This is a genomic window from Halorubrum sp. ARQ200 (assembly GCF_005435115.1).
Taxonomy (GTDB): Archaea; Halobacteriota; Halobacteria; order Halobacteriales; family Haloferacaceae; genus Halorubrum; species Halorubrum tropicale.
Genome location: NZ_SGTZ01000001.1, coordinates 327,096 through 382,714, shown reverse-complemented (window position 1 = coordinate 382,714; position 55,619 = coordinate 327,096). Strand labels below are relative to the sequence as shown.

The 55,619-nt window shown below is 69.9% G+C and carries 56 protein-coding genes (2 of these 56 cut by a window edge); 29 read left to right on the top strand and 27 right to left on the bottom strand.

Annotated features, from left to right (window positions below):
• The 5 genes from EXE50_RS02040 to EXE50_RS02020 all read left to right on the top strand — a co-directional run.
• Positions 1-736 carry the 3' portion of a glycosyltransferase family 4 protein gene (locus EXE50_RS02040; RefSeq protein ID WP_137704216.1) on the top strand. 503 nt of this gene lie to the left of the window's left edge, so the window shows 736 of its 1,239 coding nt (coding positions 504-1,239); the start codon falls outside the window, past its left edge; the stop codon is at positions 734-736.
• Positions 737-845: 109 nt separating this feature from the next.
• Positions 846-1,298, top strand: coding sequence for an FkbM family methyltransferase (locus EXE50_RS17840; RefSeq protein WP_137704215.1), 453 nt, complete (start codon positions 846-848; stop codon positions 1,296-1,298).
• A gap of 22 nt (positions 1,299-1,320) precedes the next feature.
• Positions 1,321-1,728 (top strand): FkbM family methyltransferase, encoded by a 408-nt coding sequence (locus EXE50_RS02030; RefSeq protein ID WP_158293648.1) that lies wholly within the window; start codon positions 1,321-1,323, stop codon positions 1,726-1,728.
• 56 nt (positions 1,729-1,784) lie between these two features.
• Positions 1,785-2,795, top strand: coding sequence for a sugar phosphate nucleotidyltransferase (locus tag EXE50_RS02025; protein ID WP_137704213.1), 1,011 nt, complete (start codon positions 1,785-1,787; stop codon positions 2,793-2,795).
• Entirely contained in the window at positions 2,795-3,685 is an 891-nt protein-coding gene (locus EXE50_RS02020) for a glycosyltransferase family 2 protein (protein WP_137704212.1), read from the top strand. Before EXE50_RS02025 ends, EXE50_RS02020 begins: the two co-directional genes overlap by 1 nt.
• Positions 3,686-3,698: 13 nt before the next feature.
• Here the strand turns inward: EXE50_RS02020 and aglG are convergent, their stop codons facing one another.
• Positions 3,699-4,619, bottom strand: a complete 921-nt coding sequence (gene aglG / locus EXE50_RS02015; RefSeq protein ID WP_137704211.1) for a glucosyl-dolichyl phosphate glucuronosyltransferase — start codon at positions 4,617-4,619, stop codon at positions 3,699-3,701.
• A 95-nt stretch (positions 4,620-4,714) separates the two neighbouring features.
• On the opposite strand from aglG, the gene EXE50_RS02010 reads away from it, so the two are divergent.
• Together EXE50_RS02010 and EXE50_RS02005 are read left to right on the top strand one after the other, a co-directional pair.
• Positions 4,715-7,861, top strand: a complete 3,147-nt coding sequence (locus EXE50_RS02010) for an oligosaccharyl transferase, archaeosortase A system-associated (RefSeq protein WP_137704210.1) — start codon at positions 4,715-4,717, stop codon at positions 7,859-7,861.
• Positions 7,862-7,939: 78 nt separating this feature from the next.
• A complete protein-coding gene (locus EXE50_RS02005) occupies positions 7,940-8,884 on the top strand; it encodes a DUF368 domain-containing protein (RefSeq protein WP_137704209.1) in 945 nt (314 codons plus the stop codon).
• A gap of 37 nt (positions 8,885-8,921) precedes the next feature.
• Here the strand turns inward: EXE50_RS02005 and EXE50_RS02000 are convergent, their stop codons facing one another.
• Both EXE50_RS02000 and EXE50_RS01995 read right to left on the bottom strand, forming a co-directional pair.
• Positions 8,922-9,266: a DUF5615 family PIN-like protein gene (locus EXE50_RS02000; RefSeq protein WP_137704208.1), complete on the bottom strand. Its 345-nt coding sequence runs from the start codon at positions 9,264-9,266 to the stop codon at positions 8,922-8,924.
• A 3-nt stretch (positions 9,267-9,269) separates the two neighbouring features.
• A complete protein-coding gene (locus EXE50_RS01995; RefSeq protein ID WP_137704207.1) occupies positions 9,270-9,575 on the bottom strand; it encodes a DUF433 domain-containing protein in 306 nt (101 codons plus the stop codon).
• A 129-nt stretch (positions 9,576-9,704) separates the two neighbouring features.
• Between EXE50_RS01995 and EXE50_RS01990 the strand changes: the two genes are divergently transcribed.
• The 4 genes from EXE50_RS01990 to EXE50_RS01975 all read left to right on the top strand — a co-directional run bounded on the left by EXE50_RS01990 (position 9,705) and on the right by EXE50_RS01975 (position 11,975).
• Positions 9,705-10,265 (top strand): thioredoxin family protein, encoded by a 561-nt coding sequence (locus EXE50_RS01990; protein WP_137704206.1) that lies wholly within the window; start codon positions 9,705-9,707, stop codon positions 10,263-10,265.
• Positions 10,266-10,355: 90 nt separating this feature from the next.
• Complete coding sequence (locus EXE50_RS01985) at positions 10,356-11,051, top strand: hypothetical protein (RefSeq protein WP_137704350.1); 696 nt, start codon at positions 10,356-10,358, stop codon at positions 11,049-11,051.
• Between the two features lie 134 nt (positions 11,052-11,185).
• Positions 11,186-11,602, top strand: a complete 417-nt coding sequence (locus tag EXE50_RS01980; protein ID WP_137704205.1) for a hypothetical protein — start codon at positions 11,186-11,188, stop codon at positions 11,600-11,602.
• Between the two features lie 46 nt (positions 11,603-11,648).
• Positions 11,649-11,975 carry a hypothetical protein gene (locus EXE50_RS01975; RefSeq protein ID WP_121598897.1) on the top strand — a complete coding sequence of 109 codons (327 nt, stop codon included), beginning with the start codon at positions 11,649-11,651 and terminating at the stop codon, positions 11,973-11,975.
• Positions 11,976-12,009: 34 nt separating this feature from the next.
• On the opposite strand, the gene EXE50_RS01970 is transcribed toward EXE50_RS01975, so the two are convergent.
• The 3 genes from EXE50_RS01970 to EXE50_RS01960 all read right to left on the bottom strand — a co-directional run bounded on the left by EXE50_RS01970 (position 12,010) and on the right by EXE50_RS01960 (position 15,247).
• Positions 12,010-12,315, bottom strand: a complete 306-nt coding sequence (locus tag EXE50_RS01970) for a PRC-barrel domain-containing protein (protein WP_053772364.1) — start codon at positions 12,313-12,315, stop codon at positions 12,010-12,012.
• Between the two features lie 92 nt (positions 12,316-12,407).
• Positions 12,408-14,699 (bottom strand): LUD domain-containing protein, encoded by a 2,292-nt coding sequence (locus EXE50_RS01965; RefSeq protein WP_137704204.1) that lies wholly within the window; start codon positions 14,697-14,699, stop codon positions 12,408-12,410.
• The gene (locus EXE50_RS01960; protein ID WP_121598899.1) at positions 14,696-15,247 is read right to left on the bottom strand and encodes an LUD domain-containing protein; all 552 of its coding nucleotides are present in this window, start codon (positions 15,245-15,247) and stop codon (positions 14,696-14,698) included. The genes EXE50_RS01965 and EXE50_RS01960 overlap by 4 nt, the downstream gene beginning before the upstream one ends.
• A 154-nt stretch (positions 15,248-15,401) precedes the next feature.
• Between EXE50_RS01960 and EXE50_RS01955 the strand changes: the two genes are divergently transcribed.
• A complete protein-coding gene (locus tag EXE50_RS01955) occupies positions 15,402-18,473 on the top strand; it encodes an FAD-binding and (Fe-S)-binding domain-containing protein (RefSeq protein WP_137704203.1) in 3,072 nt (1,023 codons plus the stop codon).
• A gap of 88 nt (positions 18,474-18,561) precedes the next feature.
• Here the strand turns inward: EXE50_RS01955 and EXE50_RS01950 are convergent, their stop codons facing one another.
• The 3 genes from EXE50_RS01950 to EXE50_RS01940 form a co-directional block, all read right to left on the bottom strand.
• Entirely contained in the window at positions 18,562-18,864 is a 303-nt protein-coding gene (locus tag EXE50_RS01950; RefSeq protein WP_137704202.1) for a hypothetical protein, read from the bottom strand.
• Positions 18,865-18,931: 67 nt separating this feature from the next.
• The gene (locus EXE50_RS01945; RefSeq protein ID WP_053772064.1) at positions 18,932-19,882 is read right to left on the bottom strand and encodes a hypothetical protein; all 951 of its coding nucleotides are present in this window, start codon (positions 19,880-19,882) and stop codon (positions 18,932-18,934) included.
• Positions 19,879-20,340: a hypothetical protein gene (locus EXE50_RS01940; RefSeq protein ID WP_137704201.1), complete on the bottom strand. Its 462-nt coding sequence runs from the start codon at positions 20,338-20,340 to the stop codon at positions 19,879-19,881. Before EXE50_RS01940 ends, EXE50_RS01945 begins: the two co-directional genes overlap by 4 nt.
• 127 nt (positions 20,341-20,467) lie before the next feature.
• Here EXE50_RS01940 and EXE50_RS01935 point away from each other — a divergent pair, with 127 nt between their 5' ends.
• The 4 genes from EXE50_RS01935 to EXE50_RS01920 are packed head-to-tail and all read left to right on the top strand — an operon-like array spanning position 20,468 to position 25,073.
• On the top strand, positions 20,468-21,940 hold the full coding sequence (locus EXE50_RS01935; RefSeq protein ID WP_082356871.1) for an extracellular solute-binding protein: 1,473 nt from the start codon (positions 20,468-20,470) through the stop codon (positions 21,938-21,940).
• 12 nt (positions 21,941-21,952) lie between these two features.
• Entirely contained in the window at positions 21,953-22,960 is a 1,008-nt protein-coding gene (locus tag EXE50_RS01930) for a carbohydrate ABC transporter permease (RefSeq protein WP_053772066.1), read from the top strand.
• 44 nt (positions 22,961-23,004) lie between these two features.
• Complete coding sequence (locus EXE50_RS01925) at positions 23,005-23,946, top strand: carbohydrate ABC transporter permease (protein ID WP_053772366.1); 942 nt, start codon at positions 23,005-23,007, stop codon at positions 23,944-23,946.
• A 2-nt stretch (positions 23,947-23,948) separates the two neighbouring features.
• The gene (locus tag EXE50_RS01920) at positions 23,949-25,073 is read left to right on the top strand and encodes an ABC transporter ATP-binding protein (protein WP_199236357.1); all 1,125 of its coding nucleotides are present in this window, start codon (positions 23,949-23,951) and stop codon (positions 25,071-25,073) included.
• 118 nt (positions 25,074-25,191) lie between these two features.
• Here the strand turns inward: EXE50_RS01920 and EXE50_RS01915 are convergent, their stop codons facing one another.
• The gene (locus EXE50_RS01915; protein ID WP_137704200.1) at positions 25,192-26,271 is read right to left on the bottom strand and encodes a TrmB family transcriptional regulator; all 1,080 of its coding nucleotides are present in this window, start codon (positions 26,269-26,271) and stop codon (positions 25,192-25,194) included.
• A gap of 242 nt (positions 26,272-26,513) precedes the next feature.
• Here EXE50_RS01915 and EXE50_RS01910 point away from each other — a divergent pair, with 242 nt between their 5' ends.
• Positions 26,514-27,878, top strand: coding sequence for a glycoside hydrolase family 68 protein (locus EXE50_RS01910; protein WP_137704199.1), 1,365 nt, complete (start codon positions 26,514-26,516; stop codon positions 27,876-27,878).
• Positions 27,879-27,979: 101 nt separating this feature from the next.
• Here the strand turns inward: EXE50_RS01910 and EXE50_RS01905 are convergent, their stop codons facing one another.
• Together EXE50_RS01905 and EXE50_RS01900 are read right to left on the bottom strand one after the other, a co-directional pair.
• A complete protein-coding gene (locus EXE50_RS01905; RefSeq protein WP_053772070.1) occupies positions 27,980-28,459 on the bottom strand; it encodes a universal stress protein in 480 nt (159 codons plus the stop codon).
• A 209-nt stretch (positions 28,460-28,668) separates the two neighbouring features.
• The gene (locus EXE50_RS01900; RefSeq protein WP_137704198.1) at positions 28,669-30,795 is read right to left on the bottom strand and encodes a glycoside hydrolase family 32 protein; all 2,127 of its coding nucleotides are present in this window, start codon (positions 30,793-30,795) and stop codon (positions 28,669-28,671) included.
• A gap of 220 nt (positions 30,796-31,015) precedes the next feature.
• Here EXE50_RS01900 and EXE50_RS01895 point away from each other — a divergent pair, with 220 nt between their 5' ends.
• Together EXE50_RS01895 and EXE50_RS01890 are read left to right on the top strand one after the other, a co-directional pair.
• Entirely contained in the window at positions 31,016-32,689 is a 1,674-nt protein-coding gene (locus tag EXE50_RS01895) for an alpha-glucosidase (protein ID WP_137704197.1), read from the top strand.
• A 155-nt stretch (positions 32,690-32,844) separates the two neighbouring features.
• Positions 32,845-33,783 (top strand): carbohydrate kinase family protein, encoded by a 939-nt coding sequence (locus EXE50_RS01890; RefSeq protein WP_137704196.1) that lies wholly within the window; start codon positions 32,845-32,847, stop codon positions 33,781-33,783.
• 31 nt (positions 33,784-33,814) lie between these two features.
• Here the strand turns inward: EXE50_RS01890 and EXE50_RS01885 are convergent, their stop codons facing one another.
• The 3 genes from EXE50_RS01885 to EXE50_RS01875 form a co-directional block, all read right to left on the bottom strand.
• Entirely contained in the window at positions 33,815-34,024 is a 210-nt protein-coding gene (locus EXE50_RS01885) for a hypothetical protein (protein WP_053772073.1), read from the bottom strand.
• Between the two features lie 21 nt (positions 34,025-34,045).
• Positions 34,046-35,041 carry a DUF5787 family protein gene (locus EXE50_RS01880; RefSeq protein ID WP_121598909.1) on the bottom strand — a complete coding sequence of 332 codons (996 nt, stop codon included), beginning with the start codon at positions 35,039-35,041 and terminating at the stop codon, positions 34,046-34,048.
• Positions 35,042-35,124: 83 nt separating this feature from the next.
• A complete protein-coding gene (locus tag EXE50_RS01875) occupies positions 35,125-35,571 on the bottom strand; it encodes a bis(5'-nucleosyl)-tetraphosphatase (protein WP_053772075.1) in 447 nt (148 codons plus the stop codon).
• Between the two features lie 201 nt (positions 35,572-35,772).
• Here EXE50_RS01875 and EXE50_RS01870 point away from each other — a divergent pair, with 201 nt between their 5' ends.
• Together EXE50_RS01870 and EXE50_RS01865 are read left to right on the top strand one after the other, a co-directional pair.
• Entirely contained in the window at positions 35,773-36,111 is a 339-nt protein-coding gene (locus EXE50_RS01870) for a hypothetical protein (RefSeq protein WP_121598910.1), read from the top strand.
• A gap of 162 nt (positions 36,112-36,273) precedes the next feature.
• Positions 36,274-36,606 (top strand): uS10/mL48 family ribosomal protein, encoded by a 333-nt coding sequence (locus EXE50_RS01865; protein WP_053772077.1) that lies wholly within the window; start codon positions 36,274-36,276, stop codon positions 36,604-36,606.
• A gap of 86 nt (positions 36,607-36,692) precedes the next feature.
• On the opposite strand, the gene tgtA is transcribed toward EXE50_RS01865, so the two are convergent.
• The 8 genes from tgtA to EXE50_RS01825 form a co-directional block, all read right to left on the bottom strand.
• The gene (tgtA, locus tag EXE50_RS01860; RefSeq protein ID WP_137704195.1) at positions 36,693-38,171 is read right to left on the bottom strand and encodes a tRNA guanosine(15) transglycosylase TgtA; all 1,479 of its coding nucleotides are present in this window, start codon (positions 38,169-38,171) and stop codon (positions 36,693-36,695) included.
• 78 nt (positions 38,172-38,249) lie between these two features.
• Positions 38,250-39,026, bottom strand: coding sequence for a Nif3-like dinuclear metal center hexameric protein (locus EXE50_RS01855; RefSeq protein ID WP_053772079.1), 777 nt, complete (start codon positions 39,024-39,026; stop codon positions 38,250-38,252).
• A gap of 100 nt (positions 39,027-39,126) precedes the next feature.
• The gene (hemA, locus tag EXE50_RS01850; RefSeq protein WP_053772080.1) at positions 39,127-40,467 is read right to left on the bottom strand and encodes a glutamyl-tRNA reductase; all 1,341 of its coding nucleotides are present in this window, start codon (positions 40,465-40,467) and stop codon (positions 39,127-39,129) included.
• The gene (locus EXE50_RS01845) at positions 40,464-41,144 is read right to left on the bottom strand and encodes a bifunctional precorrin-2 dehydrogenase/sirohydrochlorin ferrochelatase (protein ID WP_137704194.1); all 681 of its coding nucleotides are present in this window, start codon (positions 41,142-41,144) and stop codon (positions 40,464-40,466) included. Before EXE50_RS01845 ends, hemA begins: the two co-directional genes overlap by 4 nt.
• Positions 41,141-42,226, bottom strand: a complete 1,086-nt coding sequence (locus EXE50_RS01840) for an Lrp/AsnC family transcriptional regulator (protein ID WP_137704193.1) — start codon at positions 42,224-42,226, stop codon at positions 41,141-41,143. Before EXE50_RS01840 ends, EXE50_RS01845 begins: the two co-directional genes overlap by 4 nt.
• A gap of 64 nt (positions 42,227-42,290) precedes the next feature.
• Entirely contained in the window at positions 42,291-42,758 is a 468-nt protein-coding gene (locus EXE50_RS01835) for a hypothetical protein (RefSeq protein ID WP_137704192.1), read from the bottom strand.
• A gap of 9 nt (positions 42,759-42,767) precedes the next feature.
• Complete coding sequence (locus EXE50_RS01830; RefSeq protein ID WP_053772084.1) at positions 42,768-43,163, bottom strand: 30S ribosomal protein S6e; 396 nt, start codon at positions 43,161-43,163, stop codon at positions 42,768-42,770.
• Between the two features lie 66 nt (positions 43,164-43,229).
• A complete protein-coding gene (locus EXE50_RS01825) occupies positions 43,230-43,958 on the bottom strand; it encodes a lipoate--protein ligase family protein (protein ID WP_053772085.1) in 729 nt (242 codons plus the stop codon).
• 135 nt (positions 43,959-44,093) lie between these two features.
• On the opposite strand from EXE50_RS01825, the gene EXE50_RS01820 reads away from it, so the two are divergent.
• The 3 genes from EXE50_RS01820 to EXE50_RS01810 all read left to right on the top strand — a co-directional run bounded on the left by EXE50_RS01820 (position 44,094) and on the right by EXE50_RS01810 (position 47,326).
• A complete protein-coding gene (locus tag EXE50_RS01820; RefSeq protein ID WP_137704191.1) occupies positions 44,094-45,773 on the top strand; it encodes a histidine kinase N-terminal 7TM domain-containing protein in 1,680 nt (559 codons plus the stop codon).
• Entirely contained in the window at positions 45,770-46,753 is a 984-nt protein-coding gene (locus tag EXE50_RS01815) for a hypothetical protein (RefSeq protein WP_137704190.1), read from the top strand. Before EXE50_RS01820 ends, EXE50_RS01815 begins: the two co-directional genes overlap by 4 nt.
• Positions 46,754-46,828: 75 nt before the next feature.
• The gene (locus EXE50_RS01810) at positions 46,829-47,326 is read left to right on the top strand and encodes a PaaI family thioesterase (protein WP_121598919.1); all 498 of its coding nucleotides are present in this window, start codon (positions 46,829-46,831) and stop codon (positions 47,324-47,326) included.
• Here EXE50_RS01810 and EXE50_RS01805 read toward each other — a convergent pair.
• From EXE50_RS01805 to EXE50_RS01790, 4 genes are all read right to left on the bottom strand, one after another.
• Positions 47,296-49,323: a molybdopterin biosynthesis protein gene (locus EXE50_RS01805; protein ID WP_053772089.1), complete on the bottom strand. Its 2,028-nt coding sequence runs from the start codon at positions 49,321-49,323 to the stop codon at positions 47,296-47,298. The two genes, EXE50_RS01810 and EXE50_RS01805, sit on opposite strands and share 31 nt — an antisense overlap.
• Positions 49,320-50,579, bottom strand: a complete 1,260-nt coding sequence (gene glp, locus EXE50_RS01800) for a gephyrin-like molybdotransferase Glp (RefSeq protein ID WP_137704189.1) — start codon at positions 50,577-50,579, stop codon at positions 49,320-49,322. The genes EXE50_RS01805 and glp overlap by 4 nt, the downstream gene beginning before the upstream one ends.
• 124 nt (positions 50,580-50,703) lie before the next feature.
• A complete protein-coding gene (locus EXE50_RS01795) occupies positions 50,704-51,648 on the bottom strand; it encodes a PHP domain-containing protein (RefSeq protein WP_053772091.1) in 945 nt (314 codons plus the stop codon).
• Between the two features lie 57 nt (positions 51,649-51,705).
• Positions 51,706-52,647: a permease gene (locus EXE50_RS01790; RefSeq protein WP_137704188.1), complete on the bottom strand. Its 942-nt coding sequence runs from the start codon at positions 52,645-52,647 to the stop codon at positions 51,706-51,708.
• A 142-nt stretch (positions 52,648-52,789) separates the two neighbouring features.
• Between EXE50_RS01790 and EXE50_RS17295 the strand changes: the two genes are divergently transcribed.
• The 5 genes in view from EXE50_RS17295 to EXE50_RS01770 are tightly spaced (at most 25 nt apart) and all read left to right on the top strand, a layout consistent with a single transcriptional unit that may run on beyond the window.
• Positions 52,790-52,966: a hypothetical protein gene (locus tag EXE50_RS17295; RefSeq protein WP_167551909.1), complete on the top strand. Its 177-nt coding sequence runs from the start codon at positions 52,790-52,792 to the stop codon at positions 52,964-52,966.
• A 25-nt stretch (positions 52,967-52,991) separates the two neighbouring features.
• On the top strand, positions 52,992-53,756 hold the full coding sequence (locus tag EXE50_RS01785) for a Rho termination factor N-terminal domain-containing protein (protein WP_053772093.1): 765 nt from the start codon (positions 52,992-52,994) through the stop codon (positions 53,754-53,756).
• A gap of 12 nt (positions 53,757-53,768) precedes the next feature.
• Positions 53,769-54,107: a hypothetical protein gene (locus tag EXE50_RS01780; RefSeq protein WP_053772094.1), complete on the top strand. Its 339-nt coding sequence runs from the start codon at positions 53,769-53,771 to the stop codon at positions 54,105-54,107.
• 24 nt (positions 54,108-54,131) lie between these two features.
• Positions 54,132-54,644 carry a nucleoside deaminase gene (locus EXE50_RS01775; protein WP_137704187.1) on the top strand — a complete coding sequence of 171 codons (513 nt, stop codon included), beginning with the start codon at positions 54,132-54,134 and terminating at the stop codon, positions 54,642-54,644.
• Positions 54,641-55,619 carry the 5' portion of a carbohydrate kinase family protein gene (locus tag EXE50_RS01770; RefSeq protein WP_137704186.1) on the top strand. Its footprint extends 182 nt past the window's final position, so 979 of the gene's 1,161 nt are visible here — the first part of the coding sequence; it begins with the start codon at positions 54,641-54,643; the stop codon falls past the right edge of the window. The genes EXE50_RS01775 and EXE50_RS01770 overlap by 4 nt, the downstream gene beginning before the upstream one ends.

Below are 55,619 nucleotides of genomic sequence, written 5' to 3'. Positions count from 1 at the left end.
GTCTCGCCTTACGATGGCTCGAAAAAGTCGTGCGTTTTCTAATACTGATATTACGGTAGTCGCTCCCAGTAATTGGTTAGCAGAGTGTGCGCGTGAAAGTTCACTGTTCCAAGATAGTCATATCGAGGTGATCCCAAACGGACTGGATACTGACGTGTTCTACCCTTGGGATATGAAGACCGCGCGCTCCACGTTCCAACTTAATCAGGAAGAGACGATCGTTCTGTTTGGATCGGTCAATGCAACCTCTGATCCCAGAAAAGGATTTGATTTACTTGACAACGCATTAAATGACATTGAGTCTGAAAACTTAAGGCTCGTAGTTTTTGGCTCATCTGAGCCCACCGATCCACCTGATCTTAATTATCCAACAACATACACCGGATACCTTCATGATAATCAGAGTCTCGCTTTCTTGTATTCAGCTGCCGATGTAATGGTTGTACCATCCCGATATGAAGGGTTTGGACAGACTGTTTCAGAATCAATGGCATGTGGCACACCAGTAGTAGCTTTTGACGCTACTGGGCCGAGCGATTCAGTCGATCATCGTAAAAATGGATACCTAGCAGAACCGTATGATCCAAAAGACCTTGCGAGAGGCATAAACTGGGTTTTAGAGGATCAAAAACGACGGAGTGATCTCTCAAAACAGGCACGTATGAAGGCTAAGGAAGAATTTTCGCTTGAAGTTGCTGCCAATAGATATAAGAAGGTCTACAAATCCATCATTTAACTCAAGACGAGAGAGTGCTACGATAGCGAGGATTATCTATAGCAATCTAATTATCAATGTACATAATTTGCTGAGTGATTTTATGTTGTATCAAAACTGATGCGGAGTTATGAGTTCAGAGAGACGTACACCGGCGTATTTACCACAGAAATTTTTTGAATTATGCAGTGATGAAGGAGTGCTAAATGCGTTAGTAGATGCTAAATCGTACGTCTCACATAATGTTAATCCGATCAGAGAACTTAGTAAAATATACTATGACTGGAAAGGAGGGACACAAGCTATACGTATAGATGGGGTGACAGCTGAGTTTGATGCGGAAAGTAAGAATGGTGGGGATATTATAAGAATCATGAACAAGTCCGAAAAGTTCTTTTTACAAGATATGTTAAGTGAACTTAATGAGACAGATGTCTTCTATGATATCGGTGCAAACATTGGGATATTCAGTTGCTTTGCGGCACAGAAATTAGAGAACGGTCATCTCGTTTCATTTGAACCGTACCCCCCAAATGTAAACCAGTTAGAAAAAAAATATATTATACAATACTACAGATTCTAATTTCACATTATTCGATATTGCCTTGTCAAATTCAGACGGTACCATAGAATTCTCATCACCAGACAAACATCCTGGGCATCAAACCGGCAATATCTCACCCTCCGGTCAATCTATCGATATTCAGGCAACCACAGGTGATAAGCTGGTTAGCAATAAGTCGCTGCCACAGCCCACTGTGGTAAAAATAGATGTGGAAGGCTCTGAGCCGTTTGTCATTGAAGGCTTGGAGGATACACTAAAATCCGAGGCGTGTCGTGTCTTGTACTGTGAGATACACCTCCCACGAGAAGACGGGGGGCGCCCGTCAGTTTTAGATTATGGGGAGACAAAAGAAAGTATGCTAAATAAAATACAAGATATGGGGTTTAATATAGAGCATATGGCAGAAAGAGGTCCCGAAATACAAATTAAGGCAAAAAAGCAGATCTAGGATGTTGTCTAGCACCTAACGAAATTGGTTAGTGGAAGCCGAAATACGGGTAAGCTATGAAAGCAGTAATCCCTCTCGCCGGACAAGGAACTCGATTATATCCTCAGACACATACGAAACCGAAAGCAATGGTTCGTATTGCCGGGAAACCGATTCTTGGTCACATCCTTTCAGGGCTGGTAAAAACACAAATTGAGGAGGCAGTGTTAATCGTCGGTGGACCAATGCAGACACAAATACGGGAGTATGCCAAGGAGGAATTCGGTGACAAACTTGACCTGACTTTTCCGGAACAAACTGATCCACAAGGACTTGGTCACGCAATTTATCAAGCGAAACCGGAAATCGATGACGAACCGATATTCATTACACTCGGAGATATGCTGTTTGAGAACGGCTACGACACATTTCTTAAATCACATGAGTCCCTCGGAGCCGTTGATGCGAGTCTCGGTGTGAAACAAGTTGACGAACCCAGCCACTACGGCGTTGTTGATATCGACGCGTCAGGAAAAGTCCGTGAACTTGTTGAGAAGCCATCTGACCCACCTTCTGACCAGGCGATCAGCGGGGTGTATGTTATTGAAGACAGCGCTGGACTATTCAGTGCGCTAAGATATCTGATCGAAAATAACCTCCGAGGGGCTGGTGGTGAATTCCAACTTACCGACGCACTCCAACGGATGGTTGAGACCAACTCCGTCATTGGAACCTTTGACGTTGAGGATTGGTATGATTGCGGTCGTCCAGAAACGCTCCTTGAAGCCAATCGCGTATTACTGGAGGAGTTGGAAACAACTGAAGGTGACCAATTAGAGAATACGGTAATTGTTCCTCCAGTTGATATGGGAACAAATGTTACCGTTGAACGAAGCGTTGTCGGGCCTTACGTGAGCCTGGATGATAATACAGAGATCAGTGATAGTATCGTCAGAAGTTCCATTGTGGGACGGGGCGCATCGCTCACTGGGGTGAATCTTGAAAACAGCATTGTAGGTGATGCCGCAAAAATTCGTGGAGACACACAAAGTCTGAACGTTGGCGACAACAGTAGTCTTAGTCTTTGATGCGTAGTCAAAAGATATCGATCGTTACACCCTCATTCAATCAGGCTGACTACATTCCAGATAATATCCAGTCAGTTAACGGTCAATCTCACGACAGGGTCGAGCATTTGATTCTTGATGCTGGCTCCGACGACGGAACAAAAGAAATTATTGAGGATTACGCTGACGGAGCTGACCACGATGTCTGGTGGCGATCAGAGCCGGACGATGGCCAGTCAGCCGCAATCAACGAAGGGTTCGACCGCGCAAGTGGGAGTATCGTCGGATGGCTCAATTCGGATGATGTTTACTTCGATACGACGACGCTATCACGGGTAGAGAACTGGTTCGACCGCACTGGAGCAGACGTGATCTACGGCGACTTGGCCTACGTCGATAGTCGGTCTCGAGTGACCGAAATAGATGTCCGTCCCGAATTTGACAGAAAAAAGCTCGCGTATCGTATCGTTATCGGACAACCGGCCACGTTCTTTCGGCGTGAAGTCGTAGAGTCAGAGCAGCTCGACATCGGGCTCAACTACTGTATGGACTACGAGTTTTGGATACGACTCTCTCGGAACTATGACATCCGCCATGTTCATGACATCCTTGCTGGATTTCGCCGACACGAAGCGCAAAAAACGGACGACATGTCTCCCGTCAATGCCGAAGTGGAGACAATGCTTGACCGCTATCGTGACGAACTGCCGGAGCCACAGGGGGTTCTCCTAAATAACGCTTCGACAGAGCTTCAGCGAATTGTTCAGGGCGGGCAGGAAACAGTTTCTCTCCACCGTAACGAACCGGAGTTGGCTTTCGACGGCGAACTTGCGCCCCTCTCTCAGATGCTATTCAACCTCGGACCGGGGCTTGAAGACATCCAAAAGGCTCTCCGCCGCTGGCGGCGGTAGTGAACGTTCCAAGTCAACTTGTGTCGGGAACCAGCGCGTAGAGGTACCCAACTCCGATGCTGAGCGTAAACATGAGCAGCATCACAAACGTATCCAGTTTCGTCACGGAAGGCGAGGTAACGAGTTCAGTAAAGCGGCTAGGAATGAAATCAGTGAGAAGCTGCTGCAAAAACTGTCGTTCCGTACTTATCGCATCCGAATCGATCTCTGCCATTCGACGTTTCGAATAACCCTGCCAGAACGCCCGCTCCAACAACCACTGTCGGTCGGTTCGGTATTCGTAGATCTTGTGTTCGATGGTGGCGTCTGGCACATAGACGACTCGTTCCCCGGTCTCGCGCTTTAGGCGCGCACACAGTTCCGTTTCACCGCCTTGGAGATCGTTCTCACCTCGCTTCCCCATCTCCGTTCTGAATCCGCCGAGATCTAAGAATACCTCTCTGTCGAAAGAGAGGTTTGAACTGAACGTGTTCCGGACGTACCCCTCCGTTTCCCGGAACCCTTTGTACGTGACACCGATGAGGAAATAATACTCTTCGGGGAGGTACTCCGGTTTTGTCGACAGCCAATCCGGTACCATTCGGCCGCCAACGGCGAGTGCGTCATACCGTTCGTAGGCGTCAATGATCTGTTCTGCCCAATCGGATGCCGCTACCGCGTCGTCATCCAGAAATGCGACAACCTCGCCGTCTGCTAGTTCGGCACCCGTGTTACGACTGTACGAGAGGCCTCTGTTCTGATCATTACAGTGTATCGTCGTATTCGGATTTGTGCCGTAATCCGTCTGTACCCGCTCGTACACCTCCTCAGTGCCGTCAACAACGACTACGAGTTCGATGTCATCATACGTTTGTTTGAGAATGCTTTCAGCAGCCTCCTGAAACTCCGGATAGCGGTCCATTGAATACGTACAGAGGACCACCGAGATTTTCATACGTCAGGGTTGTCAGGTAACCCGCTTAGACCTTCCGTCTGTACATGAGCTGTTTATCACAAGCCTTATGCGCGTTTTGACAGTCCCTTGCGGTAATGAGCGATTCGAACGATCCGCCGGACGAATCGGACTCGTCTCCGTCCGATCTCCTCGCGCGGTGGTACCACGTTCCCGCCCTCCTCGGGGTGTTCGCGTTCATGCTCTGGACGCGGCTGCGCTCGTACGGGAACTTCATTCAGAATGGAGAGGTGTACTTCCGCGGCAACGACGCGTGGTATCACCTCCGCACGACGAGTTACCTCCTCGAGAACTATCCGAGCACGCTGCCGTACGACGTCTGGACTGGCTTCCCGTTCGGGACGAACGCCGGCCAGTTCGGCACCCTCTGGGACCACATTATGACGGTCGGCATCTGGATCGCCCGGCCGATAATGGGCAGCGCCGAGGAAGTTATGTTGGTCATGGCCCCCATCACCGGTGCGCTTGTCGCGGTCCCGACCTACTTCATCGCCCGCCGATTCGTCGACCGCGTGCCCGCACTGGTTGGCGCGGTAACACTGGCGCTGTTCTCCGGAACGTTCCTCCGGTACACGCTCGTCGGCTTCCCCGACCACAGCGCGGCCGAGGTCTTCTTCCAGAGCACCGCCATCCTCGCGTTCCTCGTCGCGCTCGGCGTGGCGGAACGCGAGAAGCCGGTGTGGGAACTCGTCGTCGACCAAGACTGGGACGCACTGCGAAAACCAATCGCCTATGCTGCCGCGGCCGGCGTCGCGCTCGGCCTCTACATGTGGACATGGCAGCCAGGCATTTTGATGGTAGGATTCACTGGGATCTTCCTCGCGGTCAAGCTCACGAGCGACACTTATCACGGGAAGAGCCCGGAGCCGGTTGCGTTTGTGGGCGCGGTCGCAATGACTGTCACGGGCTTCATGCAGGTGATTCCGCTCGATACGTTTGGATTTAATCCGACCGAGTACTCGTTCCTCCAGATTTTCGCGCCGCTTGTCGTCGCACTCGGCGCCGTCTTCCTCGCGTGGCTCGCCCGTCAGTGGGAAGCACGTAACCTCAGTACTGACACGTACCCCGCCGCGGTCGGCGGACTGATTCTCGCATCCGCGGGATTCGTCTGGCTGGCGATTCCCTCGCTGTGGTCGACAGTCATCAACAGCCTCCTCAACACCGTTGCCTTCTCCGCGAGCGCCGGCGCTCGCACCATCGGCGAGGCCCAACCACCCCTCCAAGGCGCTTCCTTCTCGAACTTCGTCCTCTCACAGTACGGGCTCGCCTTCTTCCTCGCCCTTGCCGCAGTCCTCTACATCGTCGCGCGGCCCTTGTACCGCTCCGACGACACCAACCACACCCTGTACATCCCGGCCGCGCTCGCAGTCGTCGGCTCCGTCTACGCCGTTCCGCAGGCGTACGGCGCCATCGGCGGCGTCATCGGCGTAGATTGGCAGGTGATCGGCCTACTCCTCGCCGCCGCCTTCCTCGTGGGCGCGACGCTGCTCGTCGAGTACGACGCCGAGGAGCTGTACTTCGTCGTGTGGGCGGCGTTCATCGGCAGCGCGGCGTTCACGCAGGTCCGCTTTAATTACTACTTCGCCGTCGTCGTCGCGGTCGGCACGGCGTACTTCCTCCAGGTGGCGCTCGACACGATCGAGCTCACCTCCCTCGACGCCCTCCGCGATATCGAGGGGTGGCAGGTGCTGACGGCGGTCGCGGTGTTCGCCGTCCTCCTCCTTCCGCTCCTTTTCCCCGCAGCGGGCGCGGCGCCAGTCTGGGAAGCGGGCAACGACAGCAACCCCGGCAGCGTCGTCCAGTGGGACGAGAGCCTCCAGTGGATGAACGACGAGACGCCCCAGCCGGGCGAACTCGAGGGCGCGAACAACCCGATGGAGCTGTACGGCACCTACGAGCGCCCCGCTGACGGCGACTTCGAGTATCCCGAGGGCGCGTACGGCGTCCAGTCGTGGTGGGACTACGGCCACTGGATCACCACGCGCGCCGAGCGCATCCCGAACGCCAACCCGTTCCAGCAGAACGCGGGCGCAGCCGCGGACTACCTCCTCGCGCCGAGCGAAGAGGAAGCGGCCGAAGTCCTCGCGAGCCAGAGCACCGAGGGCAACGACACCCGCTACGTGATGGTCGACTGGCAGATGGCGTCGCCGAACTCCAAGTTCAACGCGCCGGTCACGTTCTACTCGGGCAACGAGACGGTGCGCGACTTCAACGAACTGCTCTACCAGCGCGTCCAGGGGCCGCAGGGCCAGCAGGGCGGGCTCCGCGCCGCGCTCCAGGTACGGACGCAGCGGTACCACGAGAGCCAGATGATCCGGCTCTACCAGCACTACGGGAGCGCGGTCGAGCCGCAGCCGGTCGTCCTCGACTGGGAGCCGCAGACCGCACAGACCCAGTCGGGCGAGCAGATCGAGATTAAGGTGCTCCCGAGCGAGGGCCAGGCAATCCGCCGGTTCGAGAACCTCTCGGCTGCGCGGTCGTACGTCGAGGAGGACGGCTCCGCACAGGTGGGCGGCGTGATGGGCGTCCCCTCCGAGCGGCTCGACGCCTTGGAACACTACCGGCTGGTCCACGCCACGCAGGCGCCCGGACAGTCGCCGTACGCCCAGCAGGCGCAGATCCTCGCCAGCCAGTTCGGCGTCGACCTCCAGGCGACGTTCGGCGAGTCGCTGTTCGGCGCGTTCCGCGACGACTTCGTCAAGACGTTCGAGCGCGTGCCGGGCGCGACCGTCGAGGGCTCGGGCGCGGCGCCCGGTCAGGAGGTCCAAGCGACGGTCGAGCTCCGGAAGCCGAAGGGGCAGACGTTCGAGTACACGCAGTACGCGACCGCGGACGACGACGGTGAGTTCGCGTTCACGCTCCCGTACTCGACGACGGGCTACGCGGAGTTCGGCCCCGAGAACGGGTACACGAACACGAGCGTCCGCGCGACCGGGCCGTACAACATCACCACCGCACAGACGACCGGTGACGACCTCTACACCACCGAGCGGTTCGGGCAGGTCGAGGTGACCGAAGGGCAGGTCGTCGGCGTCGACGACGCGGCGGCGACCGTCGAGCTCGAAGAGCGGATCATCGACTGTCCGAGCGGCGACCCCGAGTGCCCGGTCGACGGCGGGAGCGGAGGCGACGGCGAGAGTTCGACGAACTCCACGGACGCGGGGTCGGTGATCGGTGCCGAGCCGGTGGCGGCGACGGCGACGACGGCGACCGCACCGAACTGACCGCAACCTCAGGGCCCGTCGCGAACGCGGTCGACCGATCCCACCCTTCTTTACCGCGGCTGCGCTTCTTGCGAGCAGATGGGCGACCTCCGTGAGTGGGCGACGCTGTACCTGAAAGGCCTAGCAATGGGGAGCGCCGACGCCGTCCCGGGCGTCTCCGGCGGCACCATCGCGCTGATCGTCGGGATCTACGAGCGGTTGATCGCGGCGGTCACTGCCGTCAACCCCGCTCGCGCCCGCCGCGTGCTCGGCGGCGTGCAACCGGGCGGCCGCGCCGACGCGCGGGCCGCGTTCCGCGAGGTCGACGGCGCCTTCCTCCTCGTGCTGGGCGCCGGGATCGGGACCGCGGTAGTGACGGTGTTGAGCGCGGTGAACCGGCTGCTCGCGACGCAGCCGGTCGCGACGTACGGGTTCTTCTTCGGGCTGATCGCGGCGAGCGCGGCCGTGCTGCTCGGCGACGTCGACCTCTCAACGGCGCGCCGGAAGGCCGCCGCAGTCGCCGGCTTCGCGCTCGCCTTCCTCGCGTCCGGCGTCGCCGCGACCGCGCTCGGCAGCCCGCTCCCGGTGGTCTTCCTCGCCGGGGGCGTCGCCGTCAGCGCGATGGTGCTGCCGGGCATCTCGGGCTCGTTGCTGCTGATCGTCCTCGGCCAGTACGAGTACATGTCGGGCGTCGTCGCCCGATTCGTCGACGCCGTCGGCGCGCTCGCGCTCGGCAACGGCGCGGACGCGCTCGCCGAGACGCTGCCGCCGGTGGCGGCGTTTCTCCTCGGCGGCGTCGGCGGGCTCTTCACCATCGCGCATGCCGTCCGCTACGCGCTGTCGCGGGCGCGGGCCGCTACGCTCGCGTTCCTCGTGAGCCTCGTCCTCGGGGCGCTGCGCGCGCCGCTCGTCGAGGTGGCCGCGCGGCTGGCCGAAAGCGGCGAGTCGTGGCGGGCGGCCGCGCCGCGGTTCGCGCTGGCCGCGCTCGTCGGCGCCGGGCTCGTGGCAGTTCTGAACCGCTACTCGGCGACGATCGAATACTGACGGGCGGAGTGGGTCGCTGGTCCGTGGTGAGTGAAAATCACAACCAGTCGGTGGTAATGTACGTCACCGTCTTCATGGCGTCCCGATTGGGAAACGCCTCGACGACGCGCTGGATGATGTGAAAGAGCTCGTGCGTTTCGAGTGATTGATCGGGCACGTAGAATACGCCACTGTGTGAGTCGACCGGCATCTGGACGAAATCGTCGTCGCTGGTGACGACGAGACGGTCGTGTTCGACGGCATACCGGCGAATAGCGGTGTCGTCGACGCCCTCACCGAGCTCGTTCACGGCGACGACCCGCTCTACGTCGTGGCCCGCTTTGGCGAGTTTGTCTGCCAGCGGAGCCGCGATATTCTCGTCGAGCAGAAACGCCACCCGCATGATCTACGCGTCCGACAGATCCTCGGGACCGGTGACGACGTTCGGATCGTTTGGGGCGGCGTCGTGGAGCTCTCGCCGACGTTCCTCGACGGCCCGCATCTCCTCCGGGTGGTCGTGATAGTACGCCAGCGCGTGGTAGACCTCCGCAGTGGTAAGATCAAAGCGGTCCGCGACCGTCTGCGCGTCGAGCCCGCGCTCTTCCACCAGCGCGTGGATGTGGCGCACGGTGATTCGCCGGTCCCGGATATGCGGCTCGTCGTGGATCCCCGACTCGTCACCTGCGACGACGGTGTTCATCTGCCTCGACATACCGGCAGCTACCAGCGTATTGGCCTTTAGTCTTTGCCGGCACGGCGGACTCAGTTGACCGTGGGTATGACCGACCGGGTCGTCCCCTGGCTCGCAACGCCTTTTCGGCTGCCGCGCGTACGGTCGCGTATGGTTCAGATGGAATCCGACTCGGCGCTCGACCGCGGCGACGCCGCGCCCGACTTCGAGTTGCCCGGTGCGGACGGGGCAACGTACGCGCGCGATGACTTCGCAACGGACGCGCTGCTGGTCGTCTTCACGTGTAACCACTGCCCGTACGCGAAAGCGAAGATCGATCTCTTGAACGAGCTCGCGGCCGAGTACGACGACCTCTCGGTCGTCGGGATCAACCCGAACGACGCCGACGAGTACCCCGAGGACTCCTTCGAGGCGATGCGCGAGGCCGTCGCGGACGGCACGGTCGCGTACGACGCGTACCTCCGCGACGAGACCGGCGACGTCGCGGCCGCCTACGACGCGGTCTGTACGCCCGACCCGTTCCTCTTCGGCCGCGAGGACGGGACGTGGCGGCTCCGGTATCACGGGCGCCTCGACGACGCGCTCAACCCCGACGACGAGCCGACCGAGTTCTACGTCCGCGACGCGGTCGACGCCGTGCTCGCGGGCGAGGAGGTCGAAATTCCCGACCGCCCCTCTCGGGGCTGTTCAATTAAGTGGCCCGCGGAGTAGGGCGACCTCGCCGACCCGCATCCCGGGAGTGGATCGCCGTGTTAACAGAGACGGCTTAACAAGGGTCCGGACCGAACGGAGGGTATGGGCATGAAAGGCGACGAGCCGGACCTCCACGAGATCGATCGCTACGACGGCGGCGTCGGCTGGATCGCGTACCCCGACGAGACGATGGAGCGCGCGAGCCACGCGTTCGCGGTCGACAACGAGGAGACGGGCGCGGCCGACGTGTGGGTGGTCGACCCGGTCGACGCGCCCGGCGTCGACGAGCTGCTCGACGACCTCGGCGAGGTGGCCGGCGTCGTGGTCGGGCTCGACCGCCACGTACGCGACAGCGGCGAGGTCGCCGCGCGCCACGGCGTTCCCGTGTACGTCCCCGAGTGGATGACGGGCGTCGCCGAGGAGCTGGGCCCCAACGTCGAGGTCGAGCGGTTCGGCTCGCGGCTCGCCGACACGGGCTTCGAGGCGTTCCGGATCCGCGACTCCTCGCTGCCGCCGTGGCAGGAGGTCGGGCTCTTCGACGGCGAGACGCTCATCGTCCCCGAGTCGCTCGGCACCGCGTCGTACTTCCGGGGCGACCGCGAGCGACTCGGCGTCCACCCGATGCTGCGGCTCACGCCGCCGACGACCGCCCTCTCGGGGCTCGACCCCGAACGCGTCCTGACCGGGCACGGCGTCGGCGTCCACGAGCGCGCGGCCGTCGCCGTCGAGGACGCCCTCTCGGACTCCCGGTCGAAGGCGCCCGGCCTGTACGCGAAGACGCTCGCGTCGGCGCTACCGTTCTGAGCGGGGACGGCGGTGCCGCGGCGCCGGTGCGGTTTTCAGGGCCCCCGCGGCGGCGCGGCGGCTTCCCGGGCCTGCGGCGTCGGCCGAGCGGTGCGTGACCTTTTGCCAATGCGTCACGTAGCGACGGGCGACCAGTGATCTACGTCACCCGCGACCTGTTGACCGTACTGCGCGAGCGCGCCGCGAGCGAGGACCCCGAGGAGGTGAACGTCCGGCTCTCGGCGACGCCCGCCGGGGAGTTCGAGGCGGACCTCGGGCTCGACCCGGCGACGCCGGTGGTGACGCACTTCACGCTCCCGTCCGTGGGCAGCTCGGTCAGCTCCGTGTTCGGCGTCGACCTCGGCACGCCGGCGGGCGAGGGCGGCGCGCGGTTCCTCTCGCACCCGGACGGGTTCCTCGGCGTCTCCCGCACCGACGACCTCGCGGGCGTGGTGATCGTCGCGGTCCCGCCGTACGACGCGGACTCGGTCGCCGCCTTCGACCGGGCCGGGGACGGGGTCGAACTCGCCGTCGTCGACGCCGTCCCGCCGACGGAGTCCGTGCCGGAGTGAGCCGAGAGCAGGGGTTTCAAGCCGCCGGAGGGAGTATCCCGTCGCAATGGCAGCACGGCCACCCGGTGGCGGCGATACGAAGGAACCGGAGGCGATCGAGTTCGGAATCGCCGCGCTCGACGCCCGGCTCGACGAGGCGGACGTGTCGTTCCCCGCGACGGCCGCGGAGCTCCGCGACGCGCTCGGCGATCAGGAGGTGCCCTACGACGCGCAGGGGCGGTCGATCGCGCTCGCGGACGCGCTGGACCGCGTGCCGAAACAGCGGTTCGAAAACGAGACGGCGTTCCTCGACGCGCTCTACCCGGTGTTCGACGAGGCCCGCCGGGAGGAGCGCGGCGTGATCGCCAGCCTGCGCGACGCGTTACCGTTCTGAGCCGGGCGGGCGAGGCTCCCCGGGCGCGACCCGGTTACCGCGACTCGGCGATCTCGCTCGCTTCCTCGTCGGACTCGCCGGCGTCGTAGCGCTCGATGACGTCGTTGATCAGGACGACGTCGCCGACCGCGCGGACCCAGCGGTACGGGACGATGACGCCCGTCGAGCCGCTCACCTGCCCGGCGAACAGCTCGTGGTTGAGTTCGGCGAGCGCGAGGCCGGTCACGGCGCGGGCGTCCAAGTCGAGCTGGATGTCCTCGATTTCGCCGACGAAGACGCCGTTGCTGGAGTACACCTCGCGGCCGACGAGCGACGTGATCTCTTCGGGGGCTGCGTTCATACTCGATACGGTCACGAGCGCGCCTATTAAGCGTTCGTTGTCGAACGACGCGCGTCGGACGCGGGGGAGGAGCCGCGCGGCCGTGGCGGAGGTCACTCCCGCGGCGCGATCACTTCGATCGGGTGGAGCGGCGACGCCTCCAGCAGGCCGTCGAGCTGTTCGGTACAGGAGGTGCCGGGCGCGACGACGGTCCGGTCGGTGTCGCCAAATTGCTCAACGAGGGGCTCGCCCACGTCAACGCTCAGCTCGTAGTAGTCTGTCTTGTAACCGAACGAGCCCGCCATCCCGCAACACTCGGTGTCGGAGACCAGCACGTCGTAGCCGAGCCGCTCGAAGGTCGCGGTCGCGTACTCGCCCACCTCGACCGTGCGCGCCTGACAGTGCGGGTGGTAGGCGATCCGCTTCCCGGACGCGACCGGGCCGGTCCCCTCGCTCGGCGCGCGCAGCGCCGCGGGGTCGGCGCCGTTCTCCAGCAGGCCGAAGACGTACTCCATGGCGTCGTAGCTCGCGGCCGCGAGCCGCTCGTGGGAGTCGGTCGGGAGGAACCGCTCGTACTCGCGGCGGAACGTCGCGAGGTCGCTCGGCTCGATCACGACCACGTCGCGGCCGGCGTCGAGGTGGGGCGCGAGCCCGGCGTACAGGTCCTCGGCGGCCGCCTCGGCGGTCGCGACCATCCCCTGCGAGAGCGGCGGGCGACCGCTGCCGGGCAGGTCGGGCACCAGCACGCGGACGCCGAGCGCCTCCAGCGCCCTGACGGTCGCCTTGCCGCGCGCGACGTCGACGTAGTTCGTCGCGGTGTCGGGGTAGACGACCGCTTCGCGGGTCGCCTCGTCGGCCGGGACCGCGGGGCCGCCGCGGGTCTCGAACCACTCCACGAGCGACTCGCGCGCGAACGCGGGGAGGTCGCGGCGGCGGTCGATGCCGGCGACCCGCTCGGCGACCGCGCGCAGCGGGCCGACGTTCGCGAGCCGGTTGGCGACCGGCGCCGTCTTGTGCCCCCACTTCGCGAGCGTCGCGTAGTTGCCCACGAGCCGCGTGCCGAGGTCGACCCCGCCGGGCTCGTCGTCCGGGACCAGCTCCTCGAACGCCCAGTCGAGCTGGCTCGGGTCGGCCTCGCCGCGGTTGATCCGGTCGCGGACCGCGGTGTTGATCCACGGGATGTCGATGCCGACCGGACAGGCCGGGACGCAGCGCGAGCAGCCGGTACAGAGGTCGTTGAACTCGGCGGCGGTGTCGAGCCCCTCGATGCCCGCCTCCCAGCCCGTCGCGATACCGCCGGAGTACGTCTCGCCGCCGAACGCGTGGCCGCCGACGCTCTGGAAGTTCCCGCAGGCGTTCGAACACGCCGAACAGCGGATGCAGTACAGCGTCTCCTTCAGCGTCTCGTCGTCGCGCATCGCCAGGCGCCCGTTGTCGATCAACACGAGGTGGAACGCGCGGTCGGACTCCGAGCCGTCGGCCAGGGGGCCCTCGTCGGCCGCGAAGTCCGGCACCGGCGAGTCGACCGGCGGCGTCAGCGTCGAGATGTAGGAGGTCACGTCCTGGCCGGTCCCCGAGCGCCCGATCAGCTCGACGAACGGCGAGAAGTCCTCGACGGTCGGGACGAGCTTCTCGACGCCCGCGACCGCGACGTGCGTGTCGGTCGCGGTCACCGTCTTCCGGGCGTTGCCCTCGCTCGTCACGAGGAGCATAGTTCCCGAGTCGGCCGCGATGAAGTTCGCACCGGTCATCCCGAGGTCGGCGTCCTCGATCAGCTCGCCCAACCGCTCGCGGGCGAACATCGTCAGCTCCTCGGCGGTCTCGGGCGGGTCGTCGGGGTCGAACCGCTCCGCGAACAGCTCGGCGATGGCCTCGCGGGACTTGTGGATCGCCGGCGCCACGATGTGCGACGGCTCCTCCTCGGCCAGCTGGAGCACCCACTCGCCGAGGTCCGTCTCGACGACCTCGACGCCGTCCTCCGCGAGCGCGTCGTTCACCTCGATCTCCTCGGAGGTCATCGACTTCGACTTCACCGCGCGCTCGGCGCCGCGCTCGGCCGCCACCTCCCGGACGTACCGGTTCGCGTCGGCCGCGTCGTCGGCGAGGTAGACCGTCCCGCCGTTGGCCTCCACCGTCTCCGTCACCTCGTCGATGAGGGTCGGGAGGCGCTCGATCGCGTCCTCCTTGATCGCCCGCGCCTCGTTTTTCAGCGCCTCGTAGCCGTCGAGGCGGGCGGTCGACTCGTAGCGTCCCTCGTTGAAGCCGCGGGTGTTCGCCGCGACCGCGTCGCCCTCGGTCGCCAGCAGCTCGCGGATCCGGTCGGCCTTCGCCTCCCGGTCGAGGTCGCCCGGCGCCTCGGCGGGACGCGCGTCGTCCGTCCCCGCGGCGTCGGCGTCGCTGCTCATCGCTCCCCCTCCGCGGGGTCGTCCTCGCGGAGCAGCACCACGTGGACCTCCTTCGGCCCGTGCGCGCCGTGGACGAGCCCGCCCATGTCCGCCGTCGCGCTCGGGCCGGTCGCGAACACCACGTCGACCGACTCGTCGCGCGCCCGCGGCCCGAGCCACTCGAAGGCGTCGGGCATGTCGGGGACCAGGTCCGCCTCGCGGAGGACGACGACGTGGCGGTCGACGAACAGGCTCACCGGCTCCGTGCCGGCCGCGTCCGCCTCCAGCGCGACGCTCCCGTACTCGGCGACGCCCAGCGACGCCGCCGTGACGCCGGTGTGCGCCCCGCGCAGGTCGGCGGTGGTCGGCTCCGTCTCGATCCGCTCCGGGAGGGTCGCGGGCGAGTCGGCGAACGCGGCCGGCCCGGACCGGTCGAGCGGGACACCGACCGCGGGCTCGCCCGCGGCCGCCTCGACCATGGCCGCGCACTCCGCGGACGGCCCCGCCGAGACCGCGACGCCGAGGTCGTCGAGTCGACCCGTGAACGTCGACGTGTCTGCGAGCGACATGGTGGTCACTTCGCCGGTCGACATAAGGGTGTTGCGGCGCTTCTCGGAGACGCGAACCGGTCCGCGGGAGCAGGAGCGGCCGCGCGGGCGCATCGAGTTCCGGCCACGCGCGGGCGGCAGGAGGTTTTTCATGGTTCGACCGTGAGAGTCTCGCATGGCGACAAACACGCCGGAGCCGGATCCGACGGACGGCGGGGACTTCGACTACACCGGCGGCTCCGTGGCGCGACCGGGGCTCGTCGACGCGCTCGACGCCCGCGTCGACGGCGACGTGCGGTTCGACGACTACTCGAAGCGGCTGTACGCGACCGACGCCTCGGCGTACGAGGTCACCCCGATCGGCGTCGTAATCCCGGAGTCGACCGCGGACGTCGCGGCGGTCCACGAGTACTGCTTCGCGGAGGGGGTCCCCGTCCTCCCGCGCGGCGGCGGCACCTCCCTCGCCGGCCAGACCGTCAACGAGGCGGTCGTCCTCGACCTCACGGGCGAGATGGACGCGGTGATCGAGACCGACGCCGACGCGGAGACGGCCCGCGTCCAGGCCGGCGCGTACGTGGGCGACCTCAACGCCGCCGTCGAGGGCGACGGCCTGAAGTTCGCGCCGGACCCGGCGTGGCGCGACAAGTCGGCGGTCGGCGGCGCCATCGGCAACAACTCCACCGGCTCGCACTCGCTGAAGTACGGCAAGACGGACCACTACGTCGAAGAGGTCGAGGTCGTCCTCGCCGACGGGACCGTGGCGACGTTCGGCGAGGTCGCGGTCGAGGAGCTCCGCGCGTCCGCCGACGCCGACGCCGACGAGCTGCTCCCCCGGATCCACGCCGAGGTCGTCCGCGTCCTCGACGAGGAGGCCGACCGGATCGACGAGCGCTACCCGGAGCTGAAGCGGAACGTCTCGGGCTACAACCTCGACCGCCTGCTCGCCGAGTACCGCGGCGAGTACGGCGAGGAAGGCGTCGTCAACCTCGCCCGGCTCATGGCCGGCAGCGAGGGGACGCTCGCGACGGTCACCGAGGCGACCGTCTCGCTCGTCGAGGTCCCCGAGACGAAGGCGGTGGCGCTGCTCACCTACGACGACCTGCTGGACGCGATGGAGGACGTGGCGGCGTGTCTCGAACACGACCCCGCCGCCGTCGAGGTGATGGACGACGTGCTGCTCGGCCTCGCGGCCGACACGCCCGAGTTCGAGGACGTGGTCGCGATGCTCCCGGACGGCACCGACTCCGCGCTCCTCGTCGAGTTCTACGCCGACAGCGACGCCGAGGGGAAGCGGAAGGTCGCGGACCTCATCGCTGACCGCGTGGGCGCACCCGACGGGGACGGGGGCGTCGACACCGCGGTCGAGCCGGGCGCGGGCGCCGCGGAGACGACGAGCCACCCGCGCCGCGCGGCTCACGCGATGGAGGCGCACGACCCTGAGAAGCGCGACCGCTTCTGGAAGATGCGCAAGGCCGGCCTCCCGATCCTCCTCTCGCGGACCACCGACGAGAAGCACATCTCCTTCATCGAGGACTGCGCCATCCCGCCGGAGCACCTCCCCGAGTACACCCGCGAGTTCCAGGAGATCCTCGCGGACAACGACACCTTCGCGACGTTCTACGCGCACGCCGGCCCGGGCGTCCTCCACGTCCGCCCGCTCATAAACACGAAGGAGGTCGACGACGTGGAGGCGATGCTCGACATCGCCGACCGCGTCACCGACGCCGTGGTCCGGCTCGGCGGCTCGGTGTCCGGCGAGCACGGCGACGGGCGCGCCAGGACCCAGTGGAACCGGAAGCTGTACGGCGACGACCTCTGGGAGGCGTTCCGCGACCTGAAGACCGCGTTCGACCCCGACTGGCTGCTCAATCCGGGGAACGTCTGCGGAGAGGTCGACATGCGCGAGAACCTGCGGTTCGACGCCGACTACGAGTACGACGCCGGCTTCGACCCCGCGATGGAGTGGGCGGTGGACAACGGGATGCAGGGGATGGTCGAGCTCTGTCACGGCTGCGGCGGCTGCCGCGGGCCCCAAGACACCACCGGCGGCGTGATGTGTCCCACCTACCGCGCCGCCGACGAGGAGATCCAGTCGACTCGCGGGCGGGCGAACATGCTCCGGGGGGCCATCTCCGGCGAGCTCCCCGACGACCCGACGGACGACGAGTTCGTCACCGAGGTGATGGACCTCTGCGTCGGCTGTAAGGGCTGTAAGGTGGACTGCCCGAGCGGCGTCGACATGGCGAAGCTGAAGGCAGAGGTCGAGCACGCCCACCACCAGGAACACGGAGTCGACCTCCGCACGCGACTCCTCGGCCGCTTCGAGTCGCTCGCGCCGCTCGCCTCGCGGTTCGCCCCCCTCTCGAACCTCCCGAACAAGATTCCCGGGAGCGGCCTCCTCGCGGAGAAGGCGCTCGGCATCGCCAGGGAGCGCGACCTGCCCACCTTCCGCTCGGAGACGCTCGTCGACTGGTTCGAGGCGCGCGGCGGCGCGGGCGTCCCCCGCGACGAGGCCGCCCGCGAGGTCCTCCTCTTCCCCGACGTGTACACCACCTACACGAATCCCGGCGCCGGGAAGGCCGCGGTGCGCGTGCTGGAGGCCGCCGACTGCCACGTGCGGATTCCCGACGTGGACGGCAGCGGGCGGCCGCCCCACTCGAAGGGGCTGCTCGACGTGTCGCGGGCGACCGCGAGGGACGCCGTCGAGACGCTCGCGCCGGACGTGCGCGACGGCTGGGACGTGGTCGTCGTCGAGCCCTCCGACGCCGTGATGCTCCAGTCCGACTACCACGACCTGCTCGACGGCGACGCCAGCGACGTGCCCGACGCCGACGTGGCCGCCGTCTCCGAGAGCGCCTACGGCGTCATGGAGTACGTCGACGCCCACCGGCTCGACGAGGAACTCGCCCTCGACGCCCCCACCGAGTCGCTCACCTACCACGGTCACTGCCACCAGAAGGCGACGAAGAAGGACCACCACGCGGTCGGCGTCCTTCGGCGCGCCGGCTACGGCGTCGACCCGCTCGACTCGTCGTGTTGCGGGATGGCGGGCTCGTTCGGCTACGAGGCCGAGCACTACTCGATGAGCAAGGCCATCGGCGAAGCGCTGTTCGAACAGGTGGACGCCAGCGGCGGCGACGCCCTCGTCGCGCCCGGCACCTCCTGCCGGACGCAGTTAGAGGAGGGCCCCGGCGAGGTGCCGGAGCCGACGCACCCGATCGAGAAACTGGCGGCCGCGCTGGCGTAACCGGTGGCCCAGGCGACCGCGGGACGGGCCGCTCGGCCGCGACCCCGAGCGAGGGTCGGGGCGGCCGAACCGTTCGACCGTTCGCGGCTCACTCACCGCCCTCGATCGGCCGCCGGCACCCCCGGCACTCGGCCTCACCGGCGACCGCGACGGTGCCGCACGCCGGGCAGCGCCGGCCGTCGACCCCCGACATCGCGGCCGCGAGGACGTCCGCGGCCGCGGGCCGCGGCCGGTCGACCGCCCCGCGCGCGACGAGTCGCTCGATCAGCGCGTCGTCGCGGAGCCGCTCCAAGAACCGCCAGAGACCGAGGTAAAGCACCGTCGGGCCCACGATCGCGACCACCGCCACAGCGAGGCGCCACCCGAGCGCAGCCGCCCTCATAGTGTCCATGTGTAGGGTTCGCACGGAGGAACCGTATCAGTGTCGCCGCGCGACGGGCCGAGCGCCGGTCAGCCGGTCATCGCTCCGTGAACACCACGGCGTCGCAGTCCGCGCAGGCCCGGACCGATCGCTCCGGGTTCCCGCTGACGCCGCCGGGCCCGCCACAGCAGTTCCGGAGGGTCGTGTCGCGGATCGGGCCGCCGCAGTCGGGACAGGTTTCCAGGAACGCGCGGAGCGGTCGGGCGGCGCTCCGCGCGACCGCCGGGTCGACACCGCGCTCGCGGAGCAGTTCCCCCACGGCCGTCTCCGCGAGCGCGATCGGCCGGCTGAGCCACGCGTCGCGCCGACCGTCGAGGAGGATCCGGTCGTCGTGGACCGATCCCTCGACGTCCTCGCCCGCGACGGCGGCCGCGCGCTCGGCCAGTTCCCCGTCTCCACACGCCCGAAGCGTCTCGATCCGCTCGCGGAGAGCGGTTCGGAAGTCGTCCGTCAGCCGGAGGGTCTCGCCCTCTTCGACGAGGGCTCCGGAGTCGAGTAGCGCCTCCATCGTCGCCTCCGGGCTCGGACCGTCGCCGTCGTCGATCCCGTCTGGATCCGCCGGGTCGACCGCCGGATCGTCCGGGCGCTCGTCGTTCGCAGCCGCCTCGTCAGCGCCGGCGCCGTCCGCGTCGTCGGCCGCGGCCGGCCCGCTCGTCACCCCGGCGACCGAACCGGAGTCGACGACCGCGTCGTGGTCGGGGCCGAACTCGACGGGGAGCGGCTCGACGAGCCGCGGCGCGAACCGCGGCGTACCGGGGACGGCGTACCCCCGAAGCCAGATCGCCGCGCCGCCGACCACCGCGGCGAGCAGCCCCAGCGCGCGCCGGCGCCGTCCGAGGAGCAGCGCGACGACCGCCACGCCGAGCGCGTTGACCGCCGCACAGGGGAGACACCGATTCTCACCGGTGTGTTCGGGGCGCGAGACGGCGTCGACCGCCTCCCGGACGCGGCGAGCGGCGGCCCGTTCGTCGCCGTCGGCGTCGGTCATCGCTTCACCACCGGTCGGGTGACCGGCTCGCCGTGGATCGCGCGGTAGACCGTCGGGAACGCGGCGAGTCCGGACAGTTGGACGACCCCGCCGAGGGGCGCCACCCACAGCGACCCGACGGCCTCGACTGCGAGCACGCCCGTCGCGATCGACGCGAGGAAGAAGACGAGACTGAAGTACAGCGTCCGGAGCGGTAGCGTCACCAGTTCTCCCCGGCGGGGCCAGGCGCCGATGTCGACGACGCCCGCCCGGAACCCGGCGAGGCCGAGGCTCCCCGCGGCGAGCGCGAAGAGCCCGGCGATCGGGATCGCGTCGGGGTACCGGTTCTGCGTGACGAGCGCGACGACGAACGCCGGCGTCGACAGCACCGCCAGCTCCGCGCCGCCGTAGAACACCTGTTCGAGCCACTCTGCCACGCTCTCCCGGAGTCGACCCACGACCGTCCCGGTGGTTCCCATCGTCGCGCTAGTCGACGCTCGGGGCCCAAAGCCGTTCCGGCGGCTCGCCACCGACCGTCGAAACATCACTTCTCTTACTATTGCCATCAATAGTTATATACGGGTGTATTTTATAACAACAGCTGTAATGGTAGACAATAGTTCCGGTCAGGACGGCGGGCGTGTGGGGGTATCGCGGCGGCGGTTCATACAGGCGGCCGGCGCGACGGGCGCGACGGTCGGTCTCGCCGGCTGCGGCGGCGGCGGTGGCGGCGACGGGCCGATCCAGATCACCATGGACGGCGAGTGGGAGGGAATCTCCGACTCGGTGACCGAGAGCCTGTACGAGGCGGGGCTCGACGAGTCGATCGAAGTCGAGATCCTCCCCGGCGACTTCGAGTCGGGCGCTCGGCGCTCCGAGTTCACGTCGGCGCTCGACGCCGGGCGCGCGAGCCCCGACATCTTCATGATGGATTCGGGGTGGACGATCCCGTTCATCGCGCGCGACCAGCTGGTGAACCTGAGCGAGGAGCTCTCGTCGGACACCCTCGATTATGTCGACGGTAACTACCTCGAGAGCGCGGTGAGCACGGCCAGCGACCCCGAGACGGGCGACCTGTACGGACTGCCGCTGTTCCCCGACTACCCGGTGATGCACTACCGGAAGGACCTCGTCGAGGAGGCGGGCTACGACCCGGAGGGCGACAACTGGGCGACCGAGCCCCTGAGCTGGGAGGAGTTCGCCGAGGTGGCCGCCGACGTGTGGGAGCAGAACGGCGGCCCCGACGGGGACGAGATCGACTACGGGTACACCACGCAGGCCGACAACTACGTGGGGCTGGCCTGCTGTACGTTCAGCGAGACGATAACGTCGTTCGGCGGCGCCTACTTCGGCGACCACGAGAACCTCTTCGGACCGATCGGCGACCGCCCGATCACCGTGACCGACGAGCCGGTCCTGAACACGATCCGCATGATGCGGTCGTTCATGGAGGGCCCGGACGCCGAGTACGCGCACCCGGACTTCCCGCAGATCTCCAACAGCGACCTACGGGCGTTCACCGAGGAGCCGTCCCGCGAGCCGTTCACGTCCGGGAACGCGATCTTCCACCGCAACTGGCCGTACGCGATCCCGCTCAACCTCGACTCCGAGGAGTTCGACGCCGAGGACTACGACGTGATGCCGCTGCCGTACGGCGTCGAGTCCGGCGAGGGGATGTACGAGGGCACGGGCGGTCCCGCCGCCGCGCTCGGCGGCTGGCACCTCACCATCAACCCGAACACCCAGCGGCTCGACGAGGCGGTCCAGGTGTTGGAGGCGTTCGCCAACGAGGACGTGATGGTGAACAACTTTTCGGAGGGCGGGTACCTCCCCCCGGACCCGTCCGTGACCGAGAACGTCGACCCCGAAGAGGTCGGCGCGCTCGGCGACTTCCTCGACACGCTGGCCGTCTCCGGCCAGAACACGGTTCCGCGGCCGGTGACCGTCGCGTGGCCCGACCAGGAGAGCCAGGTGGCTTCGCAGGTCTCGGACGCGTACGCGGGCGAGAAGTCGCCCGAACAGGCCATGTCCGACCTCGAAAGTTCCCTCGAATCGCTCGAGGAAGACCTGGCCGAGTAACGGGGGATCGAGATGGCAACCGACGCGCGGGCGGACGACGGCGGTTCGGTGTTCGCCCGGCCGCTCAACTGGCTGGAGACGCAGTCCGAGGAGGTGTACGCGTACGTGCTGTTAGCTCCCGCGTTTCTGCTGCTCGCGGTCGTCGCGTTCTACCCGCTCATCGCGACGTTCCGGTTCTCGCTCCTCGCGAACTCCCTCTCCGGCGCGGAGCCGTTCGGGGAATTCATCGGTCTCGGTAACTACGTGGACCTGCTCACGGGCGAGACGCCGTTCACCCAGCAGTTCATCTCGGTGACGCTCGCCGACGGATTCCCGTTCGTGGAGTTCGGCGCCCCGTTCCTACAACAGGCGCTCTTGGCGACGCTGGCGTTCGCGATCGCGAGCGTGGTCTTCGAGACGGTGATCGGGTTCGGACAGGCGCTCGTGATCGATCAAGACTTCTACGGGCGGCGGTGGGTCCGGGTGGCGATCATCATTCCGTGGGCCATCCCAATCGTCATTCAGGGGATGATCTTCTTCCTCATTTTCAACCCGACCATCGGCTGGGGAACCGAGTTCATGAGGTGGCTCGGCGTGTTCGGCGACAACCCGCTGTCAAGCAGCACGGACTCGTTCTTCATCGTGCTCGTCGCGGACATCTGGAAGACGACCGCGTTCATGGCGCTGCTCATCCTCGCGGGGCTTCAGAGCATCGACCGCGGGCTCTACGACGTCGCGAAGGTCTCGGGCGCGTCGCCGTGGCAGCGGTTCAAGTACATCACGCTGCCGCTCGTAGCGCCCGCACTCCTAGTCGCGATGCTGTTCCGGACGCTAGACGCGATGCGGATCTACGGGCTCATCGACGCGACCGCGGGCTGTGAGACGGTGCCGTCGCTGACCTGTCTCGTGATCATCGCGCTCCAAGAGAGCCGCCGCTGGGCCACCGCGTCCGCGGTCGCGTTCCTGACCGCGATCGTCATCAGCGCGTTCGTGGTCGCGTACCTGGTCGCGCTCCGTCGGAGCAGCGGGGGTGTCGCATGAGCGCGACCGATCCCGCGACGGGCGACGACGACCCGACCGTCGAGATGGCGAACCAGGCCGACCGCGAGGAGCCCGACCTCGACCGCGGCCCGATCGAGGCCTGGGCCGCGAAGATGATCTCGAACCCGCAGCGGGCGTACCGGATGGCGTTCTACGTGGCGACGTTCTTTTTCCTCGTCACGACGCTGTTCCCGTTCTACTGGCTGCTGGTCGTCGCGCTGACGCCGCGGAACAACCTCTCAGAGGTCGGCGTGTTCCTCCCGGCGGGGTTCAACCCGGGGGCGTTCATCGAAATCTTCACCACGCTCCCGTTCCACCGATACGTGTTCAACAGCTTCCTCATCGCCACTATCGCGACCGTGGCGGTGCTGCTCGTCGGGAGCCTCGCCGGCTACGTGTTCGGCCGCCTGCGGTTCCGCGGCCGGCGGCCGATGCTGCTTCTGGTGCTGGTGACGTCCTTCTTCCCGCCGGCAGCCTTCTTCATCCCGCTGAACCGGCTGTTCAACACCAACGTCGACGTGTTGCGGCCGTTGCTCTCGGCCGGGTCGCTGTACAACACGCCGTACGCGATCTTCATCCCGCTGTCGGCGATCTTCTTGCCGCTGTCGATATTCATCCTCATGACGTTCTACTCGCAGATCCCGGACGGGCTAGAGGACGCCGCGCGGGTCGAGGGGACGACGCGGCTCGGCGCGCTGTTCCGCGTGATCGTGCCGCTCTCGGCGCCGGGCGTCGCGACCGCGGGCGTGCTGACGTTCATCTCGGTGTACAACGAGTACTTCTTCAGCTCGCTGATGACCGACGGGCGCCCCGGTAGCTGGGCGCCGATGCTGGAGGGCATCCTCCGGTTCCAGGGCGAGTTCGAGGTGCTGTACAACCTCATGGCGGCCGCCAGCATCGTCGCGGTCCTGCCGGTGGCCATCCTCGTCGTCGTCGCACAGGAGAAGATCGTGAGCGGACTCACCTCGGGGGCGGTCAAGGAGTAACCATGGCATCAGTCAAACTATCGGGTATCACGAAACGATACGAGGACGTAACGGCAGTCGACGACATGAACCTGGAGATCGAGGACGGCGAGTTCGTCACCTTCGTCGGCCCCTCCGGGTGCGGCAAGTCGACCACGATGGAGACGATCGCCGGACTCACGCTCCCCACGGAGGGGAGCATCGAGATCGGTGGGCGCGACGTCACGGACCTGCCGCCGAAGGACCGGGGGATCTCCATGGTGTTCCAGAACATCGCGCTGTTCCCGCACATGGACGTGTACGACAACATCTCCTTCGGGCTCCGCCTCCGGAAGTACGACCAGGAGGAAGTCGAGCGGCGCGTCGAGGAGGCGGCCGACATCGTCCAGTTGGAGGGGATGATGGAACGGATGCCGAGCGAGATGTCCGGCGGGCAGCGCCAGCGCGTCGCCATCGCTCGCGCCATCGTCCGCAACCCGGGCGCATTCCTGATGGACGAGCCGCTGGCGAACCTCGACGCGGAGCTACGCGTCCACATGCGCACACAGCTCCAGCGGCTCCACCGCGAGCTGGACACGACCATCATATACGTCACACACGACCAAGCACAGGCGATGACGATGTCCGACCGGATCGCGGTGATCAACAGCGGCGTGCTCCAGCAGGTGGCGCCGCCGTTGGAGTGCTACAACGAGCCCGCAAACCGCTTCGTCGCCGGCTTCATCGGATCGCCGTCGATGAACTTCATCGAGGGCGAGGCGGTCGCAGACGGGTTCGAGTCGACTTACACCGACATCGAGTTCGACCCCGACGCACAGGGTGTTTCGCCGGGCCAGAACGTCACCGTCGGCGTCCGGCCGGAGGACGTTCACCTCGAACGAAACGCCGGGGAGGCGGGCGCGCCGACCAAGGCGTTCGACGCCGTCGTCGACGTGATCGAACCGGTCGGGAAGGAGGTGAACGCGTACCTCCTGTTCGACCGCGACGTGGAGGCGAGCGCCGAGGGCCGCGGCGAGGGGCAGTTGCTGATCAACCTCGAACCCGACACGACGATCTCCGAGGGCGACGACGTTCAGGTCGTGTTGGACCGCGACAACGTCCACCTATTCGACCGGGCGAGCGGCGACGCGATCAGCCACTCGCTGTAGTCGGCGACCCGCGGTCCGCTCCGCGGCCTCTCCTCGCTGTCTCGCCGCCGGCGCCCCGGCGCGAGCTCGCGGCGTTCGAGGCCCGCTTCCGACTGACGCAGAGAACCGTTCGCGACCGCTATGCCACGCTGACGAGCGTGATCCGGTGGGCCTCGACAGCCTCGACCATCGCGCCCCAACCGCCGACCTCGACGGGCCCGTCGTCGGTCTCGACGACGAGCCCGACCCGGCCGCCGTAGCTGGCGACGGTGTCGGCGTCGACCGCGTCATCGTCGCCAGCGACCACGACGTCCGAGAGGACGCCCTCGACGACACGGTCGTCGCCGCTCTCGGTGTCGGTTCCCTCGATCCGGAGCCGGACGGTCGCCCCGTCGCGGAGGAGCGGCGCGACGTCGCGGACGCAGTACCGAATGTCGATGTAGTCGATCGGCGGCTCGTCGTCGCGAGTCGTGTAGATCGACTTCCACGCGTCCCACTGGGTCGTCAGAAAGTACCAGTAGAACACGTACGTGTGCGTGCGGTCGTCGACGAGCACGCCGTACTCGTTGGTCGACCCCGCGTGGGGCGCGAAGCAGGTCTTCGTCCGATCGACGATCACAACGAACGGAGACGGGACGCGGCGGTGGCGGGCCTCGGAGCAGATCCCGGCGAGGTCCTCGGCATCCGGGAGCACCTCGCCGTCACCGTCCGGGGTGTGTATCGAGAGGTTGACGCGGACGCCGCGATCGGTGGCCGCCCGGAGCGCCGGGCGCAGCCGCTCGAAGTGGTCGACACCGAGCGATAGGTTCACTTGCGTCTCGGCCTCGCGGATGAACTCGTCGGCGTTCTTGATCACCGTCTCGAACCGAGTGACGATGCTCACCGTCGACCGCTCGACGGAGGGCTCGTTCCAGCGGCGCTCGATCTCTTCGGTCGCGGCCGTGAGCCGCTTCGCCCGCGACTCCAAGTCGTCGGTGATCTCGTCGAGGTCGTTCGCGCGGGCGTACAGCGACTCCTGCTCGTACGTCTCGATGTAGCCGGCGCTCTCCAGGTCGCGCAACACGTCGTAGATCCGCGGGTCGGGCACCCCGCTGACGTCGGCGACCCGCGTGACCGGGGCGGCGCCCAGCTCAAGCACCGTGACGTACGCGTCGGCCTGGTACGGCGAGAGGCCGGCGTCCTCCAGCGTCTCCGTGAGTTCTGCGCGGTCCACTCTCATCCACCGTCCCCGATCGGTCGCTCCGTCCCGACAGAAGCCACCGCACGGCCGACTGTCGGATCGGCGGAATGCGCGCGTTCGAAGCGGGCGCGGACCGCTCGATCTCGTCCGGGACGTCGTGGTTCCATGCGTTGAACTACCACGGCTGTAATAAAACGTTTTATCTCCGTCTCGGCGGGTCCCGTCGCTCGCGAGTCGTCCCGACTGAAAAGGCTTTATTCGGTCCGTTGTGGAGAGATTGTATGGACGATTCGCTCCCCGGAGCCGACGGTCGGCCCCGGTCACGGTGGACGCGCGAGCAGGCCGCGGGGATCGGGCGGCGCGGGGGGAACGTCGCCCCGGTCGCGGGTCCGCCGACCGTCGACCCTTTCCCGGACCTCCACATCTGGGACACGTGGCTGCTGCGGGACCGCCACGGGGGGATCGCGGAGGTGGACGGCTGGCGGCTGGCGTTCTCGCTGACCGCGTCGGCGGACCTCCTCCCCGGGACGCGCCACGACGTGGCCGAGATCCGCTGCTTCTGCTCGCGCGACGGGAGCGAGTGGCGCGACGCCGGCCCGGTCTTCGACGGCGGCGCGCTCGGTCAGCGGCAGTGGGCCGGCTCGGCGCTGTACGACGACGGCGACGTCTACCTCTTCTACACCGCGGCCGGCCGCGAGGACGCCGACGAACTGACGTACACCCAGCGGATCGCGGTCGCGCACGGCGGCTCCGTGACCGCCGACGCGGACGGGGTCGAGATCGCGGGCCCGTGGACCCACGAGACGCTGTTGGAGCCCGACGGCGACCGGTACGAGACGGAGGCGCAGTCGCGCGGGATGACGTACACCTTCCGCGACCCGTGGTTCTTCGAAGACCCCGCGTCCGGCGAGACCCACCTCCTCTTCGAGGCCAACGTCCCGGCGCCCGAGCGCGACGGGGACGACGCCGCGACGAGCGAGCGGCGCGAGTTCAACGGCTGCGTCGGCGTCGCCGCCTCCCCCACGGGCGACCCGCTCTCGTGGGAGCTCCGCCCGCCGCTCCTCGACGCCGTCGAGGTGAACCAGGAGCTCGAACGCCCGCACGTCGTCGTCGCGGACGGCTGCTACTACCTGTTCGTCTGCAGCCACGTCCACACGTTCGCGCCGGGGGTGACCGGCCCGGACGGGCTGTACGGCTTCGTCGCGGACCGGTTCGAGGGCCCGTACCGCCCCCTGAACGGGAGCGGGCTCGTGGCGACGAACCCGTCAGGCGCGCGGTTCCAGGCGTACTCGTGGATGGCGTTCGCCCACGGCGAGGAGGTGCTGCTCCAGAGCTTCCTCAACTACCACGACTTCGCGGGCGACTCGCTGGACGCGGTCGCGGAGCTCCCGGAGGCCGAGCAGCGCGCGCGGTTCGGCGGCACGCTCGCGCCGACGCTCCGGCTCGCGGTCGACGGCGACGAGACGCGGCTGCTCGGGGCGCTCGACGCCTGGCGGATCCCCGCGCCGGACGAGCCGCTCCCGCCGGTCGACGAGTCCGAAGTCCCCGACGACGACTTCGACGAGGTGACCCGCGAAGGCGCCGTCGGCGGCGATTACGGCGCCGACCGCCCGTTCGGGTCGGAGTACGACGAGCCGGTCCCGTAGCCTACGCGACCGTTCTCGTGCCGTCCGCAGTGCGTGCGGGCGGGAGGTGAGAGGCCGGCGACTCCGCGACCGGTGCGCCGGACGGGAGAAAAAACGCCGAGTTACGCGGGGACGGTCGCTTCCGTCTGCTCCTCGGACCGGTCCTTGACGAACGTCACCGGGCAGTCCGCTTCGAGCAGCACGCGCTGCGCGGTCGAGCCGAACAGCGCCTTCCCGGTCGCCGAGCGGGAGCGCCCGCCCACGACGACGAGGTCGGCGTCGAGGCTCTCGCTCTTGTCGAGGATGCTCTCGGCCGTTTCGCCGAGCGCGCCGCGAATCTCGTAGTCGACGCCCGCGCGTTCGAGTCGCTCGGCGACGTCGCTGACGATCCGCGACCGCTCCGAGACATCGTCGGGCGTGACCTCGGAGTCTTCGTCGATGTTCAGCTGCGTCTCGATCGTGTCGTATCGCTCGCGGTCGAACACGTGGAGTAAGACGACGCGGCCGTCCGGGTCGACGACGGACGCCGCGGTCTCCGCGAGTTCTTCGAGGCGGCTCTCGTCTTTCGATCCGACGGCGAGGAGGACTGTGTTCATGCTCATCTCGATTACTGATTGGGGACGCCGACACTTATATCTTCGGAATATTAATTCGGAGTTGAGTTAATATTCATGAAATTGGGCGGATCGCGCGCTCGGCGGTCGTGCCGGTCGATCGACGCGTCTCCGCGGATCGGTTGCAATCCGTCTGAGCGGCGAGAGAACGAGCGGCCTCGCGGGCGACGACCGGCTGTCGCCTCGGCGCCGCCGGCTCAGTCCGTCCGGCCCGACGGCGTGTCCGGGAACCCGCCGTCGAGTTCCCAGATGAAGAGGTCCTCGACCTCTGCGCGGCCGCCGGACGCCGCGAACGAGATTCCGGTGCTGTCCGTCCGCGTCGGGTAGACGCGGCTCGTCAGGCAGTGGCGCTCGTTGGCGAACAGCTCGACCGTGGAGCCGTCGAGGAAGGCCCGGAGGGTGAGGGGCTCGTCGTACGGCGTCACCGGCATCCGCTGTTCGTCGCTCCGCGCGCGCGGGTCCTCGCTCGCGGCCGAGCGGTCGACGACGAGCTCGTTCGTCGCGTTGTAGCGGATCTCGGTGCGCTCTCGCCGGTCCGGCGACTCGAAGACGGAGAGCGTCACGGCGTCGGCGTCGTCGAGCGCGACCGTCGCCGCCAGTTCGAGCGCGCGGCCGCCAGCGGGAGCGGTCCACCGCTCGTCGTCGAGTGAGACCGACGCCCCGTCGACCTGCTTCGCCTCCCTGAGCGCGGTCAGCTGCGGTGCCGGCCGCTGGGTCAGCTCGCCCGACTCGTCCACCTCGATCCGCCGCGGCACCGACAGCGAGCCGGACCAGCCCGCGTCCCACTGTGCCTCGGCGTCGCGGGCCTCGGGGAGCCACCCCCACGTCAGGTAGCCGTCGTCGACGGCCATCGACTGCGGCGCGTAGAAGTCGCCGCGGTCGAGGACGCCCCGGGAGGCGACCTCGAACGCCCCGTCGCGACGCGTGCCGACGAAGTACGGGACGCTCTCGTAGTCCGAGACGTGGAGGAGGTCCCACTCCCCGAAGCGGAGCAGCTCGGGACACTCCCAGACCGCCCCGGCGTCCGGCCGCTCTGCGGTGAGGAACCGCCCCTCGTAGCGCCAGTCGCGGAGGTTCTCGGAGCTGTACCGGAAGACCGTCCCGCCGACGTCGGTGAGGCCGGAGCCGATGAGCTGGTGCCACCGGCCGTCCTCCCGCCAGACGCAGTGGTCCCGGAACTCCGCCTGCCAGTGTTCCGTCTCCAGCACGTCGACGTCGTCCGGCGGCGCCTCGATCACCGGGTTCGACCGCTCCTTGGTCCACGACCGCAGCATCGGATCCGCGGCGGTCGCCAGGCAGGGGAGCTGTCGGCGGCCACGCCCGCCGGTGTACAGTATCGTCGGCTCGCCGTCGAACTCGACCGCACAGCCCGACCAGCAGCCGTCGCTGTCCGGGCCGTCGGGCGACGGTGACAGCGCGACCGGCTCGTCGCGCCAGGTTACGAGGTCATCGCTCGTGGCGTGGCCCCAGTGGATCGAGTTGTGGTACGGGCCGCCCGGGTTGTACTGGTAGAACACGTGATACGTCCCGTCGCGCTCGATCAGCCCGTTCGGGTCGTTGAGCCAGTTCGCCGGCGGCGTGAGGTGGTACCGGGGCCGTTGCTCGTCGCCGTCGAGCCGCGCTCTGAGGCGTCGGAACCCCTCCCCGTCGACCGGGCGGTCGAACCTCGGGTTCGGGCCGGCCACCAGCGACTCGACAAGCCCCTCGACGAGCCGGTCTCGGTTCGTGCCGTACGGCTCCGAGACCGCCGGCGCGAGCGCCAGTTCGCCGACGCCCAGCACCGCACCCTCCCCCGGGTGCCATGAGACCACGCTGGTCTGGGTCGGCCGGTCGTGCTCGCCCTCGACGGTCGACGCGAGGACTTCGCCATCGGCGGGGAGCCGGTCCTCGTAGCGGGCGTAGGGAACCGTCCCGCGGTCCGCGACGGGCGTCCGGAGCCCCTCGAACGCGTCGACCGCGGGGTGGTCGTCGTACACCGACCGCCAGAGGGGCCCGGTCGGGGCCGTGACGGTCCGCGTCCCGACGGCGTCGGGCGCGACAGACTCGAAGCCGAGCGACGTCGCCGCCCCCACGGCGCGGAGGCTCAGGAGGAGTCCGCCGCCGTCGCGGACGAACGCCGCGAGCGCCGACGCGGTCCGGTCCTCGACCGCCGGCGCCTCCGCGCGGTGCCACCAGAGGACGTCGTGCGCCGTCGTCGGCGTGACCCGCGCCGGGTCGACGAGGTCGACGTCGTACCTGGCGTCCGCCCACTCGCGCGCCGCCGCCTGTCGGTCGCTCGGGTCCCCCTCGACGAGGAGCCCGACGCGAACCGGTCCGGCTGTCATGCGTTGGTCATCGCCTCCCGGGATAAAAACGCGATCCATCTCGCGGCGCGGGACGGCGGTCGTCTGCCGTCGCCGCCCGCCGATCGAACCGGACGATTGCGGGCGGACTGGACCGTTTCGATAGTGCTAACAGACGAGGGACTTCTATCGACGCAGTACCGGTCGGACCGGCGGAGAGCCGCGGCGGACCGCGCGCCGCGTCGGCCGGATCGCACCAAAAATGACAGAGCGCGCATGGTGGAAGGAGGCGGTGGTGTATCAGATATACCCGCGGAGCTTCAACGACTCCGACGGCGACGGGGTCGGCGACATCCCGGGCATCGTCGAGAAGCTCGACTACGTCGACGAGCTCGGCGTCGACGCGGTCTGGCTGAGCCCGGTGTACGAGTCGCCCCAGCACGACAACGGGTACGACGTCAGCGACTACCGCTCGATCCACTCGGAGTACGGGACGATGGACGACTGGGAGTCGCTGCTGGCCGGCCTCCACGACCGCGACATCCGCCTGGTGATGGACATGGTCGCGAACCACACCTCGTCCGAACACGAGTGGTTCCGGCGGTCCCGCACGGACCCGGACGGGGAGTACGGCGACTACTACGTCTGGCGCGAGGGGGACGCCGACGAGCCGCCGAACAACTGGAAGTCGTTCTTCGGCGGCTCCGCCTGGACGTACGACGAGGAGCGCGAGGCGTGGTACCTCAGCCTCTTCGACACGACGCAGCCCGACCTCAACTGGCGCAACCCGGACGTTCGAGCGGAGATGCACGAGGTGATGAACTGGTGGCTCGACAAGGGCATCGACGGGTTCCGGCTCGACGTGCTCAACCTCATCTCGAAGCCCGAGGGGCTGCCCGACGGCGACCCCAGTCGAGACCTCGTCGGGAGCGAACACTTCGTCGACGGCCCCCGGATCCACGAGTACTTGGCCGAGATGCACGACGCGGTGTTCGCCGGGCGGGACATCGTCACCGTCGGCGAGATGCCGGAGCTAACCCTGGATTCCGCCCGCGAGTACACCGGCGAGGACGGCCCGCTCGACTTAGTCTTCCCCTTCGAACACGTCCAAGTCGACTTCGGGCCGAACGGCCGGTGGGACGTCGGCGAGTGGACGCTGCCGGAGCTCAAGTCGGTCCTCGATACGTGGCAGCGCGGCCTCGACGACGAGTGGTGGACGACCCTCTTCTTCGAGAACCACGACCAGCCGCGCAGCGTCTCCCGGTTCGGCGACGACGAGCGGTACCGCTACGAGTCCGCGACGGCGCTCGCGACGGCCCTCCTAACGCTGCGTGGAACGCCGTTCGTCTACCAGGGCCAGGAGCTCGGCATGACGAACACCACCTTCGAGAGCCTCGACGACGTCGCCGACATCGACACCGTCCGGAACGTCCGCGAGCTGATCGCGGACGGCGTGTACGGCGGGTACGGGGAGGTCAGGGGCGTCGTCGAGGCCCGGTCGCGCGACAACGCTCGGACGCCGATGCAGTGGACCGACGGCCGACACGCGGGCTTCACCGACGGCGACCCGTGGCTCCCGGTCAACGACGACTACGAGGCCGTCAACGCCGCCCGCGAGCGTGAACGGACGCCGTCCGTGCTGTCGTACTACCGGACGCTGATCGGCGTGCGGGGCGACTCGGAGCCGCTCCGGTACGGCTCCTACGAGCTCCGCTACCCCGACGACGAGCAGCTGTACGTCTACGAGCGGCGCCTCGACGGCGAGCGGGTCGTGGTCGTGCTCAACCTCTCGGGCGAACCCCGGACGGCCGACGTTACCCCGGTCGGGCCGTCCGCCGCGCTGCTCCTCGGGAACTACGAGTCGGTGCCCGAGGCGCCCGGCGAGCCGTTCGACCTGCGCCCGTACGAGGCTCGGCTGTACGCCGAGTCCGGCTGAGGTCCGGCCGGCGCCGTCTGCGGACGCCGCCGGGGTCCCGTGAATTTAATACCGGCACGCGCGAGGTGCGGGTCGAGAGATGTCCCGTCGGCACCGAGGCGAGGCGACCGCGGAGCAACGGCGCGGCCAGCACAGCGGACCCGTCCGAGCGCGGCATGACGCGTGAGGCGCTCGTCGCCGGCGAGGCGCTGATCGACTTCATCCCCGACAGGCACGGCCCGCTCGCGGCGGTCGAGTCCTTCTCCCGACGCGCTGGCGGCGCGCCGGCCAACGTCGCGGTCGGGCTCGCCAGGCTCGACCGGACGCCGTGGTTCTGTACGGCGCTCGCGACCGACGCCTTCGGCGAGCACCTCGCGTCCGTCCTCGACCGCGAGGGGATCTCGGACCGGTTCGTGCGCCGCGTTCCGGACGCGCGGACCGCGCTGGCGTTCGTCTCGCACGACGAGGACGCCGACCGAGAGTTCACCTTTTACCGAGAGGGGACGGCCGACAGGCGGTTCGACGCGAGCGGCGTCCCGGACAAGGTCCTCCAGTCGGTCGACGTCGTGGTCGTCGGCGGAGTGACGCTGACCGTCGAACCGGCCCGCTCGGCGACGTTCGACCTCGTCGAGCGCGCGCGGGCGGCGGACTCGCTGGTCTGTTTCGACCCGAACGTCCGGCCGGAGCTCTGGGAGGTCGACCCCGAACCGACGCTGCGGCGGATGCTCTCGGCGACGGACGTTCTCAAGGCCTCGCGGGAGGACCTCGGCGGCGACGCGCTCCCGGCGGCCCCCGACGAGCTACTCGACGCCGGACCGGACGCCGTCTTCCTGACCGAGGGCGAGGCGGGGGCGCGCCTGGTCGCCGGCGAGGACTCCCCGTGGGAGTGCGGCGAGTGGCGCCACGGCGGCTACCGCGTCGACGACGTCGTCGACACGACGGGCGCGGGCGACGCGTTCACCGCGGGCGTCGTCGCGGGACTGGTCGACGAGGCCGCGCCCGAGGAGGTCCTCGGGTTCGCGAACGCCGTCGCCGCGGCGTCGACCCGCTCCGAGGGGGCGATGACGGCGCTCCCGGACAGGGAGGCCGTCCGGCGTGTCCGGGAAGACTCCTGACCGCCGCTCCGGAGGTCGCTCGCGGCGAGTCTCACTCGGCGCCCGACCGCACGTTCGTCCCGACGAGGGCGATCAGGTACGAGAACGCCGGGAACAGCACGGCGACCGCGGCGAGGTGTCCGGGATCGATCCCCGCGGGACCGTCGAGGAGAAGCCCGGTGTACTGGAGGACCGCCAGCGTGAGCACCACGACCACCGTTCGCGCGGCGTACTCTGCGAGCGATTGGTTCGGGGACCGCATACGGCGGGCTGGCTCTCCCACTCACTCAACGCTTTCGGGCCGGTCCCGCTCGCGTTCCCGCCGTCGGTCCAACACTCGCTTGTACCCCTTCCCCGGGCCGCCCTCGATGGGCCACCCGCGCGTGCGCCACTGCGGCGGCTCCGGCGAGAACTTCGGACAGGACCCCGAGCACTCCCGCGCGGTCGGGACCTTCCCCTTCGCGGCGCAGTGCGGGAGAAGCGCGCGCCCCTCGCGCCTGAGTTCGAAGTGCCTACAGTCGGGACGCATCGTCTCGTGGAACGACCGCCACCCCTTCCCGTAGGCGCGCTCCGCGATCTCAAGCCGGAGCGTCTCCGTCTCGGGGTCGCGGCGTTCGCCTTCGCCCGGCGCGAGGTCGCTCGGGTGCCACGCCACGTCGGCCGCGTCGGCGTCGACGCCCGCGGAGAAGTCGGTCGCGAGGATTCCGGCCTCGACGGGCAGCTCGCGGAGGAGGGCGGGCTCGACGCGCTCGCCGGTCGTCTCCGTCGCGAGCCACGCCTCGTCGGCGAGCCCGGTCTCGACGTCGTGGTCGAGCTGGTCGGCGAGCCGGTCGGCCGCCGAGCGGTCAAGGTCCGGCTTGTTTTCGACCGCGACGATCCGCTCGACCCAGTCCGGGTAGGGCCGCACCCGGCGGATCTCGATCCGGTTCCCGTCGCGGCGCGTCTCGATCAGGTCCCGGCCCGCGGCGCGGTGGACCGCCCGCCGCACGTAGCGCCACGGGTAGCCGGGGTCCGGCAGGGCGTCGCGGTACCACGCCCACTCGGCGGGCGCGCCGCGGACCACGTGGAGGAGGTCGGAGTCGATGGTCCGGTCGCCGAACGCGCGCCGCCGCGCGAACGCCGCCGGGTCGACCTCGATCACGACCGTGTCCCAGCGGCGCTCCTTGGTACCGAGCTGGCGGGCGACGATCGCCGGACGCGGCCCCTCGCTCGGGTGCCAGGCCAGCTCGGCGAACCGGCAGACCAACAGCTCGTAGCCGAACTCGGCGTCGGGCGTCACTGGTCGACCTGTCGAGCGGGGCGGACAAAAGCGAACCGCTCGGGGGGTGCGGCCGCCGTCGACCGCGTGCGGCCCCGTCCCGATCAGACGTACTTGCCGTCTTCCTCGTCCTTCCGCTCGTCGAGGTACTCGTGGGCCTCCTCTAGGATGTCGCGCGGGCCGTCCTGCGTGATCGTGTTGATCGCCTGGTCGTAGTCGCGCCACTGGAGGTCGCGGTGCTCCTTCGAGAGCTCCGCGCTCGCCTCGAACGAGCGGGCGATGAAGAGGTGGACCGTCTTGTGGATGGTCTCCCCGTTCGCCTCGAACACGTAGTCGTACTCCCTGCGGAACCCGTCGATCAGCCGGAAGTCTTCGATTCCGGCCTCCTCGCCGACTTCTCGTATCGCCGTCTGCTGGAGCTCCTCGTCCCCCTCGACCCCGCCTTTGGGGAACTCCCAGTCCCCCGGTCGGCTCTTCAGGAGCAGGTACTCCCGTTCGCCGCGGGTATCGCGGAAGAGGATGGCTCCGGCACTGGTCGCTTCGACCGTCATTGGCCGCAGGTAAGCGATCACCCCTAAAGAGCGTGTCGGACTTCCGAACGGTCGCGTCAGTGCGGACTGAAAGACGACACGGCGGGGTTCCGAGCATCGCCGGACGGTCGAAACGGCGCCACACCGCTCTCGGTACCGGTCAATAGCACTCGGTCGGTCTCATAGTTCGTTTTATCATTGCGTCGCACGTGGCCCGGAATAATGGGAGCGACTGCCGAGGTTCGGCGGCGGTGTCGACTCGCGACGGAACCGCACCGCGACAGGGGCGTGACGCTCCACGGCGTCGACGGCCGGACGTATCACGCCATCGACGCGACCGAGGACGCCCGCGACCGCTTGGCGGACCTACGCCTCGGGGACGCGGTCGAAGTCGTCCTCGAACCCGTCCGCTGTCGGGGCGACGGCTGGCGGATCACTCGGTTGCGCAGGGTCGACCGAGGGGACGGTCCGGCCGGCCATCTTCAGGGAACTGGTCCGACGCAGCGCCGACCGTCCGGCGAGCGCGACGACTCCGCGGGCCGGCTAAACGCGAACCCGTAACACGGGGTTCGAGCCCGAACGCGGCCGCGGCGCGCGGCGGTGTAGATACCGCGGGTGCGCTCGGCTCCAGCGACCGTCACGTCCGGGGGGAAGTCGGGGCCCGGAATCGCGGGTAGATGCGTTTTTACCGCTCGGGCGGCCATTGGCGGACGACCCCCAGCCATGACCTTCGTCACGAAACTCGACTTCGCGTCCGGCGACCGCGACGTGCTCGTCGAGACCGTCCAAGAGCTCAAGGAGACCCTCGAACGCAAGGGCGCCGAGTGTAAGGGCCCGCACGCGAGCCCCTCCGAGACGGTCACCGTCCCGCTGTACAAGGACCTCGCGCCGGGCGACGAGTTCTCGCCGTGGCGCTACGACGTGTACCGCCGCTCGATGGAGATCCACGGCGCCGACGACATCGCACGCGACGTGGTCGGCCGCGACTTCCCGGACTCGATCCACGTCGAGGTCGAGGTCGACCAGAAGAAGCCGCTCGGACACCGACGCGACTGAGGCGGTCGGCGTCCGGAACGGGCGGGCGACGCGGTCACGGCTGCGCTTTTCGCCGCGACGACGCTCCCTCGCGAGCCGCCGATCCGTCAGCCGAGCGTCCGCAGGTTCTCCGTTTCGACGCGGTCCGGGAGCCGTTCCAGCGCCGCGTCGCACCACGCGTCGTGGCCGAGCGTGAGCGCCGTCTCGGGGTTGGCGTCCGCGAGCGCGGCCACGCCCGCCGCGGCCGCGACCTGCGCCGCGTCGTCGGTCCGCTCGGGCACCTCGGCGGTGAGCGGGTACGTCTCCGAGAGCGCGGGCGGGTAGGGGCCGAACGGCGGCGTCACGCGCCACACCGCGTCGTAGGCGTGGTCGGAGGGCGCCTTCGACTCGGTGAGCAACAGGTCGTCCGGCGCCGTCAGCCGGCCGAGGCGGTCCCGGTGCCGTCGCACCTCGGGCCGGCGCGTCGCCTCGTGGGAGGTGTAGAAGAACGCGTCCTTCGAGCCGGGGTCGGTGCGCTCCAGCTCCTCGGCGTGGTCGAGCAGCGCGCGGTAGCCGTCGAGCATCGCCGGGTGGCCGCGGGCGCGGCGGTCGACCAGGTCGAGCAGGTTCCCGGACCGGATCGCCTCCTTCACCCGGCGCAGCTCCTCGAAGGTGACGTGGAGGTTGTGCTCGGCGAGCAGGCGCTCCGTCTCGCCGTCGCCGAAGCCGCGGAGGTCGGCCGGGGCGTGGTGCGCGCAGACGGGACACGAGCAGGGGAAGTAGTCGAGGTCCTCCAGGTGTTCCGTCCCCGACACCGTGAGGTAGCGGCCGTCGCGGGCCATCAGCGCGTAGGCGGCCGAGTCGAACAGGTCGCAGCCGGCCGCGACCGCGAGGGCCAACATCATGGGGTGGCCGGCGCCGAACAGGTGGACCGGGACGCCCGGGCCGAGCCCGCGCTTCGCCGCGCGGACCGCCTCGACGACCTCGGCGTAGCGGTACGAGTTCAGGAGGGGGACCATCGCGCCGACCGGGAACACGTCGAGGTCGGTCGCGGCCGCGTGCCGACCCGCCGCCTCGCGGAGGTCGGCGTACGTCGCGCCCTGGACCGGCGCGTTGACCAGCATCTCGCCCGTGTCGGCGTCCTCGGCGTCCGCGAGCGCCCGCTTCGTCGTCTCTAACTCCCGCTCCGCCCGCTCGCGGTCCGCGTCGGGCGGCGTCGGGACGTCGACGGGGGTCGCCACGTCGCTGCCGATCCGCCGCTGGAACTCGATTATCTCCGCGGTCGTCACGTCGATGTCGCCGTACTCGGCCAGCTGGAAGGAGCCGGAGTCGGTCATGATCGCGCCGTCGAACCCGAGGAACTCGTGGAGCCCCTCGTCGACCACGCGGTCGCGGATGCGGTCCGTGCTGCGGATGATGTAGGAGTTCGTGATAAGCATCTCCGCGCCGAACTCCTCGCGGAGCCGCTCGGGCTCGATCGTGAGCACGTTGGGGTTGACCACGGGCAGGAGCGCCGGCGTCTCGACCGTGACGTCGGCGCGCGGGACCTCCAGCCGCCCGATCCGCCCGGCGGCGTCGTGGCCCCGGATCTCGAAGTGATCGCGCATACCCCGACTGCGCGGACGCGAGCGGTAAGGGTTGCGTTCGGCGGCGAGCGCGCCGCCGGGAGCGCGGTCGCGCCCCCGTTACAGCCCGGTCGGGTGCGAGAGGTACGTCGTCTCGACGCCCCAGTCGTCGGTCAGCGACTGGAGCGCGCGGACGCCGAACGTCTCCGTGGCGTAGTGGCCGGCGAGGAACACCGTGACGCCCGCCTCCCGCGCGTCGTGGTAGACCTGCTGTTTCCCCTCGCCGGTGATCAGCGCGTCGGCGCCGGCGGCGACCGCCTCGTCGAGCCAGTCGACCCCGGAGCCGGTGACGACCGCGACCCGTTCGATCTCGTCGGGGCCGAAGTCGAGCACCCGCGTGGGCGACGACTCGCCCTCCGGCTGCCCCTCGAAGCCGTCGAGCGTCTCCCGGATCGCCGCCGCCGACCGCGGTTCCGCCGCTTCGCCGATCGTCCCGACCGTCACCGGCCCCATCTCGCCGAACGGGTCGCGGTCCGCGAGCCCCACCGCGTCCGCGACGCCGGCGGCGTTGCCCAGTTCTCGGTGGCCGTCGAGCGGGAGGTGCGAGACGTACAGTGCGATGTCGTGCTCGACTAAGGCCGCGATCCGGTCGTGGACCCGTCCGGTGACGCGCTCGATCCCGCCCCACGAGAGCCCGTGGTGGACGACGAGGGCGTCGGCGTCCGCGTCGGCGGCGGTCTCGATCGTCGCCCGCGCGGCGTCGACCGCGAACGCGACGCGCTCGATCTCGGCCTCCTCCGGCCCCACCTGGAGCCCGTTCGCGCTCGCGTCGACGTCGGCGTACGCGGCCGTGTCGAGTCGGTCGTCGAGTCGGTCGACGTACTCGGAGAGCTTCATACCGACCCGTGGACCGGCCGGGAAATAAAGCGCGGCGGTCCGCGGGGACCGGTCCGGGCGAAATCGCGAGCGGTCCGGGGCGCCGCAGCGGACGCGAGGATTAGTCGTCCAGCTCCTCGGCGACGGACTCCGGGATCGTGTCCGGGCCGCCGGCCCCCGCCTCGGTGAGGTCCGCCCCGTCCGGCCCCTCCGCCTGCGCGGTGAACTCGGGGTCGAACAGCTGGAGGGCGGTCCGGATCGTCTCCCAGTCGTCCTCGCCGGCGGCGTCCCGGAGCGACCGGGTGGGGGCGGCGAGCAGCTGCCCGACGAGCGCGTCCGCCAGGTCCTCGACCGTCTCGCGCTGCTCGTCGCTCAGGTCGCCCTGCGCCTCCAGCTTCGACATCGCGCGGTCGAGCTCGCGCGCCTTCACCCGGTCCGCGCCGGCGTACATCGCCGAGATGGCGTCGTCGGCGCGCTTGCGCTTGTACGCCTCCAGGATGCGGTCGAGCTCGTCGTCGATGATCGACTCGACCTTCCGGGCCTCCTCGGCGCGGCTCTCCCGAGTCCGCTGGGTGACGTCCTCGAGGTCGTCGATATCGTAGACGGTGACGCCCTCGCGGGCGCCGGCCGCGGGGTCGACGTCGCGGGGCTGCGCGATGTCGATACAGACGACGCGACCGGCGCCGTCGACGTACGACGGGTGGACGACGAGGTCGGGGCTCCCGGTCGCGGTGACGACGAGGTCGGCCTCGGGGATGATCGCGGGGAGGTCGGCGAGCGACACCGCCTCCGCCCGGGTGTCGACCTCCTCGACGACGAACTCCGCGTGGGGCACGGTGCGGTTCGCGACGACGATCTCGGAGACGGCGGTGTCGTCGAGGGTCCGGGCCGCGAGCGTCCCCATCTCGCCGGCGCCGACGACGACGGCCGTCCCGTCGGTGAGGTCGATCTCGCCCGCCGCCAGCCTGACGGCCGCGGAGCCGAGCGAGACGACGCCCTCGTTGATCTCGGTCTCCGTCCGCGCGCGCTCGCCGACGTGGAGCGCCTTCGTCACGGCGTCTTTGAGCACCGGTCCGATGCCGCCCGCCGACTTCGACTCCTCGTAGGCCTCGCGCAGCTGGCCGATGATCTGGTCCTCGCCGAGCACGAGCGACTCCAGCCCGGAGGCGACGCGCATCAGGTGTTCCAGGCTCTCCTCGTGGTCGAGGCGGCGGACCGCCCCGGCGCGCACGTCGGGGGCGAACGTCGACAGCGCCGTCGCCCCGTCGACGGTCCGGTCGGTGACGACGTACGCCTCCGAGCGGTTACACGTCTGTACCGCGAACGCCTCTTCGACTCCCTCGCGCGCGAGCAGGTCAGAGACGGTCGCGCGGACGCCGTCGCCGCCGGCGGCCTCGATCTCGTCGACGGTCGCGTCGGCGTGGGCGACGCTCACGCCGGCGATCGCACCCGTCTCTCTCATCGGTCGAGTACCTCCTCGATCACGGTGTCGGCCTCTTGCCGTCCGTTGGATCTCCCCTTTTGTAAACCCTTCCAAACCCCCCGGGATCTGACAACGCGCCGGACCGCTTCCCGGCGTTTCGCGGGCGGTACGCCCGCCGCTTTCAGCTCCTCACGGATCTCGCCCGAGAGCGCCGCCATCGCGCCCGCCCCCTCGATCTCGGCCTCGATCCGCTCGCGCAGCGCCTTCGCGAGCGCGGGGCTCGTGCCCCCCGTCGAGAGCGCCACGGTCACGGGGTCGTCCTCCACCGTCGCGGGGACGACGACGCTCCCGGGGTCGCGGCCGCCCGACACGTCCGTCCGGTTGACGAGGAGCCCCCGGTCCAGCGCGGCCGACTCGACGGCGGCGTTGACCGCGGCGTCGTCGGTCGCGGCGACCGCGAGCGCCGGGGCGAGCCGGTCGATCCAGTCGGGCACCGCCTCCGGGTCCGGGGCGGCGCGTATCAGTTCGACGGCCGGCCCGTCCGCGGACTCCGACTCGCACCCGTCCGCGAGCGATCGCAGCCGCTCGTCGAACTCGGGGCTGACGACGACGACTCGGGCCGCCTCGTCGAACCCCCGTGCCTTGCGCGCGCCGACGGCACCGCCGCCGAAGACGGCGACCGTCTCGCCCGCGAGGTCGTGGTAAAGCAGGGTCACGCCGTGTTGCTGTCCGCCCGGTCCGCGATGCGGATGCCGGTCTTCTTCAAGATGCGCGTCGAGAACAGCGTGTCCCAGTCGTCGGCGCCCACGTCCCAGTGGTCGGCCATCAGGTCGCGCACCTCCGCGATCCGGCGCTCGCTCTCCGCCTCCGTGCGGCCGTGCGTCATCGCGAAGAAGTTGTACTCCCAGACGCCGGCGTGGCGCGGGCGCTCGTAGCAGTGCGTGACGAAGTCCAGCGACGCGACGGCGGGCCCGACCTCGTCTAAGACCTCCTCGGGCACGTCCCAGACCGTCATCCCGTTCTCCGTGTAGCCGAGCGCGTAGTGGTTCGGGATGACGCCGACGCGGCGCACCTTCCCCTCCCGCTCGAACCGCTTGATCGTCTCGATCACCCAGTCGACGTCGGCCCCAATCGCCGCCGCCACGTCGGCGTACGGCGTCTCCGTGATCGGGAGGCCGCCCTGGATCTCGACCACGAGGTCGCGCTCGTCGGGCGTGAGCGTCCCGCGGTCGCTGGGCGTGACCTCGGGGCCCAGGTGCGAGAGGTCCACGTCGCCGTCGGGCACCGGCCCGTCGACGAGGAACTTCGCGCCGACGTGGAACTCCCGGAGCTTCGGGAGGTTGTACGTCTCCTGGCCCGTCGCGGACTCGATCTCCGCGAGCACCTCCTCGACGCGGTCGTGGCCGTCCTTGTCCGGGTCGGGGTGGTCCGCGACGCTCACCACGAACCACATGTTGAGGTGCGGGTGCTCCCGCTCGTAGTTGTGCGCGACCGCGGTGAACTCGTTCACCGTCTCCGCGATCTCGTCGTAGCGGTCCTCGGGCGCGTGCATGGCGACGAGCGACGCCGCCCCGCCGATCTCCTCGGCGTTGACGAGCGCGCCGAACCGCGATAAGATCCCCTCCTCGTCGAGTTCGCGGACGCGCTCGCAGAGCGCCGGCCCCGTGACCTCGACGCCGCGCTCCCTGAGCGCGGCCGCCGCCGCGTCGAAGGGGCGCTCCGCGACCGGGAAGCCGCCCTGGAACGCGTTGATGATCGCGCGGTCGAGCGCCGTCAGATCCGCGTCGACCTCCTGCATGGACCGATCTCGGACCCGAGCGAGAATAAGCGATTCGACCCGTCGCCGCGACGCCGCCGTGGTCCTACCCGTCGAGGTCGCGGGCGATGTCCGCGAGCGACGACCGCGGCCCCCGGTTCGCGTCGTACAGGGTCCGCTCGCCCGGGATCCGCAGCCCGTACAGCTCGCCGGGCACCACCACGTCGAGGACGACGCTGTCCCCGGGCTCCCGACCGTTCGCGTCGAGCCACTCGACCAGGCGGTTCGTCCCCTCGCCGGCCTCGCGCGCGAGCCGTCGGTTGTCGTACGCGCCGCGCAGCAGCCGCCCGTTCGAGTCGGCCGCGACCCGCGCGTGGCGCTCCTCGCGGTCGATCGCGACGCGGATCACGTCCCCCGCGCCCACGCCGAGCGCGTCGCAGGCGCCGGACTCGACGCGCCCGTCGAGGGCGTCGTCGTCCGGGAGCCTGACGCAGGGGCGGCGAGTGCCGCCGCTGCGGGCGAGCGAGACGCGAATCGAGGAAACGTCCTCGCCGTCGGAGGGAACGCGAGGCATCGGGGCGCCTTACTCGTCGGCGTCGTCGCCCTCGCCGAGCGCGGCGGCCACGTCGCCGTCGCCGTCGACGACGCTGGCGTTGATCTGCGCGATGTCGTCGTCGACCTCGCGGCCGCGGACGGTGATCCGCTTGCGCTCGCCCTCGCGGGACGGCTCGAAGCCGACGCCGCCCTCCAAGAGGAGCTCCTTCAGGCGGGTGCCGGAGACGTCCTCGCGCATCGGGCGTCCGGTCTCGTCGGAGCCGCCGGTGAGTTCGATGGTGTGTTCGGGGAGTCCGACCGCGTCGCCGCCGATCTCGTCGCCGAGTTCGCGACCGAGGAATCGGTTGGCGTCCTGTCCGTCGACCTCTCGCTGGAACGTCTCGCCGGTCTCGGGGTCGGCGACGACGACTTTGAATTCGGCCATGCGCGAACCCAGATGCCCGCGCATAAAAAGCACGTCGAAACGTCGGAACCGCGGGCCGCGGCGCGCTCAGGCGTCTGCCCCGTCGACGCGGACGATCTCGCGTGCGCCGTCTCCCCACGCGCCCTCGACGAACGCGGCCTCGACGGCGCGAGCGACGGCGTCGGGGTCGTCCGGGCCGCCCGCGTCCGCGACGCTCCCGACCGATGCGGGGTCGAACGGCACGTCGAGCGCGCCGTAGACGCGGTCGGTGGCTCGCGCGATCGGGTCGGGGTCCGCCGCGGAGACGACGAGGACGCCCGCGACGAGCGCCGCGTCGGCGCGCACGCGCTGGGCGAGCCCCGCGATCTTCCCCCCGTTGGCGGCGCCGGTGCCGTCGGCGACCCGAAGGGAGTGGTCGCCGGGGCAGAACGCGTTCGGCGGCTCCCCGCGGACCACGTCGGCGCCGAGTTCGCGGAGCGCGTCGCGGAGCGCCTCGGTCGCCGTCTCGTACCGCGCGTCGATCGACCCGCGGCCGTCCCCGGTCGGCACCGCGACGCCGAACGACAGCGTCGCCCCCGTGTACGCGACCGCGCGGCCGCCGACGTCGCGCTCGACCGGCGGGAACCCCGCCGCCTCGGCCGCCCGTTTCGCGGCCTCGAACCCGGGCTCGCGGGCGTCGCGCCGGCCGAACGCGACCTGTCGCGGCGGCGCGGTGACGCGGACCGCGGGGACGCCGTCCGCGGCCGACGCGAGCAGGGCGGCCGTCGGCTCCCGGTTCGCGGCCGGCGTCGCGAACTCCCCTCTGAAGACGCGCATAACGGACTGAACGGGGGCGGCGCACAAGCCCCTTGCGCCGGGCGGGACCGCGCGACGACGGCGAAGTCTCGGGCGGCGCGGGGGCGACCGCGTGACACAACAGTTTTGTCGGCCCTGGAAGTGGTACAGGTATCGATGAGCGATCTGGGCGCGCTTCCGGTCCAAGCGTACCTGACCGCCTGCCTGCTGGCGGGGGGCATCGGGCTCTGGCTCGGCCGGGTCGCGTGGCGGGAGCGCGACGAGCCCGGCGGGATCGAGGTCGCGCTCTACCTCCTGTGCGGCGGCGGCGCCTCGCTCCTGTACGCCCTCCGGGTCGCCGCGCCCGGCGAGGTCGCGATGAGGGTCGCGCTCAACCTGTCGACGCCGCTCATGGGCGCGCTCCCCGTGCTCTGGACTCTCTTCGCCCTGGCGTTCACCGGCCACGACCGCTGGCGGACGGAGAACCGGATCGTCGCGCTCGCGACCCCCGCGTTCGTCTGGGTTCTGCTCGCGTGGTCGAGCGCCACCCACGGCCTCGCCCGCCGCTCCGTGGCGCCGGTGACGGAGGGTCCGTTCACGCTGCTCGGCTACGGGCTCGGTCCCGCCGGGGGCCTGTTCGTCCTCCTCGCGTACGGGCTGTGCGTCGCCGGCGCGTTCCTCGTCGTCGACCTCTACGAACGGACGGGGAACCGGTACCGGCTCCAGACGTTCGTCGTCCTGCTCGGCACGCTGTTCCCGTTCCTGGCCGGCATCGCGACGTTCGTCGACGTGGGGAGCTACGCGAACCTCTCGTGGCTGCCGACGGCGTTCGTGATCCACGGCGTGTTCCTCTACGGGACCGTCTTCTGGCTCGGCACCCTCGACGCGGCGGTCGTCGCGCGCGACACCGCCGTCGAGGTGATGCAGGACCCCGTGATCGTCTCCGGCTCCGACGGGCGCATCCGCGACCTGAACCCCGCCGCCGAGGCGATCCTCCCGCCGGACGCGGTCGGGTCCTCGCTGTCGGAGGTGTTCCCGCGCCTGGAGGTCGGCGTCGAACACCCGATCGCCATCGACGGCCGGCAGTTCGACATCCAGGAGAACCCGATCACCGACCCCCGGGGGACCGACCGCGGCCACGTCTTCCTGCTCCGCGACGTGACCGCCCGCGAGGAGCGCCAGGCCGAGCTGGAGCGCCGAGAGGCCGAGCTCGAACGGCAGAACGAGCGCTTAGAGGAGTTCGCCGGCGTCGTCTCCCACGACCTGCGCAACCCGCTCGCCGCCGCGTCGGCGGGCGTCGAACTGGCCCGCCAGCGCGGCGACGATCCCGACGGCGCCTTGGAGCGGGCGGCGAACGCCCACGAGCGGATGGACGACATGATCGAGGGGCTGCTCGCGCTGGCGACCGCCGGCGAGACGGTCGACGAGCTCGACCGCGTCTCGCTCGACGGGACGGTGCGGCGCGTCTGGTCGCGGTTGGAGACCGCCGAGGCGACCCTGACCGTCGAGGGCGGCGACGCGACGGTGCTGGCGGACCGCGACCGCCTCGAACAGCTGGTCTCGAACCTGTTCCGCAACGCCGTCGACCACGCGGGCGAGGACGTCGCCGTCACCGTCTCGATCGAGGCCGACGGCGACCGGGTCGCGCTGGCGGTCGGCGACGACGGTCCCGGGGTCCCCGCGGCCGAGCGCGAGCGCGTCACCGAGCGCGGCGTGTCGCTCGGCGACGGGACCGGCCTGGGGCTGGCCATCGTCGGCGACATCGTCGAGGCGCACGGGTGGTCGCTCTCGGTCGCCGAGTCCGACGCCGGCGGGGCGGAGTTCCTCGTCGAGGGGATGGAGGCGGCGGACGCGTGACCGGACCGCAGACCGAAGGAGCCGACCCGCCCGGGACTACCGTCGCGCTCCCCGGCGAGGTCGTCCGCCGGTACGAGAAGTTCTCGCGGTTCAACTCCCCGTACCCGGCCCACGACCGCGGCCGCGCCGTCGACCTCTATCCGGGCGACGGCGTCGGCCGCTCGCCGGTCGCCGGGGTCGTGAGTCACGTCCGTACCGTCGGCTGTCCGGACCGCCCGTACGCGGCCGCGGAGGACCACCTGATCGTCGTCGACCTCGACGAGGGGTGGTGCGCGCGGGCGGGCGTGCCCCCGGGAACCGTCGCGCGGATCCTCCACGTGATCCCCGAGGTGGAACCCGGAGACCGGGTCGCCGTCGGGGACGCGCTCGGCCCGACGACGCGCTCCGGCTTCTTCGGCCAGTGGGTCGACGACCACGTCCACCTCGGCTTCCGGGCCCCGGGCGCGGACCCCCTCCGGGCCAGCGGATCCCTCCCGGTCGCCGTCGACGCCCCGGTCGAGCCGGTCGCCTGGGACGGGACGGGCGCCGTCGTCGAGCGCGGGCCGAACCACGTCGTCCTCGACGGGCCGCGCCGCTCCGGGGCCGGGCCGGCGTTCGCCGCGCTCGCGAGCGACGAGGGCGTCCCGCTCGACGGCGGGCTGACGCACTACGCGGGCGGCGGAACGTTCGCGCACGCCCCGAGGCCGGCGGACGGCGCGGGCGGCGGCTCGCTCGGACCGGGCGACGCGGTGTCGCTGCTCGGCACGCGGATCGGTACCGCGGCCGACCACGAGGCGGCGGGCGGCGCGCCGCGCGTCGAGTGGGACGCCGTCGACGTCCTCGCGAACGGCGAGCGCGTCGTCGGACTGTCACTGTTCGCGTCGCGGACCGACCGGTTCGGCGTCAAGGTGGTCTGTCCGGACCGCGAGTTCGCCGTCGGCGAGCCGGTGACGGTCGAGGTCGTCCCGAGCGGCGACCCGATCCGCCTCGGCGTCGGGTGAGCGGCGGCGGGAATCGCCGGCCGGTTGTCTCGCGTTTCCGGGGGGTACAAGCCGGCCCGGCGTCTGCCCGGGAACATGGACCGCACGGACATCGCCGAGATGGACCCGCTGCCCGACGCGGCGATCGAGTTCGTCGAGCGGAAGTTGGAGGACGAGCACGGCTACCTCTCGTGGCTGAACACGTCGGTCGAGACGATCGAACGCGGCCGCGTCGTCCTCTCGGTCCCCTTCGACGACAAGCTCACCAACGCGGACGGGCGGACGATCCACGGCGGCGTGGCGGCGACGCTGATCGACACGGCCGGCGGCGTGGCTCAGCGCACGACGTTCGATGACCCGCTCGACGGCGGCGTGGCGACGGTGAACCTCAACGCGAACTACCTCCGCCCCGCGAACGGCGACCTCCGCGCGGAGGCCGAGGTGGTGCGGGCGGGCGGCTCGATCGGCGTCAGCGAGATGACGGTCACCACCGCCGGAAACGGGGGCGAGGCGGCCGCGGACGACGACGCGAACGACGGGGACCGGTCGGAGGTCGTCGTCGGTCAGGGCTCGTTCCGGCTGTTCCGCGAGTAGCCCGGGCGGTCGGCCAGGATCGCGTCGAGGGCCGGCCCGGCCTCGTCGACGGCCGCGTCGTCGTCGGCGTCCGCGCCGTCTCCGGCGCCCGTGCCGAGCGCCGCCGCCAGCGCCGCGACCGGCTCGCGGTCCGCGCGGTCGGGGGCGGCCCGCACGGCGACCGACTGCTCGCCGAGCGAGACGAAGTCACAGCCGAGCCGCTCCGCCGTCTCGCGCAGGCCCAGCCCGGCGTCCGCGTCGCCGGCGACGACGGCGCGGACCGGGCTCTCGAACGCCTTCGCGGTCCGCTCGTAGCCGTCGATCCGCTCGGCGAGGTCGCGGCGGTCGGCGTCGCGGTCGTTCGCGAGGTCGTCGAGCGCCGCGTCGAGGCTGCGCCGGAGCCCCGAGACGGTCGGGCGGTTGCGGAGGCGGAGGTCGCGGTCGACGAGGTCCGCGAGCCCGCTCACGTCGTCCGGGTTGCCCTCGGGGACGACGAGCCCCCACTCGCGGGTCCAGCCGCCGAGGACCGCGGCGTCGACGTCGCGGTCGGTCGGGCCCGCGGTCACGGCCACGTCGGGGACGCCGTCCCGGAGCCGGCGGAGCCCCTCGCGAGAGCCGACGGCGAGGTACCGCGGGTTCGCGAGCCGGTCGAGCAGGCGGTTGAGCGCGGGGTCGTCCTCGCCGACGCCGAGCAGGGTCGGCGGGCGCACGTCGGGCGAGAACAGGTCGACCGAGACCGTCTCGCCGGCGTCGAGGTACTCCGTGTCGGGGTCGACCGCGACGACGCCGTCCGCCTCGACGAGGCTCGTCGTCGCCCCCGACCCCTTGTCGACCGGGTAGACGAGCGGGCGATTGCCGTCGTCCAGGTCGAGCAGGCCGACGGGCATCAGCCGCAGGCGCCCCTCGCCGTACCGCTCCCCGACGCCCATCCGGCCCTCGACGGTCGCGGTCGCGGGCTCGTCCCGCCCGGCCGCCTCGCGGATCGCGGGCGCGACGAACGTCCGGAAGATGGTGAGCGCCGAGACCGGGTACCCCGGGAGCCCGATGTACGCCGACTCGGCGCCCCGTGAGTCGTCCGCCCCGTCGGTGCGGTCGAGCCGCCCGACGAGCATCGGCTTGCCGGGCTTGACCGCGACGCCGTGGAGGAGGAGCTCGCCGCGCGCCTCGATCACGCGGTAGATGACGTCGACCGCGCTCGCGGAGGTCGACCCCGAGGAGAGCACTAAGTCGCACTCGTCGGCCGCGCGGCGGAGCAGCCGTTCCATCTCCGCGTAGTCGTCGCCGGCGTGCGGGTAGAGGACGGGCTCGCCGCCGGCCTCCTCGACGCCCGCCGCGATCGTCGTCGAGTTCACGTCGTATATCTCGCCGCGCTCGGGGTCGAGCTCCTCGCCCGGGCGGACGAGCTCGTCGCCGGTCGAGACGATGCCGACGCGCGGGCGCCCCTCGACCGGGACCTCGTCGACGCCGAGCGCCGACAGCAACCCGATCTCGCGGGGCGTCAGCCGCGTCCCGGGGCCGAGCGCGCGGGCGCCGGCGGCGATGTCGGTCCCCGCGGGCATCACGTGGTCGCCCGGCGCGACCGACGTGCGGACCGCGATTCGGGCGGAGCCGTCCCCGTCGCCGGCATCGTCCCCGCCGACCTCGTCCGTCCGCTCGACCATCACGACCGCGTCGGCGCCGTCGGGCATCACCGCGCCCGTGGATATCTCGGCGCAGGTCCCCGGTTCGACGGTCACGTCCGGCTCCGCGCCCGCGTGGACCGCGCCGACCAGGTCGAGCTCTGCCGGGTCGGCCTCGTCGGCGCCGAAGGTGTCGCGCGCCCGCACCGCGTACCCGTCCATCGAGGCGCGGTCGAACCCCGGCACGTCGACGGCGGCGTCGACGCGCTCGGCGAGGACGCGCCCGCGCGCCTCCCGCAGCGGGACCGTCTCCGGCGCGGGCGAGAGGTCGAGCGACGCGATCGCCTCGCGGGCGGCCTCGGGGGTCGCGAGGTCGCGGAACTCCTTGCGGTCGCTCATTCGGTCACCTCCCAGAGCTCGACGTCGACGGGCTCGCCGGCGTCGAGCCCCTCGCGCGGCTCGGGGACGACGACCCACCCCTCGGCGAGCGCGACGCTAGAGAGGATCCCCGAGCCGCTCGCGCGCGTCGGCGTCGCGGTCGGGAGAGCGTCGTCGCCGTCGCCGTCAGTCGCCTCGGCCTCGTCGGGCTCGGAGAGCGACACCCGCGCGAACGTCCGCACGCCGGGCTCGCTCGCGACCTTCCGGTCGAGCGTCGCGCGGCGCGTCGGGAACGGGTCGGCGTCGGTCCCGCCCGCCCGCTTCAGCGCGGGGCGGAGGAACTGCGCCGCGTTGACGATGCACGCGACCGGGTAGCCGGGCAGCGAGACGATCTGCGTCCCCTCGGCCACCCCGAGGCAGACCGGGTGGCCCGGCTTCAGGGCGACGCCGTGGACGAGCACCTCGCCGAGGCCGTCGACGACCTCGGGGATCAGGTCCCGTTCGCCGACCGAGGAGCCGCCGGTGGTGACGACCACGTCGGCGTCAAGGTCGGCCGCGACCGCCTCGCGGAGCGCGTCCGGGTCGTCGGTGACCACGTCGCGGTACCGGGCCTCGCCGCCCCAGCGCTCGACGAGCCGGGAGACGGTGAGGCCGTTCGTCTCGATCACCTCGCCGGGGCCGGGGTCGGACTCGACGAGCTCCTCGCCGGTCGGAATGACGGCGACTTCGGGCGGTTCCCGGACCGTCACCTCGTCGAGGCCGACCGAGCGCAACAGGCCGAGGTCGGAGGGGCGCAGGACGTGGCCGGGCTCGTAGAGGCGCTGCCCGTCCGCGACGTCCTCGCCGGCCTCGCCGACGTTCTCGCCGGTCGCGACCGCGTCGAACACCTCGACCTCGTCGCCGACCGACTCGACCTGTTCGACCATCACCACCGCGTCCGCGCCCTCGGGGACCGCGCTGCCGGTGTGGACGCGCGCGGCTTCGCCGGGCGCGACGGCGTCGGCCTCGGCGGGCTTGGCCGCGAGGACCGCGGGCGAGCGGTCGCCGGCGCCGAAGGTGTCGCTCGCGCGGACCGCGTACCCGTCCATCGCGGCCCGGTCGTACCCCGGCACCGGCGCGGGCGCGTCGATCGGTTCGGCGACGACGCGGCCGTCCGCCGCTCCGACCGGGACCGACTCCGTCCGGTCGTGGGGCGTGACGGCGTCGAGCAGCGTCGCCCTCGCGTCCGCGACCCGGGTCCGCCGCTTGAACCCGGACTCGCGTCTGTCGTGGCTCATGGGATCACATTCGCGGCCGCGGGCAAAAACCCCGTTCTCCGCGGGCGCGGGCGCCGTCGTCTCCGGCCGCCGACCGCTTCGCGCCGCTCCGACGCTGTGCCGCTCCGTCGCTCCGCGCCGTCCGTCAGGCGAACCAGGAGAGGAGGCGCCGGGTGCGGTGGGCCGACTGGAGCGCGGCCACCTTCGCGGCGACGGCGCCGTCGACCGCGGTCCGCTTGGTGGCGCGCGCGCCCCGCGCGGCGCCGGTCCGCGCGTAGTAGGCCGACCGGCGCCCGGCCGCGCCGACGTAGTGTTTCGCCGCCATCCGGATCGGCGCGCGTCGCCCCTCGACCGTCGTCGTGCCGCGGCGGATCGCCGTCAGCACGTCGTCGGCGGTGACCTCGCGGACCGACTCGGCGCCCTCGATCGTCAGGTCGGTGTACGCCCGCCCGACGTACTGGAGGTGGTGCGCGTCGCTCGCGGCAACGCCGGGGTAGCCGTGTTCCGCCGCGAACCGCCGCGCGCGGCGGTTCCGGTACCCGGTGAACAGCCACGCGTTGAACACCTCGATGGCGTCGACCTCGGTGGCCGCCCCCGGTTCGGAGGTCGCCCCGCCGTTCGGCCTCGGTTGGGGAGCCTCCGACCCGGCCGCCTCGCCCGGCGCCTCGCCGGCCGGGTCGGGGGTCGCCGCCGCCTCGTCGGCCGGGCCGGGCGTCGGGATGTTGCGCTGGCGGACGCCGTGGCGCGAGCGCTGGAACGGGTGGGGGACGATCGCGACGCCGCCGCGGTCGCGGACCCAGCGGACCGTCTCGGCGTAGGGGCGCCCGCGGGGCGGCATCCGGTCGACGCCGACCGCGAGCAGGTGGCCGTGCGCGGTCGACACCTCCACGCCGGGGATCCCGATCAGCCCGTACTCGGGGGCGATCTCGGCCGCGCGCTTCGACTCCCGGATCACGTCGTGGTCGGTGACGACGACCGCGTCGAGGCCGATCTCGGCCGCGTGTTCTAAGATTAGCTCGACGGGCTCGTGGCCGTCGTAGCTCCCCTCCGAGTGGACGTGCGGGTCGATGCTGACGGTGACGCTGGACACGCCCGTCCTACGCGGCGGGGGGTATAAAAATGGACGAACGACGGCGGGCCGACGCGCTCAGCCGAACAGCCCCTTGATCCTGTCGACGACCGATTCGTCCTCGTCGGCCTCCTCGGCCTCCTTCCGCTGCTGTTCGCGCAGCTCGCGGAGCTTCGCGGCCTGGTCGTCGGTCCCCTGCCCGCTGTCGGTCTTCACGTCGCCGCCCTGGAGCCCCTTCAGCTCCGAGACCGCGTCGTTGACCGCGCCGGAGGTCGTCCGCGTCTCGGTCGCGGAGCCCGCCAGCTTCTCGGCGTCGACGTCCGCGTCGTCGACCGCGCCCGTGTTCAGTTCGAGCCGGCGCGTCTCGGAGCGCTCGACGCCGCCCCACGTCAGCTCCGCGTCCGACAGCTCGCGCTCGATGTCGGCGCGGACCGACTCCTCGGTGACCGCCTCGCCGTCGCCGCCGGCGTCCGAGCCGGACCCGCCGCCCGCCTCCGCGGCGCCGCTCCCGGCCTCGGACGCGCCGCCCTCGACCGCGCCGCCCGCGGCGCGCTCGACGCGGTGAGCGACCAAGGCACCGCCCGTCGCGCCGATGACGGCGACCAGCCCGAGAGTGTAGCCCGCGACGATCTGCGCGCTGTAGTCGGGGTTTGCGACGACGTTCCAGTTGCGCGGGTACGCCCAGGTGAACGCGGCGGTGCCGACGAGGGTGATCGCGACGCCGACGCCCGCCAGGTACAGCATTCGGCGGTCGACCGGGAGGAGGACGACGATGCCGAACAGCAGGGCGGGGAGCCCGGCCGCGGCGGCGACGGCCGCGACCTCGCGGACCGCGTACGTCGAGAGCGCGGTCGGGTCCAGCGTCGCGCTGTAGAGGAACACGACGACCCCGATCACCCCGAGGGCGATTCCGGCGGAGAACAGCCCGAACCCCGCGTACACGTCGATCGTCCGGTCCGGGTCGCCGACGTATCGGCGGTAGTACTCGATGAGGACGTTCTCTGCGTCCGCTTCGCTCATACGCGAACGTTTCCGCCGAGTGTAATGACTGTTACCCCGGCGGTCCCGGCCGGGCGGCGGCGCTCGACCGGAGCGGTCGGCGGTCGACCCCGCCGACCCGTGCGTTTTTCACCGCGGGCGACGAGGTTCCACGCGAGAATCCGTGACGCCCGAGTGCCCCCGCTGCGGCGCCGCGCTGTCGTCGCTGTCGCTTGGTGCCGCCACCGCCGTCGCCTGCGAGGAGTGCGGCTACGCCGACGTCGAGGCCGACCACTCCGGCGAGCCGCGGTTCGCCGAGAGCTGGGCGGACGCGCTCGCGCGCTTCGAGGAGGACCAGTAGCGGTCGACAGGACCCCACCCACACCATGCCCACGCTCGACATCTCCGAGGACCACGCCGACCGGATCGAAGCGCTCCGCGCGGAGCTGGCCGCGGCCCACGCCGGCCCGTACGCCTCCGTCGACCGCGAGGACGCGCTCGCGTACCTGCTCGACCTCGCGGACGCCGTCGACGACCCGGACCGCGTCGCGGCGCCGGCGACCGACGACGACGGCAGCGAGCAGTCGGCGGCCGCGGGCGACGCCGCGCCATTCGACCGCGCCCGCGCCCGGGAGCTGCTGGCGGCGCGGAACCGCCGCCGCGGCGACCCGGACCCGGACGACCCGATGGACCTGTCCGACATCGCCGCCGCCTTCGAGGTCACCGGCCGCAGCGAGATGACGAAAGACGAGCTGATCGACGCTATCCTCGACGCGGCGGCCGCCCTCGCCGCGGACCCGTTCTCGCGCGTGGACGTCGACATCGACGACGCCGCGGACGGCGCGGACGACGCCGTCGACGGAAGCGGAGCGACCGAAGACGACGACGGAGCTGATGCGGACGACGACGGCGGCGACGAGACTGAGGCTGACGACGACGGCGACGGCGACGCGAGCGAGGACCCGGCGGGCGGGAGCGACGACGGCGGCGCCGGCCAGCTGGACGCGATGATGAGCCTCCTCGACACCCACGCGGACAAGTGGCGCGAGGCCGACGGCGACGCGCGGTACGAGGTCGACCTCCCGGACGGGAGCGTCGAGACGGCGCGCACGAAAGACGACGTGCGCGCGCTGCTGTTCCGGAACTACTGACGAGGACCACACATGGGATTCATCGACGCGCTCCGCGCGTGGCTCTTCGGCGCGGACGACGACGCGACCGACGCGGGCGAATCGGACGACGAGGCGGGAGCGAGCGGCGACGACGGAGACGCGAGCGACGGCGACGACGGAGACGCGAGCGACGGCGACGAGCCGGACGGGCTCGACCCCGCCGGAGCGACCGAGACGCGCACCGCGAGCGCCACCGACGACGCGGTCGACGCCCTCCGCGACGTGCGGCGGTCACAGGACGCGGGGACTCCGGACGACGCGGACGGCGGCGGGCGCGCGCCGGACGACGACCGCACGAAGCCGTCCGACGGGGGCGGTACCAACCGTTAGGTACCCGGGGGCGAACAGGGGCGTATGACAGACGCGTCCGGCGACGGCGAGTTCCGGTCCCCTGACGACCTCCCCGAGGATCCGACCGACCGGGAGTACGTCGAGCGAGCGATCAGGCTCTCCGAGGAGGCGGTCGAGGCCGGCAACACGCCGTTCGGCGCGCTGCTCGTCGTCGACGGCGAGGTCGTCGGCGAGGCGCACAACGAGACGCGGACCGAGGGCGACGTGGCGGCCCACCCCGAGTTGACCCTCGCGCGCTGGGCGGCTCGCGAGCTCGACGCCGACGAGCTGGCGGCCTGTACGATGTACGCCAGCACGGAGCCGTGCCCGATGTGCGCGACGGCGATCTACTACGCGGGCGTCGGGCGGGTCGTCTTCGGCGTCGACGGCGAGACCCTCGGCGAGCTCTCCGGCGACGTGGTGCCGATCCCCCTCGAGGAGGTGATCCGGCGCGCCGACGGCGACACGACCGTCGAGGGACCGGTCGCCGTCGAGTCCGCGATGGCGGTCCACGACGACTTCTTCCGCGAGTCGTGACGACGGGACCGCACGCGGGCGGCGGGGGCGATGCCGACGACCGCGCGGCCGACGAGACCCCCGCCGTCCTCTCCGTCGGCGCCGCGGCCATCGACGAGTGGTACGCGGTCAGCAACCTCCCGGAGCCGGACGGCGGCGCGTTCGCCGACGAGGTCACCTCCGCGTTCGGGGGCGTCGGCGCCAACGTCGCGGTCGCGCTGGACCGCCTCGGCCGCGACGCCGGCCTCGTCAGCCGCGTCGGCGACGACGAGTACGGGCGCCGCGCGCTGGCGTACCTCGACGAGACCGGCGTCGACGGGACCCACGTCGCCGTCGGCGACGCCGCCCACACGCGCTCGCTCATCCTCCGGGACCCCGACGGCGAGCGCGCCATCGTCACCGCGGGCGAGAGCTTCCGCGGGCTCCGTCCGGGCGCGGACGCGCTCGCGGCGATGGCGGACGCCGACGTCGTCTTCCTCACCGCCTACGCGCCCGACCGCGCGGCGCGGCGGATCCTCGACCGGGTGGAGTCGCTCCGGGAGCGCTCTGCCTCGGGGGCCGACGGCGCGCCCTCGCCCGACGCGGGCGACGCCCCGCCCGCGCTCGTCTTCGGCCTCTCCGGGGCCGTCGAAGAGCTGGTCGGGCGCGGCACCGAGCCGACGACGGTCCACCGGTTCCTCCACCGCGCCGACCTGTTCGTCGCGGACGGCGTCGCCGCCCGGGCGTTCTTCGGCTCGGCGGCGGCCGCGGTCGAGCGGGTCGCGGCCGCGCAGCGTCGGGCGGCCGACCCCGAGGCCGGGCCCGGGACCCTGTCGCGCCGCGGCCCGACGTGGCCCCGCGCCGTCCTCACGCGCGGGGCGGACGGGATGACGGCCGTCGCCGGCGGCGAGGCGTCCCGGTTCGACGCGTTCGACGTCGAGACGGTCGACGCGACCGGCGCCGGCGACGCCTTCACCGCGGGGCTGATCGACCGGTGGCTCGCGGGGGAACCGCGGG

Coding starts and splice junctions, on each gene's coding strand:
- EXE50_RS17840 (WP_137704215.1), top strand. CDS start 846: ATGAGTTCAGAGAGACGTACACCGGCGTATTTACCACAGAAATTTTTT.
- EXE50_RS02025 (WP_137704213.1), top strand. CDS start 1,785: ATGAAAGCAGTAATCCCTCTCGCCGGACAAGGAACTCGATTATATCCT.
- EXE50_RS02020 (WP_137704212.1), top strand. CDS start 2,795: ATGCGTAGTCAAAAGATATCGATCGTTACACCCTCATTCAATCAGGCT.
- aglG (WP_137704211.1), bottom strand. CDS start 4,619: ATGAAAATCTCGGTGGTCCTCTGTACGTATTCAATGGACCGCTATCCG.
- EXE50_RS02010 (WP_137704210.1), top strand. CDS start 4,715: ATGAGCGATTCGAACGATCCGCCGGACGAATCGGACTCGTCTCCGTCC.
- EXE50_RS02005 (WP_137704209.1), top strand. CDS start 7,940: ATGGGCGACCTCCGTGAGTGGGCGACGCTGTACCTGAAAGGCCTAGCA.
- EXE50_RS02000 (WP_137704208.1), bottom strand. CDS start 9,266: ATGCGGGTGGCGTTTCTGCTCGACGAGAATATCGCGGCTCCGCTGGCA.
- EXE50_RS01995 (WP_137704207.1), bottom strand. CDS start 9,575: ATGTCGAGGCAGATGAACACCGTCGTCGCAGGTGACGAGTCGGGGATC.
- EXE50_RS01990 (WP_137704206.1), top strand. CDS start 9,705: ATGGTTCAGATGGAATCCGACTCGGCGCTCGACCGCGGCGACGCCGCG.
- EXE50_RS01985 (WP_137704350.1), top strand. CDS start 10,356: ATGAAAGGCGACGAGCCGGACCTCCACGAGATCGATCGCTACGACGGC.
- EXE50_RS01975 (WP_121598897.1), top strand. CDS start 11,649: ATGGCAGCACGGCCACCCGGTGGCGGCGATACGAAGGAACCGGAGGCG.
- EXE50_RS01970 (WP_053772364.1), bottom strand. CDS start 12,315: ATGAACGCAGCCCCCGAAGAGATCACGTCGCTCGTCGGCCGCGAGGTG.
- EXE50_RS01965 (WP_137704204.1), bottom strand. CDS start 14,699: ATGAGCAGCGACGCCGACGCCGCGGGGACGGACGACGCGCGTCCCGCC.
- EXE50_RS01960 (WP_121598899.1), bottom strand. CDS start 15,247: ATGTCGCTCGCAGACACGTCGACGTTCACGGGTCGACTCGACGACCTC.
- EXE50_RS01955 (WP_137704203.1), top strand. CDS start 15,402: ATGGCGACAAACACGCCGGAGCCGGATCCGACGGACGGCGGGGACTTC.
- EXE50_RS01950 (WP_137704202.1), bottom strand. CDS start 18,864: ATGGACACTATGAGGGCGGCTGCGCTCGGGTGGCGCCTCGCTGTGGCG.
- EXE50_RS01945 (WP_053772064.1), bottom strand. CDS start 19,882: ATGACCGACGCCGACGGCGACGAACGGGCCGCCGCTCGCCGCGTCCGG.
- EXE50_RS01940 (WP_137704201.1), bottom strand. CDS start 20,340: ATGGGAACCACCGGGACGGTCGTGGGTCGACTCCGGGAGAGCGTGGCA.
- EXE50_RS01935 (WP_082356871.1), top strand. CDS start 20,468: ATGGTAGACAATAGTTCCGGTCAGGACGGCGGGCGTGTGGGGGTATCG.
- EXE50_RS01930 (WP_053772066.1), top strand. CDS start 21,953: ATGGCAACCGACGCGCGGGCGGACGACGGCGGTTCGGTGTTCGCCCGG.
- EXE50_RS01925 (WP_053772366.1), top strand. CDS start 23,005: ATGGCGAACCAGGCCGACCGCGAGGAGCCCGACCTCGACCGCGGCCCG.
- EXE50_RS01920 (WP_199236357.1), top strand. CDS start 23,949: ATGGCATCAGTCAAACTATCGGGTATCACGAAACGATACGAGGACGTA.
- EXE50_RS01915 (WP_137704200.1), bottom strand. CDS start 26,271: ATGAGAGTGGACCGCGCAGAACTCACGGAGACGCTGGAGGACGCCGGC.
- EXE50_RS01910 (WP_137704199.1), top strand. CDS start 26,514: ATGGACGATTCGCTCCCCGGAGCCGACGGTCGGCCCCGGTCACGGTGG.
- EXE50_RS01905 (WP_053772070.1), bottom strand. CDS start 28,459: ATGAGCATGAACACAGTCCTCCTCGCCGTCGGATCGAAAGACGAGAGC.
- EXE50_RS01900 (WP_137704198.1), bottom strand. CDS start 30,795: ATGACAGCCGGACCGGTTCGCGTCGGGCTCCTCGTCGAGGGGGACCCG.
- EXE50_RS01895 (WP_137704197.1), top strand. CDS start 31,016: ATGACAGAGCGCGCATGGTGGAAGGAGGCGGTGGTGTATCAGATATAC.
- EXE50_RS01890 (WP_137704196.1), top strand. CDS start 32,845: ATGACGCGTGAGGCGCTCGTCGCCGGCGAGGCGCTGATCGACTTCATC.
- EXE50_RS01885 (WP_053772073.1), bottom strand. CDS start 34,024: ATGCGGTCCCCGAACCAATCGCTCGCAGAGTACGCCGCGCGAACGGTG.
- EXE50_RS01875 (WP_053772075.1), bottom strand. CDS start 35,571: ATGACGGTCGAAGCGACCAGTGCCGGAGCCATCCTCTTCCGCGATACC.
- EXE50_RS01870 (WP_121598910.1), top strand. CDS start 35,773: ATGGGAGCGACTGCCGAGGTTCGGCGGCGGTGTCGACTCGCGACGGAA.
- EXE50_RS01865 (WP_053772077.1), top strand. CDS start 36,274: ATGACCTTCGTCACGAAACTCGACTTCGCGTCCGGCGACCGCGACGTG.
- tgtA (WP_137704195.1), bottom strand. CDS start 38,171: ATGCGCGATCACTTCGAGATCCGGGGCCACGACGCCGCCGGGCGGATC.
- EXE50_RS01855 (WP_053772079.1), bottom strand. CDS start 39,026: ATGAAGCTCTCCGAGTACGTCGACCGACTCGACGACCGACTCGACACG.
- hemA (WP_053772080.1), bottom strand. CDS start 40,467: ATGAGAGAGACGGGTGCGATCGCCGGCGTGAGCGTCGCCCACGCCGAC.
- EXE50_RS01840 (WP_137704193.1), bottom strand. CDS start 42,226: ATGCAGGAGGTCGACGCGGATCTGACGGCGCTCGACCGCGCGATCATC.
- EXE50_RS01835 (WP_137704192.1), bottom strand. CDS start 42,758: ATGCCTCGCGTTCCCTCCGACGGCGAGGACGTTTCCTCGATTCGCGTC.
- EXE50_RS01830 (WP_053772084.1), bottom strand. CDS start 43,163: ATGGCCGAATTCAAAGTCGTCGTCGCCGACCCCGAGACCGGCGAGACG.
- EXE50_RS01825 (WP_053772085.1), bottom strand. CDS start 43,958: ATGCGCGTCTTCAGAGGGGAGTTCGCGACGCCGGCCGCGAACCGGGAG.
- EXE50_RS01820 (WP_137704191.1), top strand. CDS start 44,094: ATGAGCGATCTGGGCGCGCTTCCGGTCCAAGCGTACCTGACCGCCTGC.
- EXE50_RS01810 (WP_121598919.1), top strand. CDS start 46,829: ATGGACCGCACGGACATCGCCGAGATGGACCCGCTGCCCGACGCGGCG.
- EXE50_RS01805 (WP_053772089.1), bottom strand. CDS start 49,323: ATGAGCGACCGCAAGGAGTTCCGCGACCTCGCGACCCCCGAGGCCGCC.
- glp (WP_137704189.1), bottom strand. CDS start 50,579: ATGAGCCACGACAGACGCGAGTCCGGGTTCAAGCGGCGGACCCGGGTC.
- EXE50_RS01790 (WP_137704188.1), bottom strand. CDS start 52,647: ATGAGCGAAGCGGACGCAGAGAACGTCCTCATCGAGTACTACCGCCGA.
- EXE50_RS01785 (WP_053772093.1), top strand. CDS start 52,992: ATGCCCACGCTCGACATCTCCGAGGACCACGCCGACCGGATCGAAGCG.
- EXE50_RS01780 (WP_053772094.1), top strand. CDS start 53,769: ATGGGATTCATCGACGCGCTCCGCGCGTGGCTCTTCGGCGCGGACGAC.
- EXE50_RS01775 (WP_137704187.1), top strand. CDS start 54,132: ATGACAGACGCGTCCGGCGACGGCGAGTTCCGGTCCCCTGACGACCTC.